Source organism: Streptomyces sp. NPDC002580 (genome assembly GCF_042889485.1).
GTDB lineage: Bacteria > Actinomycetota > Actinomycetes > Streptomycetales > Streptomycetaceae > Streptomyces.
In genome coordinates, this window is record NZ_JBIAQZ010000010.1 from 111,932 (window position 1) to 169,602 (window position 57,671).

48 protein-coding genes (2 of these 48 running past the window's edge) are annotated in these 57,671 nt (G+C 72.4%); 26 read left to right on the plus strand and 22 right to left on the minus strand.

Going from position 1 to position 57,671, the window contains the following annotated elements; translation table 11 throughout:
• The 3 genes from ACFYW7_RS28585 to ACFYW7_RS28595 form a co-directional block, all read left to right on the plus strand.
• Positions 1-751 carry the 3' portion of an ArpA protein gene (locus tag ACFYW7_RS28585; RefSeq protein WP_389507454.1) on the plus strand. 23 nt of this gene lie to the left of the window's left edge, so 751 of the gene's 774 nt are visible here — the last part of the coding sequence; its start codon lies off the left edge, out of view; the stop codon is at positions 749-751.
• Positions 752-877: 126 nt separating this feature from the next.
• Positions 878-2,203: a cation:proton antiporter gene (locus ACFYW7_RS28590; RefSeq protein WP_389507457.1), complete on the plus strand. Its 1,326-nt coding sequence runs from the start codon at positions 878-880 to the stop codon at positions 2,201-2,203.
• Positions 2,204-2,261: 58 nt separating this feature from the next.
• Positions 2,262-3,482, plus strand: a complete 1,221-nt coding sequence (locus ACFYW7_RS28595) for an MFS transporter (RefSeq protein WP_389507459.1) — start codon at positions 2,262-2,264, stop codon at positions 3,480-3,482.
• A 238-nt stretch (positions 3,483-3,720) separates the two neighbouring features.
• On the opposite strand, the gene ACFYW7_RS28600 is transcribed toward ACFYW7_RS28595, so the two are convergent.
• Positions 3,721-4,398, minus strand: a complete 678-nt coding sequence (locus ACFYW7_RS28600) for a uracil-DNA glycosylase (RefSeq protein WP_389507461.1) — start codon at positions 4,396-4,398, stop codon at positions 3,721-3,723.
• A 244-nt stretch (positions 4,399-4,642) separates the two neighbouring features.
• Between ACFYW7_RS28600 and ACFYW7_RS28605 the strand changes: the two genes are divergently transcribed.
• Positions 4,643-5,764, plus strand: coding sequence for an N-acetylglucosamine kinase (locus tag ACFYW7_RS28605; protein WP_389507463.1), 1,122 nt, complete (start codon positions 4,643-4,645; stop codon positions 5,762-5,764).
• Positions 5,765-5,869: 105 nt separating this feature from the next.
• The gene (locus ACFYW7_RS28610) at positions 5,870-6,790 is read left to right on the plus strand and encodes a sirohydrochlorin chelatase (RefSeq protein ID WP_389507465.1); all 921 of its coding nucleotides are present in this window, start codon (positions 5,870-5,872) and stop codon (positions 6,788-6,790) included.
• Between the two features lie 147 nt (positions 6,791-6,937).
• On the opposite strand, the gene ACFYW7_RS28615 is transcribed toward ACFYW7_RS28610, so the two are convergent.
• The 3 genes from ACFYW7_RS28615 to ACFYW7_RS28625 form a co-directional block, all read right to left on the minus strand.
• Entirely contained in the window at positions 6,938-7,984 is a 1,047-nt protein-coding gene (locus ACFYW7_RS28615) for a lactonase family protein (RefSeq protein WP_389507467.1), read from the minus strand.
• A gap of 103 nt (positions 7,985-8,087) precedes the next feature.
• Positions 8,088-9,347 carry a nitric oxide synthase oxygenase gene (locus ACFYW7_RS28620; RefSeq protein WP_389507978.1) on the minus strand — a complete coding sequence of 420 codons (1,260 nt, stop codon included), beginning with the start codon at positions 9,345-9,347 and terminating at the stop codon, positions 8,088-8,090.
• 770 nt (positions 9,348-10,117) lie between these two features.
• Entirely contained in the window at positions 10,118-11,605 is a 1,488-nt protein-coding gene (locus ACFYW7_RS28625) for an FUSC family protein (protein ID WP_389507469.1), read from the minus strand.
• A 239-nt stretch (positions 11,606-11,844) separates the two neighbouring features.
• On the opposite strand from ACFYW7_RS28625, the gene ACFYW7_RS28630 reads away from it, so the two are divergent.
• Positions 11,845-12,321 carry an Lrp/AsnC family transcriptional regulator gene (locus tag ACFYW7_RS28630; protein WP_389507471.1) on the plus strand — a complete coding sequence of 159 codons (477 nt, stop codon included), beginning with the start codon at positions 11,845-11,847 and terminating at the stop codon, positions 12,319-12,321.
• 100 nt (positions 12,322-12,421) lie between these two features.
• On the opposite strand, the gene ACFYW7_RS28635 is transcribed toward ACFYW7_RS28630, so the two are convergent.
• Positions 12,422-13,486 carry an NAD(+)/NADH kinase gene (locus ACFYW7_RS28635; RefSeq protein ID WP_389507474.1) on the minus strand — a complete coding sequence of 355 codons (1,065 nt, stop codon included), beginning with the start codon at positions 13,484-13,486 and terminating at the stop codon, positions 12,422-12,424.
• A 718-nt stretch (positions 13,487-14,204) separates the two neighbouring features.
• Here ACFYW7_RS28635 and ACFYW7_RS28640 point away from each other — a divergent pair.
• The 3 genes from ACFYW7_RS28640 to ACFYW7_RS28650 all read left to right on the plus strand — a co-directional run bounded on the left by ACFYW7_RS28640 (position 14,205) and on the right by ACFYW7_RS28650 (position 19,002).
• Positions 14,205-14,885: a class I SAM-dependent DNA methyltransferase gene (locus tag ACFYW7_RS28640; protein WP_389507476.1), complete on the plus strand. Its 681-nt coding sequence runs from the start codon at positions 14,205-14,207 to the stop codon at positions 14,883-14,885.
• 52 nt (positions 14,886-14,937) lie between these two features.
• Positions 14,938-16,695, plus strand: coding sequence for a SpoIIE family protein phosphatase (locus ACFYW7_RS28645; RefSeq protein ID WP_389507478.1), 1,758 nt, complete (start codon positions 14,938-14,940; stop codon positions 16,693-16,695).
• A gap of 747 nt (positions 16,696-17,442) precedes the next feature.
• Positions 17,443-19,002 carry a multicopper oxidase family protein gene (locus ACFYW7_RS28650; protein WP_389507480.1) on the plus strand — a complete coding sequence of 520 codons (1,560 nt, stop codon included), beginning with the start codon at positions 17,443-17,445 and terminating at the stop codon, positions 19,000-19,002.
• Positions 19,003-19,112: 110 nt separating this feature from the next.
• On the opposite strand, the gene ACFYW7_RS28655 is transcribed toward ACFYW7_RS28650, so the two are convergent.
• A complete protein-coding gene (locus ACFYW7_RS28655) occupies positions 19,113-19,499 on the minus strand; it encodes a DUF4241 domain-containing protein (RefSeq protein ID WP_389507482.1) in 387 nt (128 codons plus the stop codon).
• 143 nt (positions 19,500-19,642) lie between these two features.
• On the opposite strand from ACFYW7_RS28655, the gene ACFYW7_RS28660 reads away from it, so the two are divergent.
• Positions 19,643-20,383, plus strand: coding sequence for a class I SAM-dependent DNA methyltransferase (locus ACFYW7_RS28660; RefSeq protein WP_389507484.1), 741 nt, complete (start codon positions 19,643-19,645; stop codon positions 20,381-20,383).
• Between the two features lie 45 nt (positions 20,384-20,428).
• Here the strand turns inward: ACFYW7_RS28660 and ACFYW7_RS28665 are convergent, their stop codons facing one another.
• Positions 20,429-20,851 carry a secondary thiamine-phosphate synthase enzyme YjbQ gene (locus tag ACFYW7_RS28665; protein ID WP_389507486.1) on the minus strand — a complete coding sequence of 141 codons (423 nt, stop codon included), beginning with the start codon at positions 20,849-20,851 and terminating at the stop codon, positions 20,429-20,431.
• 230 nt (positions 20,852-21,081) lie between these two features.
• On the opposite strand from ACFYW7_RS28665, the gene ACFYW7_RS28670 reads away from it, so the two are divergent.
• Positions 21,082-22,170: an NAD(P)-binding domain-containing protein gene (locus tag ACFYW7_RS28670; protein WP_389507489.1), complete on the plus strand. Its 1,089-nt coding sequence runs from the start codon at positions 21,082-21,084 to the stop codon at positions 22,168-22,170.
• Positions 22,171-22,248: 78 nt separating this feature from the next.
• Here the strand turns inward: ACFYW7_RS28670 and mltG are convergent, their stop codons facing one another.
• Positions 22,249-23,097: an endolytic transglycosylase MltG gene (mltG, locus tag ACFYW7_RS28675; RefSeq protein WP_389507491.1), complete on the minus strand. Its 849-nt coding sequence runs from the start codon at positions 23,095-23,097 to the stop codon at positions 22,249-22,251.
• A 44-nt stretch (positions 23,098-23,141) separates the two neighbouring features.
• Complete coding sequence (locus tag ACFYW7_RS28680; RefSeq protein WP_389507493.1) at positions 23,142-24,974, minus strand: ABC transporter ATP-binding protein; 1,833 nt, start codon at positions 24,972-24,974, stop codon at positions 23,142-23,144.
• Positions 24,975-25,055: 81 nt separating this feature from the next.
• Between ACFYW7_RS28680 and ACFYW7_RS28685 the strand changes: the two genes are divergently transcribed.
• Both ACFYW7_RS28685 and ACFYW7_RS28690 read left to right on the plus strand, forming a co-directional pair.
• On the plus strand, positions 25,056-25,511 hold the full coding sequence (locus tag ACFYW7_RS28685; RefSeq protein ID WP_389507495.1) for a MarR family winged helix-turn-helix transcriptional regulator: 456 nt from the start codon (positions 25,056-25,058) through the stop codon (positions 25,509-25,511).
• A 109-nt stretch (positions 25,512-25,620) separates the two neighbouring features.
• Positions 25,621-28,557, plus strand: a complete 2,937-nt coding sequence (locus ACFYW7_RS28690) for an FAD-binding and (Fe-S)-binding domain-containing protein (RefSeq protein WP_389507497.1) — start codon at positions 25,621-25,623, stop codon at positions 28,555-28,557.
• A 262-nt stretch (positions 28,558-28,819) separates the two neighbouring features.
• On the opposite strand, the gene ACFYW7_RS28695 is transcribed toward ACFYW7_RS28690, so the two are convergent.
• Entirely contained in the window at positions 28,820-29,578 is a 759-nt protein-coding gene (locus ACFYW7_RS28695; RefSeq protein ID WP_389507499.1) for a L,D-transpeptidase family protein, read from the minus strand.
• 223 nt (positions 29,579-29,801) lie between these two features.
• Between ACFYW7_RS28695 and ACFYW7_RS28700 the strand changes: the two genes are divergently transcribed.
• The 4 genes from ACFYW7_RS28700 to ACFYW7_RS28715 all read left to right on the plus strand — a co-directional run bounded on the left by ACFYW7_RS28700 (position 29,802) and on the right by ACFYW7_RS28715 (position 34,770).
• On the plus strand, positions 29,802-31,667 hold the full coding sequence (locus tag ACFYW7_RS28700) for an ABC transporter transmembrane domain-containing protein (RefSeq protein WP_389507501.1): 1,866 nt from the start codon (positions 29,802-29,804) through the stop codon (positions 31,665-31,667).
• Entirely contained in the window at positions 31,664-33,493 is a 1,830-nt protein-coding gene (locus ACFYW7_RS28705; protein ID WP_389507503.1) for an ABC transporter ATP-binding protein, read from the plus strand. The genes ACFYW7_RS28700 and ACFYW7_RS28705 overlap by 4 nt, the downstream gene beginning before the upstream one ends.
• Before the next feature lie 494 nt (positions 33,494-33,987).
• Entirely contained in the window at positions 33,988-34,458 is a 471-nt protein-coding gene (locus tag ACFYW7_RS28710; protein ID WP_389507506.1) for a DUF5709 domain-containing protein, read from the plus strand.
• A 36-nt stretch (positions 34,459-34,494) separates the two neighbouring features.
• On the plus strand, positions 34,495-34,770 hold the full coding sequence (locus tag ACFYW7_RS28715; protein ID WP_389507508.1) for a type B 50S ribosomal protein L31: 276 nt from the start codon (positions 34,495-34,497) through the stop codon (positions 34,768-34,770).
• A gap of 174 nt (positions 34,771-34,944) precedes the next feature.
• Here the strand turns inward: ACFYW7_RS28715 and ACFYW7_RS28720 are convergent, their stop codons facing one another.
• Positions 34,945-35,739, minus strand: coding sequence for a metal-dependent hydrolase (locus ACFYW7_RS28720; protein ID WP_389507510.1), 795 nt, complete (start codon positions 35,737-35,739; stop codon positions 34,945-34,947).
• Between the two features lie 145 nt (positions 35,740-35,884).
• Between ACFYW7_RS28720 and ACFYW7_RS28725 the strand changes: the two genes are divergently transcribed.
• Entirely contained in the window at positions 35,885-38,398 is a 2,514-nt protein-coding gene (locus ACFYW7_RS28725) for a DEAD/DEAH box helicase (protein ID WP_389507512.1), read from the plus strand.
• 19 nt (positions 38,399-38,417) lie between these two features.
• Complete coding sequence (locus ACFYW7_RS28730; RefSeq protein ID WP_389507514.1) at positions 38,418-39,284, plus strand: acyl-CoA thioesterase; 867 nt, start codon at positions 38,418-38,420, stop codon at positions 39,282-39,284.
• On the opposite strand, the gene ACFYW7_RS28735 is transcribed toward ACFYW7_RS28730, so the two are convergent.
• The 7 genes from ACFYW7_RS28735 to ACFYW7_RS28765 all read right to left on the minus strand — a co-directional run bounded on the left by ACFYW7_RS28735 (position 39,271) and on the right by ACFYW7_RS28765 (position 46,149).
• Positions 39,271-40,317, minus strand: coding sequence for a DUF6397 family protein (locus tag ACFYW7_RS28735; protein WP_389507517.1), 1,047 nt, complete (start codon positions 40,315-40,317; stop codon positions 39,271-39,273). The two genes, ACFYW7_RS28730 and ACFYW7_RS28735, sit on opposite strands and share 14 nt — an antisense overlap.
• A 126-nt stretch (positions 40,318-40,443) precedes the next feature.
• Positions 40,444-40,857 carry a roadblock/LC7 domain-containing protein gene (locus ACFYW7_RS28740; RefSeq protein ID WP_389507519.1) on the minus strand — a complete coding sequence of 138 codons (414 nt, stop codon included), beginning with the start codon at positions 40,855-40,857 and terminating at the stop codon, positions 40,444-40,446.
• Positions 40,858-41,112: 255 nt separating this feature from the next.
• The gene (locus ACFYW7_RS28745; RefSeq protein ID WP_389507520.1) at positions 41,113-41,718 is read right to left on the minus strand and encodes an ATP/GTP-binding protein; all 606 of its coding nucleotides are present in this window, start codon (positions 41,716-41,718) and stop codon (positions 41,113-41,115) included.
• A gap of 192 nt (positions 41,719-41,910) precedes the next feature.
• Complete coding sequence (locus ACFYW7_RS28750) at positions 41,911-42,324, minus strand: DUF742 domain-containing protein (RefSeq protein ID WP_389507522.1); 414 nt, start codon at positions 42,322-42,324, stop codon at positions 41,911-41,913.
• Positions 42,325-42,343: 19 nt separating this feature from the next.
• A complete protein-coding gene (locus ACFYW7_RS28755) occupies positions 42,344-42,781 on the minus strand; it encodes a roadblock/LC7 domain-containing protein (protein WP_389507525.1) in 438 nt (145 codons plus the stop codon).
• The gene (locus ACFYW7_RS28760; RefSeq protein WP_389507527.1) at positions 42,778-45,306 is read right to left on the minus strand and encodes a nitrate- and nitrite sensing domain-containing protein; all 2,529 of its coding nucleotides are present in this window, start codon (positions 45,304-45,306) and stop codon (positions 42,778-42,780) included. Before ACFYW7_RS28760 ends, ACFYW7_RS28755 begins: the two co-directional genes overlap by 4 nt.
• A 69-nt stretch (positions 45,307-45,375) precedes the next feature.
• Complete coding sequence (locus ACFYW7_RS28765; protein ID WP_389507529.1) at positions 45,376-46,149, minus strand: MHYT domain-containing protein; 774 nt, start codon at positions 46,147-46,149, stop codon at positions 45,376-45,378.
• Between the two features lie 152 nt (positions 46,150-46,301).
• Here ACFYW7_RS28765 and ACFYW7_RS28770 point away from each other — a divergent pair, with 152 nt between their 5' ends.
• Positions 46,302-46,901: a class I SAM-dependent methyltransferase gene (locus ACFYW7_RS28770; protein ID WP_389507531.1), complete on the plus strand. Its 600-nt coding sequence runs from the start codon at positions 46,302-46,304 to the stop codon at positions 46,899-46,901.
• 25 nt (positions 46,902-46,926) lie between these two features.
• On the opposite strand, the gene ACFYW7_RS28775 is transcribed toward ACFYW7_RS28770, so the two are convergent.
• A complete protein-coding gene (locus ACFYW7_RS28775) occupies positions 46,927-47,685 on the minus strand; it encodes an alpha/beta fold hydrolase (protein ID WP_389507533.1) in 759 nt (252 codons plus the stop codon).
• Positions 47,686-47,810: 125 nt separating this feature from the next.
• Here ACFYW7_RS28775 and ACFYW7_RS28780 point away from each other — a divergent pair, with 125 nt between their 5' ends.
• Positions 47,811-48,344: a PadR family transcriptional regulator gene (locus tag ACFYW7_RS28780; protein WP_389507535.1), complete on the plus strand. Its 534-nt coding sequence runs from the start codon at positions 47,811-47,813 to the stop codon at positions 48,342-48,344.
• Here ACFYW7_RS28780 and ACFYW7_RS28785 read toward each other — a convergent pair.
• Positions 48,321-49,211, minus strand: coding sequence for an oxygenase MpaB family protein (locus tag ACFYW7_RS28785; RefSeq protein ID WP_389507537.1), 891 nt, complete (start codon positions 49,209-49,211; stop codon positions 48,321-48,323). The genes ACFYW7_RS28780 and ACFYW7_RS28785 overlap by 24 nt on opposite strands.
• 127 nt (positions 49,212-49,338) lie before the next feature.
• On the opposite strand from ACFYW7_RS28785, the gene ACFYW7_RS28790 reads away from it, so the two are divergent.
• Entirely contained in the window at positions 49,339-49,626 is a 288-nt protein-coding gene (locus tag ACFYW7_RS28790; RefSeq protein ID WP_389507980.1) for a hypothetical protein, read from the plus strand.
• Positions 49,627-49,761: 135 nt separating this feature from the next.
• Positions 49,762-50,613 (plus strand): hypothetical protein, encoded by an 852-nt coding sequence (locus tag ACFYW7_RS28795; RefSeq protein WP_389507539.1) that lies wholly within the window; start codon positions 49,762-49,764, stop codon positions 50,611-50,613.
• A 123-nt stretch (positions 50,614-50,736) separates the two neighbouring features.
• Here ACFYW7_RS28795 and ACFYW7_RS28800 read toward each other — a convergent pair whose 3' ends face one another.
• Positions 50,737-50,919: a hypothetical protein gene (locus tag ACFYW7_RS28800; RefSeq protein ID WP_261703155.1), complete on the minus strand. Its 183-nt coding sequence runs from the start codon at positions 50,917-50,919 to the stop codon at positions 50,737-50,739.
• A 103-nt stretch (positions 50,920-51,022) separates the two neighbouring features.
• Positions 51,023-52,078 (minus strand): fatty acid desaturase family protein, encoded by a 1,056-nt coding sequence (locus ACFYW7_RS28805; protein ID WP_389507541.1) that lies wholly within the window; start codon positions 52,076-52,078, stop codon positions 51,023-51,025.
• Positions 52,079-52,334: 256 nt separating this feature from the next.
• Here ACFYW7_RS28805 and ACFYW7_RS28810 point away from each other — a divergent pair, with 256 nt between their 5' ends.
• From ACFYW7_RS28810 to ACFYW7_RS28820, 3 genes are all read left to right on the plus strand, one after another.
• A complete protein-coding gene (locus ACFYW7_RS28810; protein WP_389507982.1) occupies positions 52,335-55,214 on the plus strand; it encodes a DEAD/DEAH box helicase in 2,880 nt (959 codons plus the stop codon).
• The gene (locus ACFYW7_RS28815; protein WP_389507543.1) at positions 55,211-56,473 is read left to right on the plus strand and encodes an SWF or SNF family helicase; all 1,263 of its coding nucleotides are present in this window, start codon (positions 55,211-55,213) and stop codon (positions 56,471-56,473) included. Before ACFYW7_RS28810 ends, ACFYW7_RS28815 begins: the two co-directional genes overlap by 4 nt.
• Positions 56,474-56,561: 88 nt before the next feature.
• Positions 56,562-57,671, plus strand: the 5' portion of a protein-coding gene (locus tag ACFYW7_RS28820) for an esterase-like activity of phytase family protein (RefSeq protein WP_389507545.1). Its footprint extends 234 nt past the window's final position; only the first 1,110 of its 1,344 coding nucleotides appear in the window; it begins with the start codon at positions 56,562-56,564; its stop codon lies beyond the right edge, outside the window.

A 57,671-nucleotide genomic window follows, 5' to 3' on the forward strand; every position in this document is an offset into this window, starting at 1 on the left:
GACTCTCGGCAAGTTCCTGGCCGAGAACTACACCCCGGAGCGCGTCGAGCAGTTGGCGGACCGGTTCCACCACAAGGGAGTGGTGAAGTTCGACAAGGACGCGCGGCTCGTGCCCGAGGAGATGATGACCGCGGTCCGCGTGGAGGCCGACCGGCTGATCGGCGAGCACAAGGAACGCCGGGACCTGCTGCTGCGCACCACGGGCAACACCCCGCGCAAGATGAGCGTGGTCAAGAGCGAGGACATCGAGGCGAGCGAGCTCATCCGCACCATCGCCACCTCGGAGGCGTTCCTCGGCTTCCTCGGGCGCGTCGCCCGTGAGCCCGTCATACCCCAGGTCTCCGTGGACGAGCGCTACCTGATCACCCACCAGGAGTTCAAGGCGGACACCCACGGGTGGCACTGGGGCGACTACAGCTTCGCCCTCATCTGGGCCCTGCGGATGCCGCCCGTCTCGTGCGGCGGCATGCTCCAGGCCGTCCCGCACACCCACTGGGACAAGAGCGACCCCCGCATCAACGAGACGCTCTGCGAGCGGCAGATCGACACGCACGGCCTCGTCACCGGGGACCTCTACCTCCAGCGCACCGACACCACCCTGCACCGGACCGTTCCCCTGACCGAGGACGGCGCGGCCCGCACCATCCTCAACATGACCTGGGCCGGCGAGCGCGACCTCGACAAGCCGCTGGTCGGCAACGACCGCTGGTGGGAGGACCCGGAGGCGAAGGCCGCCCAGTCGATGATGTGAGGCCGGCCGCCGGCCTCAGGAAACGGGAGCGGCGCCGCCGGGCGGCGCCGCTCCCGAGGGGCCGGGACGCGCGTACGGACGCGCGCCCGGCCCTCTTCACCGGAAATCGGACGGGACCTGTCTGACGTGTCCAGTACCCAGATCACAGCCTTCTTCCTCGACGTCGCACTGATCGCCGCTTTGGCCTGGGCGGGTGGGACCGTGGCACGACGCTGCGGCCAGCCCGCCGTCATCGGTGAGATCGTGGCCGGGATCCTCCTCGGGCCCACGTTGATGCACGCCTCGTTCACCGAGGCCGTCTTCCCGCCGGAAGTGCGGAGCGAGCTCGGGGCGCTCGCCGACATCGGTCTCGCCCTGTTCATGTTCGCGCTCGGTACGGAGTTCGAGTGGTCCGCCAAACGCTCGGTCCGACGCACCTCGTCGGCCATCGCGGTCTGCGCGATGGCGGTCCCGTTCGCGGCGGGCGCGGGCCTCGCCCTGTGGTGGGGCCCGGGCCGGTCCCCGGCGAGCACGGTGCCGCAGGTCCTGTTCATGGGAATCGCGTTGTCGGTGACCGCGTTCCCCGTCCTCGCCCGGATCGTCGAGGACCGTGGCCTCTCCCGAACTCCGCTGGGACAGTTGGGGGTTGCCAGCGCCGCGCTCTGCGACATCTTCGCGTGGGTGCTGCTGGGCGTGGTCATGCTGCTCTGCGGCAGCGGCGCACCCTGGCGCCTCCTCTGCTTCGTCCCGTACCTGATCCTGATGATCTTCGTCGTACGGCCGGCACTCCGCGCGGTCATGCGCCGGGCGGGCGGCGAGGCCGATCTCGTCGTCACGTTCGTGGGCGTGCTCGCGTCCTGTGCCGCCACCGAGTGGATGGGGCTGCACTTCATCTTCGGCGCCTTCGTCTTCGGCATCGTGCGGACCGGCGCCCGACGCGGGCTGCCGGAAGAGGTGGACGTCCGGCTGCGGCAGGGCCTGGGGGCGCTGGGCGGCCGGCTCTTCATGCCGGTCTACTTCGTGGTGGCCGGCTGGAACGTCGACCTGTCCAGCCTGGGTCCGTCCCAACTCCTCGATCTCTCCGTGCTGTTGGTCGCCGCCGTGTCCGCCAAGTTCCTCGCCGCGGCCGGGGCCGCCCGGCTCTGCGGGATGACGCCGAGGGACTCGGCAGCGATCGGGGCCCTGATGAACACCCGTGGGCTGACGGAACTGATCGTGCTGACCGCGGGCCGCGAGATGGGGTTGCTGGACGGCACCCGCTACACGCTGCTCGTGGCCATGGCCGTGCTCACTACACTGTCCACCGGCCCGGTCCTGAAGCGACTGCTGCCTCCCGCCGACCGCCCCGCACCGGATGCCGCGCCCACCCCGCTCTCCCCCGGCCCGGAGCGGGCCGGACCGTCTCGGGGCGTCGGGGAGCCGGTGCGGGAGGCGGTGCGCGAACGCACCGCACATGACGCCCGGGAGCCGTGACGCCCCACCGGTGCGGCCGTCGGATGCCGGCCGCACCTCAGAGCAAGGAGTCCAGACGATGTCTGCCGAGCCCGAAGTCTTACCGGAGACGCCTCCGCGCGGTCCGCTGCGCAGTTACCGGGAACTGAGGAAGGTACCCGGGTTCTGGCGGATCGTGGCGGTCGGCATGGCGTCGAAGCTGCCGAACAGCATGGTCGAGTTGAGCCTGTTGCTGCTGGTGGGCCGGGCGTACTCGTACACGACGGCCGGCCTCGCCGTGGCCTGCCTCGCGGTCGGCACGTGTGTGACGTCCCCGCTGCGCGGCCGGCTCGTCGACCGGCACTCCCCCCGCGTGGTACTGCTCGGCTGTCTCGCCTGCTACGGGGTGGCGACCGGCCTGCTGGTCCTGGTGGTGTCCGACCACGGGCCCGGCGCCTGGGTCCTGGTGGCCTCGGCGGCGCTCGGGGCGACGGCGCCGCCGATCGCCGTCCTGATGCGGACCGTCTGGTACAGGGCCGCCGACCAGGTCATGCTCAACACCGCGATGGCCCTCGACTCGGCGATGATGGGCACCGCGCTCGTCACCGGCCCCGTGCTGGCCAGTTGGCTCAGCCTGTCGTTCTCGGGTGCCGTGCCGATGGTGGTCATCGCGGTGCTGACGGCCTTGGTGGTGTGCCTCCTGCTCGACACACCGGCCTCACCCCAGCCGGACGAGCGACGGCACTGGCTGGGACCGCTGACCTCCGCGCCCCTGCGGCGCCTGCTGATCGCCGACGGGCTCTTCGTCCTCGCGGTGACCGCGACCGACGTGATCCTGCCGATCTACGCGAAGCAGTACGACGCCGCGGTATTCACCGGAATCTACCTGGGGGCCCTGTCCATCGGCAGCGTGCTGGGCAGCCTCGCCCTGGGCGCCATGCCCAACTTCCTGGCCCGCGGCCCCAAACTCTCGGTGCTGCTCTGCGTCTTCGCCGCGGGGGTCGGCACTCTGGCCCTGGCCACCCGGCTCTCCCCACTGGCCGTCCTCTTCCTCTGTCCGGTGGCGGGCCTGGTCATCGGTTCCGTCTTCGGCACGCTGCGCACGGTGGGTGGGGACCTCGCGAGGAAGGGCGAGATCACCGAGACGATGTCCTGGCTCACCAGCCTGGACATGGCGGGCGGCGCCGTGGGCGCGGCGGTCTTCGCGCACCTCGCGGTGGACCGGGGAAGCGGGACGGCGATCGTCCTGGTCCCGGTAGTAATCCTGCTGAGCGCCGCGGTGGGCTGGACCGCGCGGACCCCGTCGGCCGAGCGGGGCTGATCCCCCGGCCGCCGCCGCGTGAACTCCCGCTCACCGCAGACGAGTTCGCGTGGCCGGTGGCCGCGGAGGCCAACGGTGGCCGCACCGGTATCCGCCGCGGGGCCGCGCCCTGGCCGACGGCCCTTCCGGAGCCTGGCCCCGTGACGGCCGGCGCCCGAGAGGAGTCGCGCCCGGCGCCGGGCGGGGGCCGAGGTGTCCGGGCGGGAGGACCCGTCCTCCCGCCCTCATCCGCGCGGTTCTACGGCAGTCGCCACTCGACCGGCTGGGCGCCCTGCCGCACCAGCAGGTCGTTGGCCCGGCTGAAGGGCCGCGAACCGAAGAAGCCCCGGTCCGCCGACATCGGGGACGGGTGCGCGGACTCGATGGCCGGAAGATCACCCAGCAACGGCCGCAGGTTGCGCGCGTCACGCCCCCACAGGATGGACACCAAGGGCTTGCCGCGCGCGGCCAACGCCCGGATCGCCTGCTCGGTGACCTCTTCCCAGCCCTTGCCCCGGTGCGCGGCCGGAGAGCGCGGAGCCGTCGTCAACGCCCTGTTGAGCAACAGCACACCCTGCCGCGTCCACGGCGTCAGATCGCCGTTCGACGGCCTGGGCAGCCCGAGGTCGGAGTGCATCTCCCGGAAGATGTTCTCCAGACTTCCCGGCAGCGAACGCACTTCGGGCGAGACCGCGAAGCTCAGTCCGATCGCCATTCCCGGTGTGGGATAGGGGTCCTGACCGACGATCAGGACGCGTACGTCGTCGAAGGGCTGCTGAAAGGCCCGCAGGACGTTCGCCCCGGACGGAAGATAGGTCCGTCCCGCGGCTATCTCGGCCCGGAGGAATTCCCCCATCGCCGCGACGCGTTCGGCCGCAGGTTCAAGAGCCTTCGCCCAGCCTGCTTCGACAAGTTCATACAAGGGTCGTGGTGCCACGACGTGCCACTCTACTGGTACGGCACGGGCGCGGGCACAGGCGCCTTGACGCGGCCGCCGACCCCGGCGCTACTCTTCTCCCCGCATCGAGATCTTCGAGCCGGCCGAGCCGATCACGCGGCCGGTCACCGGGAAGGAGAGAGCCCATGTCCACCGACCGCGGCCTCTTCGGTTCCCGTTCCCTCGGCCGCGCCGACACCCTGCCCGCCGGGCCGGGAGCCGAGTCGGCGGACCGGCGCCTGCGGTGACGTCAGAGGGCTCCCCCGGCGCGTGGCCCGGCGGCCAGGGTCCGTCCGCGGTGCTGGCCGTGGACTCCGGAGGTTCGGGACTGCGCGTGGCTCTCGCCGCGTACCGGGTGGCGGACGAGGCCGGCTCCCCCGTACGACAGGGCGCGGCGCGAAGCGGCCCCCCGACCCCGCTCGGCGACCCCCTGACCTCCGAGGAACCGGTCCGTACCGGCCCGCACGGCATCTCGGCAGAGCATCTGCTGGATCAACTGCTTCCGATGACACGGCGATTGATGACCGACGCCGGGGTGGAACGGCTCGATGCCGTCGCCGTCGGCGCGGCCGGACTGGCCACACTCGGTGACGAGTTGAGGGCCGAGTTGCCCGCGGCGCTGGAACGTGGGCTCGGCGTACGACGGGTCGCCCTCGCCGCCGACGCGGTGACCGCGTACACGGGCGCGCTCGGACCACGGCCCGGCGCGGTGATCGCCGCGGGTACCGGCATGATCGCGATCGGCACCGACCTCACCTCGTGGCGCAGGGCCGACGGCTGGGGCCATCTCCTCGGCGACTGCGGCGGCGGCGCGTGGATCGGGCGCGCTGGACTGGAGGCGGCGCTGCGGGCCTTCGACGGCCGCCCGGGCGGCTCGGCGGCGCTGCTGGCACGGGCGGAGGAGATGTTCGGGCCGATGCCGGACTTGCCGGGTCGGCTGTACCCGCGGACCGACCGGCCCGCCGTGCTCGCCTCCTTCGCACCGGTGGTGGCCTCCGGCGCCGGGAGCGACCCGGTGGCGGCGGACATCCTGCGGACCGCCGCACGGCACATGGCCGAGTCGGCCGCGGCGGTGTGCCCGACCGACGGCGAGCCCCGACTCGCTCTCACCGGGGGCCTGTTCAAGATGGGGGACGCGCTCCTCGTACCCCTGCGTGCGGAGTTGGCCGAACGGCTGCCGCACGCCCGGCAGGTGCCGGCCGCGGGAGACCCGCTCGACGGCGCGCTCCGGATCGCCGGCGACCTGGCGTGCGACCGCCTCGCACTGCCCCGGGACGAACGGCTGTTGTGCGTGGTGACCGAAAAGACCCATCCGGAAATCGATGGTGCGAATTCGGCGCAGGACCGACAAGTCCACGATTACTGATCACTTCTGATCCGTACGTAACTCATCAGACAAAAGGGGACGGATACCGCTCACCTGCACCCTCCCCGAACAGGGGAACCCAGGAAACCAGTAACATGCGGCGCCATGAGCTCCCCCACTGGGCCCGCGTCCGGCCTGCCAGTACGAATGCCGCGACCCCGCCAAGCCGGGCGGCACCGCCGTCCGGAACCTTTGGCGGCTCCCGAGGGCGCGCCCGCGCTCGTCCTCGCGGTGCCGGGCACTCCCAACGCCGCCACGCGCAGCCTCGCCGAGGAGGTCGTGAGCATCGCCCGCTCCGAGCTCCCCGGCCTCGACGCCCGCATCGGGTACCTGGACGGGGACGACGAGTTCCCCACGCTGCAGTCCGTTCTCGCCCACGCCGCCGAAGAGCGTTCCGCGCGCTTCGAGCAGGCCCGTGCCGCCGGTTCCGACGCCGCCGAGCCCGACGGCCCGGTCGGCATCGTGGTGCCGCTCCTCGCCGGTCCGGACAGCGCGCTGCTGCGCCGGATCCGCCAGGCCATGATGGAGAGCCGCGTCGCGGCCGAGCTCACCGACGTCCTCGGCCCGCACCCGCTGCTCGCCGAGGCCCTCCACGTGCGCCTGTCCGAGGCCGGCCTGTCCCGCGCGGACCGCGCCCGCCTGTTCACCGTGGCGACCGCCGCGGACGGCATCGTCCTCGCCACCGTCGGCGGCGAGGAGGCCGTGCAGGCCGCCGGGATCACCGGCATGCTGCTCGCCGCACGGCTCGCCGTGCCGGTCATGGCCGCCGCGCTCGACGCGGAGGGCTCCATCGCCGCCGTCGCCGAGCAGCTGCGCGGCTCGGGCTCGCAGCAGCTCGCCCTCGCCCCGTACCTGATCGGTCCGGAGCTCGACGCGGGTCTGCTCGACGCCGCCGCCAAGGAGGCCGGGTGCGCCGCCGCCGAGGCGCTCGGCCCGTACCCGGCGATCGGCAAGCTCGCGCTGGCCCAGTACACGACGGCGCTGGGCATCGCGCCGCCGCAGAGCCAGGGGGCTCCGGCCTTCTAGTCGGCCGTAGACCCGCACCACCCGCACCACCGGCACTTCGGAAAAATGGGCCCCCTCCTGTCACAGGCGGGGGCCCTTTCCTGTCGGCCGTGGCGCGGACGCCCGCGCGCGAGGCGGCGTGGGTGCGAGAGTCCCGGGCCGGCGGGGTCAGTCGAAGATCACGCAGGAGGCCGCGGGGGCCTGGACCGAGCCGCCGCGGCGCGGCACGCCCGTGTCCGGGTCGACGGTGAACCAGGTCACGTCGCCGGAGCGCTCGTTGGCCACGTACAGGAAGCGGCCCGAGGGGTCGAGGGCCAGCCCGCGGGGCCACACGCCGCCGCAGGGCACCGTGGCGACCAGCCGGAGCCGCTCGCCCGTCGCGTCGGGCACCAGCACGGAGACGACGTCCTGGCCCCGGACCGCGATCCACACGAAGCGGCCGTCGGGCGAGACGACGATCCCCGAGGGGTACGCGTCGCCGTGCGGGGCGCCCTCGAGCACCGGCGTCTCCCCCACGGGTCGCAGCGAGCCCTCCGCGGCCTCCCAGCGGCAGACGGTGACGGTGGGGGCGAGTTCGTTGACCACGTAGACGTGCCCGCCCCGCGGGTGGAAGGCGAGATGGCGCGGCCCGGATCCGGGCCGCAGGGCGATCTCGCGGCGCAGGGTGAGCGTTCCGCCGTCGAGGGTGCACACCCGCACGGAGTCCGTGCCGAGGTCGACGCTGACCGCCCAGCGGCCGGTGGGGTCGGGCTGGACCTGGTGCGCGTGCGGACCCTGCTGTCGCGGCGTGTACGGACCCGAACCGGTGTGCTGGAGCACGTCGGAGGCCGCGCCCGCGAGGCCGCCGCCGGGGCGGATGGGCACGACGGCGACGCTGCCGGAGCCGTAGTGGGCGGCCAGGACGTGTCCGTCGAGGACGCTGAGGTGGGTGGGTCCGCTGCCGCCGGTCCGGATCGGCGGACCGGTCGGTTCCGGTTTGTCGGCGTGCACGCGGTAGGCGGCCACCGCGCCCTCGGCCGTCTCGCTGACCGCGTACAGGACGTCGCCCGCGGGCGACAGGGCGAGGTACGAGGGGTCGGGGACGTCGTCGACGGCGCTCAGCACCGTCAGCGCGCCGCTGCCCGGATCGACCTCGGCGGTGAGGACACCGAGTCCTCCCGCCGCCGTGAACGAGCCGATGAACGCCCGCTGCCGCCGGATTCCGCCGTCTGTCACTGCTGTCCCCTCTCGGTCCCGCGTGCTCGGGGGCGACGGTAGCAGTCGGCGCTCTGCGGTCTAGACCAGAAGGGGCGGGCGGGAACGCGGGCCGGCGGAGCGCTCAGCCCGGTGCCAGGCCCCGCGCCCGGTCGAGGGCGTCGGGGTGGTGGACGTACGCCGGGGTGCGTTCGACGTTCTCGAAGGTGCGGTGGAAGACCGGCGTGGCACTGCCGGAGATCGGGGGCACGATCCACGACCAGTCGGCGCCCACCTGGCGGCCCTTGCCCTCCTCGCGTCCCATGTGCGTGAGGAAGCGCCGGGACTCGGTGTGGTGGTCGGTGACGGTGACCCCCGCGCCGTCGAAGGAGTGCAGGACGGAGCGGTTGAGCTCGACCAGGGCGCGGTCCTTCCACAGGGAGCGGTCGGTGCTGGTGTCGAGCCCGAGGCGGTCGGCGATGAGCGGCAGGAGGTCGTACCGGTCGGTGTCGCCGAGGTTGCGGGCGCCGATCTCCGTGCCCATGTACCAGCCGTTGAAGGGTGCCGCCGGGTAGCGGACGCCGCCGATCTCCAGGCACATGTTGGAGATCGCGGGCACCGCGTGCCAGCGCAGTCCGAGCTCCTGCCACCAGGGGTGCTCGGGGTGGGTGAGCTCGACTTCGAGCACCGCGTCCTCGGGCAGCGCGAACCAGCGCGGCTCGGCCCGCGAGTCCTCGATCACCAGCGGGAGGACGTCGAAGGGCGTGCCGGGGCCGCCCGGCCAGCCGAGCCGGCGGGCGGCCCCGGTGAGCCCGGCGTTGCGCGGGTCACCGGTCACTCCCCCGTCGGGGCGTGCGTAGCCCGCGTACCGGACGAGTTGTTCGTTCCAGATTCTGGGGCCGGGGCGCTCCGGGGTGTCCGGCGCGAAGACCGTGATGAGCGACCGGATCCGGCCCTCGCGCGTGGCCTCCCGCAGGTGGTCCGCCGAGGCCTCGGCGACCTCCCCCGCGTCCTGGACGTCCCGGCGGTCGCGCACGGCGAGCGAGTGCCAGTAGAGCCGGCCTATGCATCGGTTGGCGTTGCGCCAGGCGACGCGGGCGCCGAAGACGAGTTCCCGCGTGGTGTGCCGGTACGTTCCCGTGTCCGCGATCTCCGCCCGGACCGCGGCGAGTCTGCGGGAGGGGTCCCCCAGTCGCTCCTCGGCGTGCTGGAGCGCGATGAACTCGGCGGCGGCGCGGGTGACATCGGCCGGGCCCGGTTCCGCGGCCCGCCGGTGCGGAGCCGGGCCCGGGGCGTTCCGGGCCGGATCGACGCGCCGCGTGGCGGTCCGCGCGACCGCCGCGACCGGAAGGCCGGGACCCGGGGCGGCGCGGGCCGGATCCTCGGCCGGGGCTTCCCCGGCGATCAGCCGGCCCCGAAGTCCCTGGACCGGGGTGGCGCCCCGCTCGGGCCGGAGCCGTGCCGGGGTGTCGGCGACCCGCGCCGGGGGCGCCGAGGTGACTCTGAGGTCCGTGGCGGCCTGGGAGCCGCGGGCGACGGCCGGAACGGCGGGCGCGGGGAGTTCGTCGCCCCGGCGGGCCTCCCGCGTCTCCAGCGTCCCCCGCGTCCCGTGCGTCTCCCACGGTCCCTGCGGTCCGTGCGGCCTCGCCCGGTCGCTCCGACGGCCTGCCGGCGTGTCCGGCGCGTACGGACCACGAGGCCCCGTGGCGTCCGTACGGTGGCCGCCAGGAACTTCGCGGGCGTCCGGCGGGCCGGTGGCGGCGGGGTGCGTTCCCGGGCCGTCCAGCGGGCGCCCTCGCCGCTGTTCCGGATCGTCACCGGCGCTTTCGTCGCCGCCCTCGCGAAGGCGGATCCGGTCCAGCCAGCCTCCCGGACCGTCGCCTCCGGGATCCGTGCTCGCCGCGCCTCCGGTGTCGGTGGTGCGCTCTTCGTGTGTGGTTCCGCGCGAGAAGTCGCGCATGGTGCCGCCCCCAAGAGTTCCGCCCGCGGGCCGCTCCCGCACGGTCCGCGGCGTCCGTGCGTCCGATGGACGCGGAGCCACCGGGCGGACGCGGTGATCCACCCTGCGGATGGCCGGTAAATCTGCCGCATACCGGGCGTCCGTGTCCACAGATCCCGCTCGGCGGCCGGGAGGCGTACGAAGGCCGGACGCCCGGGGGAGGCGGCCGGGAGACGTCAGGCGCCGACGAGCCGCGAGCCGCGCAGCGGAGTCGCCAGGGCGACGAGCGCCCGCTCCAGGCCGTGGAGGTGGGCGAGCGCCTGCTCGGCACCGGGGTGGTGGCCCGGGGCGCCTTGATGGGCCGCCACGGCTCCTCCCGGAACGGCTCCGACCAGGGACTCCATCGCCGTCTCGACCCGTCGGCAGGCCGCCGTGAGGCGCGCGTCGTGCGAGGCGTCCGGGTCCGCGGCCACGGCGGCGAGACCCCGCACCTCGCGTGCGCAGTCGTCGAGCAGGGCGAGGATCGCGCGGGCCCGTTCCTTGCGCCCCCGCATCGGGTTGAGCGGATGCACCAGGGGCGCGAGAGCCATACGCACGCGCCCCAGGAGTGCTTCGAGCTCCCCCGCGCGCGGCGCGGGGTCGGCCTGGGCGTCGCCCGCGAGCCGCCGGGCCGCCGCCGCGGTGCATTCGTGCACGGCGTGCAGGGCCCGCTCGATCCACCGGTCGGTGACCGTGTGCGTGGTGATGGGCAGGACGAGCGCGACGGCGAGCGCGGCGCCGAGCGCGCCGACACCGGTCTCGGCGAACCGCAGGACGAGCAGCCCCGGGTGCAGCACGCCGAGCAGCCCGTAGAGGAGGCCCGCCATGACGGTGACGAAGAACATCATCCAGCTGTACGAGAGCGCGGCCGTGTAGAAGATCCCGAAGACGCACACCGCGACGAGGACGGCGGTGGGCGCGGGCGCGCCGTGCAGCGGCACGGCGACGAGGAGCCCGGCGACGATCCCGGTGACCGTGCCGACCACGCGCCGGAAGCCGCGGACCAGCGTCTCGCCGCGCGAGGCCGTGTTGACGAAGATCCACCAGGCGGTCCCGACGGCCCAGTACCAGCGGTCGTGGGAGAGCAGCTGGCCCGCGGTGAGCGCGAAGGCGCAGGCCGCGGTCGCCTGGAAGGCCTGGCGGGTGGCGGGGCGCGTCAGGCCGCGTCCGTCCAGGGGCGCCGGCGCGGCGGGCAGGGGCCTGCGCCGCTCGACGCACCAGGCGCCGAACCGCACGGCCGAGGACGCCGCCAGCGACAGCGCGACGGCGGCGTACAGCTGCGGGAGCTGGCCGGGCACGGCGTGCAGGAACTGGGTGGTGAAGAACATCATGAACGCGAAGATGCCGAGCGCGTGGCCGCGCGGTCCGAAGCGGCGGGCGTACACCCCGCCGAAGACCACGGCGAGCCAGGTCGCGTCCCGCAGCGTCGGAACCGCGTGCAGGGCGGTCGCCACGGCGAGGACCGGGAAGCCGGCCACCGGCAGCAACGCGGTGGTGCGGGCCTGGCCGCGCACCGTCGGGTCACCCACGGTGAACAGCGCGAGGAGCGCCGCGAGTCCGCCGGTGATCGACGCGGGGAGCGAGAGCCCGGCCAGTTCGCACAGGGTCACCGCGAGGCCGATCCCGAGGACCGCCCGGAGCGAGATCCGCAGCCGGAACAGTCCCGGATCCGGAGCCATGAACATCTTCTTCACCGTCGGCGGCCCGCCCCACTTCACGCTTCAGTACAGGTTCGGCATGCGCAGCGCACATGCGAAAGGCGCCGCGGGTCCGGTACGGCGTCCTTGCCGTCCGGCGCTGCGCAGCGCCATCGATGACCCCAAGGTAAGCGGCTTCCCTGAACTGGCTCAACCGGCTCGATCCCGGCTGGGCCATTGGTACAGTTGAAAGTGATCATTGTCGGCCACAGGGAGGCCAACGGACCATGGCCGTGGACGAGCTCGACACCCGCATCCTGCGGCTGCTCCTGGAGCAGCCGCGCACCAGCGTCCGCGAATACGCCCGCGTCCTCGGTGTGGCGCGCGGCACCCTCCAGGCCCGGCTCGACCGGCTGGAGCGGGACGGAGTGATCACCGGGACGGGCCCCTCGCTGTCCCCGGCGGCCCTCGGCCACCCCGTCCTCGCCTTCGTCCACATCGAGGTCACACAGGGTCATCTCGACGACGTCGGCGACTCGCTCGCCGCCGTACCGGAGATCATCGAGGCGTTCTCGATCACCGGTGGCGGTGATCTGATCACCCGGGTCGCGGCGCGCGACAACGCCCACCTGGAGGATGTGATCCAGGCGTTGATCAGCGTGCCCGGCGTGGTCCGCACCCGGACCGAGGTGGCGCTGCGCGAGCGCGTCGCGCACCGGCTGCTGCCGCTGGTCGAGTCGATCGGGCGGACCACGAAGAACTGACCGCGCCGCCCCGAAACGGCGGACACCCACGGGGGCGTCCCCACGGGCCGCCGGGCGGCGGTCGCACGGCGGGGACCCGCCGGGACCGGGCCCGTGTCCGTCAGCGCGCCGCCGAGGGCGGGGGCAGGCGGAGCCCGGCGAGGTCCGGCGGGATGGGGGTGTCGGGACGGAAGAAGGGGGCGGCCTCGTCGTCGGCCGCCGTGGCCGGCGCGTCGGTGAGCCGGAACCGGTCGCGCAGCCGGCCGTAGAAGTCGGTGGGGTGGAGCCGGATCAGGCACACGCGCTGCGGCGCCCGGAAGACACCGATCCAGTCGCCCGGGTCGAGTACGCCGCGCAGCTGGCCGTCGATGCTGACGGCGGCCTGGCCCGAGTGGGGCAGCACCCGCAGGGCGACGGGTTCGTCCGGCGCGGCGACCACGCTCCGGTTGAAGGTCATGTGCGGCGCGATCGGCGTGAAGACGACGGCGTCCATGTGCGGGGAGAGCACCGGACCTCCGGCGGCGAAGCTGTAGGCGGTCGATCCGGTGGGGGTGGCGACGGCGAACGCGTCCGCCGAGTACGAGGCGAGCCGCCGTCCGGCGAGGTAGACCCCGACGGCGACCTGGTGGTCCCGGGCCAGCTTCTCCAGGACGACGTCGTTCAGAGCCGTGACGTCCAGGGCCACTCCCCAGCCGTTCCCCTCCGTCGTCTCGTCCCTGACCTGCGGCGGCGGCAGCGCGGGGCCCCGCCCGTAGTGCAGCAGGGACTCCATGCCCCCGGGGATCTCCAGGGCCCGGGAGGCACGCATGGTCAGGGTCATGCGTTCCTCCACCGTGACACGCCCGTCCTGGACCGCCTGCAGAGCGCGGGTGACCTCGGCCGCGGGCACCTCGGTGAGGAAGCCGACCTTGCCGAGGTCGACGCCCAGGACGTTCGCGCCGCTCTTGACGGCGATCCGGGCACCGCGGAGGAAGGTGCCGTCGCCGCCGAGTGTCACGACCAGGTCCGGGTTGCCGGCGGCCTCCGCCTCCGCGCGCCCGCCGCGTCGCTGCTGGTCCTTGGCCCACACGTCGATCTCGGTGCACCGGATGCCCCGGGCGGCGCACCAGGCGTGTACGGCGAGGGCGACGTCACGGGCGGTCGTCCGCCCCTGGTGGACGACCAGTCCGACGCGGTGTACGGGCACAGCAGCCTCCGGTTCCACGCGGGCACGTACCGCAGGCCCGGAGGCTTCGGCCGGCCGGCCGTGACGGCCGTCCGAGCCGGGCCCCCGGGACTGGGGTCGATCCTTCCACGAATGCGACATTCCGGTACGGGACGCGCCGCCCGGCCCCGTCAGGGCCACGAGGGATCCGCGGCCCGGGCGGCCGCCGCCGCGTTCCCGGCGAGCGCGCCGGGGCGTGTCCGGTGACCGCGGGCACCGGACGCCGCCCCCGGCCGGGCATCCCGCCGCCCACCGCGAAACCGGTCACGAACGCGCCGTCACGTTCCCGGCGGGCGCGTCAGGCCCGAGGGCGAGGCGGGGCGGACGCCGCCCTCGGCACCCCAACTCCGTTGACACGGCGTCTACTTCGTCAAGTTCCGTGCCAGGAAGCCGAGTTGGTCTCGCGATCCGATCCGGCCACCCGTACGGCGGACCGGGATCCGGCCGTGTCGCCTCCACCCGGCCACCCCAACGCCCTCTCCCAGAAGGGGAATCATGAAGCGAGGCGGGGCCGGAAGCCGCAGCGGCGGCGCTCTCGTGGACCAAGCAATTTCGGACACTTGGGCATCTCGCCGAACTCTGAACGACTATCGTCTCGAATTGACGTCTCCTGAGCGACCGATCAGGCTCGGAGATCTCGTCATGGTCGCTTTCATCCGCATCCTGAAGCAAACCGACAGGCCCATGAAAGGTTCCTTTCGTGATCAATAGCAATCACGGGACTGATTACGAGAGTGTCCGGCTCGATCGCAGCGGCCAGGCGGAAGCCTTTGACGCCATCGGCGACCGGTACGACGAGGCCTTTCCGCACAAGGAGGGCCAGGTCGAGGCGGGCGAGTGGTTGATCGCATCACTGCCCCGGGGATCGCGGGTCCTGGACCTCGGCTGCGGAACGGGCGTGCCGACCGCGCTCCAGATGACGGACGCCGGGTTCGAGGTCGTGGGCGTCGACCTCTCCGGCGGCATGGTGAAGCTCGCCGGCTCGTACGTGCCCGACGCGACGTTCCACCAGCTGGACCTCGCCGACCTGCGGCCGGGCGGCCCGCGCGAACTCGGCCGCTTCGACGCCGTCGCCGCCTTCTTCTCGCTGCTGATGCTGCCGCGCGCGGAGATCCCCCTCGCCCTGCTGACCATCCGTCACCTCCTCGCTCCCGAGGGCCTGTTCGTCCTGTCGATGGTCGAGGCCGACGTGGACGACTTCTCGATCCCCTTCCTCGGGAACACGATCAGGGTCTCCGGCTATCTGCGGGAGGATCTGCGCAAGGTCATCGAGGCGGCGGGCTTCGAGATCGTCAAGGAGACCTCGTACACGTACGCCCCCGCGGTGGCCGATGTCCCGCCCGAGGAACAGGTGTTCCTCTGCTGCCGAAGGTGTGACTGAGGAGGCCGGTCCCCACCGCGGACCGCGCCACCCATCGGACGGGACAGAACGCGTGACCGAGCATCACACCCCCCACGAGAACACCGCCCCACCGCACGGCCTCCCCTCACCCGCCGCGGCGACCTCATCCGCCACGGCCCCCGAGGACGGCGTACCGCAGACCGACCGCCTGCGGTACCTCGACGTGGCGACACGGCGCATCGCCCGGGGCATGGACCTGGACGAGACGCTCCGGGAGCTGCGACAGGCGGCCGTACCGGCCTTCGCGGACGCGATATCCATCCACCTCGACGACCCGCTGCCGGTGGGCACGGACCGGTCGGCGGCCCCCGTCGTCCTCCGGCTGCACCGCGCCGGCCCGGCGCCGGACACCGAGGGGACCGCCCCGGCGCCGGCCCTCCCCGAAGCCGCCGAGCGGGTCGAACCGGCCGCCAGCGGCCGGCTCGCGCAACTGTTGCGGGACGGGCGTCCCGCGTTCGGTGACGCTCCGGGCAACGCGCCCGCCGTCGCCGAACTGCTCGGCTCCGGGGCGGAGCCGGCGGCGGGCCACCGTCTCATCATCGCCCCGCTGCACGGCCGCCATCACGTCATGGGCGCGGTCGTCCTGCTCCGCGGGGCGGACCGTCCCGTCTTCACCTCCGACGACCTGCTCGTCGCCTCGCAGCTCGCCACGCACACCGCGCTCGGGGTCCAGAAGGCGGTGATGTACGGCCACGAGGCGGCCGTCGCGGACACGCTGCAGCACACGATGCTCCCGTCGTCGCTGCCCGAACCCACCGGCGTACGGCTGGCCAGCCGCTATCTGCCCGCCTCGAAGACCGCCCAGGTGGGCGGCGACTGGTACGACGCGATCCCGCTCCCCGGGAACCGCGTCGCGCTGATCGTCGGCGACGTGATGGGCCACTCCATGACCTCCGCCGCGATCATGGGCCAGCTGCGGACCATCGTGCAGACCCTCGCCGGACTCGACCTGCCGCCCGACGAGGTCCTGCACCACCTCGACGAACAGGCCCAGCGCCTGGGCAGCGACCACATCGCGACCTGCCTCTACGCGATCTACGACCCGATCTCGCACCGCCTGCTGATGGCGAGCGCCGGCCATCCGCCCGCGGTGCTGCTGCACGAGGACGGGCGCGCCGAGGTACTGGGCATCCCGCCCGGGGCCCCGATCGGTGTCGGCGGCGTCGTCTTCGAGTCCGTGGAGATGGCCGCGCCCACCGGCGCGACCCTGGTGCTGTACACCGACGGACTCGTCGAGTCCCGTGACACGGACATCGGAAGCGGTGTCGAGGCGCTGCGGGTCCGGCTCCAGTGCGGCCCCCAGGGGCTCTCCTCGCTGGAAGTGCTCTGCGACCACGTGCTGGGCACACTGACCCCGGGCGCCCGCGACGACGACATCGCCCTGCTCGCCGCCCGGTTCGATGGATTCCCGCCGGACAGCGTCGGCTACTGGTACCTGGCCCCGCACCCGATGACCGCGGGACAGGCCCGCAGGCTGACCCGCAGGGCGCTGCGCCGCTGGGGTCTGGAGTCCCTGGTCGACACGACGGAACTCATGGTCAGCGAGATCGTCACGAACGCCGTGCGCTTCGCCTCGCGGCCGCTGTCGCTGCGGCTGTTGCGCACCGACGTGCTGCGCTGCGAGGTGACCGACGACTCCCCCCAGGTACCCAGGATCCGGCAGACCGGCCTCGGGGACGAGGGCGGCCGCGGCCTGTTCCTGGTCGATCAACTCGCCCTGCGCTGGGGCTCGACGAGGTTGAGCAGCGGCAAGGTCGTCTGGTTCGAGCAGAAGATCCCGGCGAAGTAGCCGCTCGGACGCGGCGGGGCGACGCCGCCGGACCTCCCGTCGCCCTTGACGCCCGTCGCGGGACGCGCCCCTGATCGCCCCCGGGCCACCGCCCGCCGGGGGCCGGGCGCGCGCCCACCGGAGCCGCGCGGACGAAAAGCACCTATACCCGTGCAGGGTATAGTCAATCGTCCTAAGCTCGCAGGAAGTGCGGACGCCCGTGATGACGGTACGAAGGTTGCTCTGGGCCCGGTCGGGCGGCGCCGCCCATGGGGTACGCGCCCTGCTCGTCGTGCTGTTCCTTCTGGCCGCCGTCCCGCTCCACCGTCTGCCCGCCGGCGCGGCCGTCACCCCGGTGCCGGCCGCGTCCGCACCCCACGGCGGGCCGGGAACCGCTTCCGGCGCGGCCCACTCCCCCACGGTCTCGCCGGCGACCGACGCCCCGTCACCCGGTCACGACGGGGCCGCCTCCCGTCGCCCTCACCGTTCCGGATCCCCCGGTCACGCGCGGCTGCACGGCCCGCGGGACCAGTGCCGTACGACTCACTGCGCCGCCCGGATCGGGGACGCCTCCTTCGGCGTCCCGGATCGTCGCGCACACGAGCGCGAGCACCGCGCGCCTCGTACGTCGCACGCCACCCGAGGTGTCACTCCTCTTTCCACCGCGCGCATAGGCCGGGTCCCACGGCTCCGCCCGTCCCACGAGGTCGGCGAGCCGTGCACGGACCGTCCCCGAAGGCCTGTCGCGCATCGAGAAGAGGACTTTTCGTGAACAGTGTCAACCGTCGCTCCGTCCTCGCCGGACTGGCGGCGGCAGGTACCGGCCTGCTCGCCGCCTGCGGCAACGACGCTTCCAACAGCCACTCCCTGCTCAGCCCCTCCGGTCACCGGATCTCCCGAACGGAACGGAGACGGAAGGGCACGGGCCGGGTCCAGTCGCTCAACCTGACCGCCGCGCCCGCCACCCTCGACCTGGGCGGCGGCGTCCTGGCCAAGTCCTGGGCCTTCGGCGGCCGGACTCCCGGCAAGGAGATCCGGATCGGCGCCGGCGACACCCTCGCCGCCGAGCTGTCCAACCAACTGCCCGGCGCCACCACGACGTCCGTCCACTGGCACGGCATCGCGCTCCGCGGTGACATGGACGGCGTGCCGCTGGTGACCCAGGCACCGGTGCGATCCGGATCCAGCTTCACGTACCGCTTCGTCACCAGCGCACCGGGCACGTACTTCTTCCACCCGCACGTGGGGCTCCAGAACGACCGCGGTCTGTACGCTCCGCTGATCGTCGAGGACCCCAAGGAACCGCTGTCGTACGACGACGAATGGGTCGTCGTCCTCGACGACTGGCTCGACGGCGTGACCGGCACACCGGACGAGGCCTTCGCCGAACTGAGCCACGGCATGGCGGGGATGGACATGCGTGACTCCGGACGGGGCAGTACCCCGGCAGCGCCGCCCCCCGGCGCCTCCGCCGGGGAGGACGCGACGTCGAAGTTCCGGCTCGTGGACGCCACCAGCCCCCTGCTCGGCGGCGAAGCCGGGAACGTGGACTACCCGTACCACCTGATCAACGGACGCGTGCCGACCGACCCGACGGTCCACACCGGCAAGCCCGGCAGCCGGGTCCGTCTGCGGATCATCAACGCGGGCAGCGACACCGCCTACCGGGTGGCGCTCGGCGGCCACAAGCTGACGATCACCCACACCGACGGTTTCCCCGTCGAGCACCAGGAGGTCGACGCGCTGCTGGTCGGCATGGCCGAGCGGTACGACGTCCTGGTCACCCTGGGCGACGGGGTCTTCCCGCTCGTCGCGGTCGCCGAGGGCAAGGGCTCCGCCGGGCTGGCCCTGCTGCGCACCGGTTCGGGGAGCGCCCCGGGACCGACGGTACGGCCGGCCGAACTGGACGGCCTGATCGTGACCGCCGCCACGCTGCGCGCGGCCGACGGCGTACGGCTGGAGGAGAAGGAGCCCGACCGGGTCCACCGGGTCACGTTGAGCGGCAACATGGACACGTACGACTGGGCCATCAACGGCAGACGGTTCGACATGGCCGATCCGACCGCGAACCCGCTGCTCGTCGAGGAGGGCCAGCGGGTCCGGCTCGACTTCGTCAACGCCACGCGCATGTGGCACCCGATGCACCTGCACGGCCACACCTACCAGCTCGGCAGCGCCGGCCCGCGCAAGGACACCACCATCGTGCTGCCGAGGACGAAGGTCTCCGTCGTCCTCGACGCCGACAACCCCGGCGAGTGGATGCTGCACTGCCACAACGCGTACCACAGCGAGGCCGGGATGATGGCGGTCCTGGCCTACGGAACCTGAGTCACCGGTTCCCGGTCCGGCGCTGGACACAGCGGTCCCGCGCCGGACCGTGGGACCGGCCGGCCCACCCTCCTGGTGGGCTCGTGGCGGTCACACGGGCCGGAGACCCCTCAGCCACGACGTGACCACCGCGACGGCGACCAGTTCGCCGGCGGCGACCGGCCCGGCCGGACCGGCCAGGTCCCCGTCCCCGTCGGTGCCGAAGCCGTAGGCGTGACCGTCCGGCAGCAGCCGGGGCCGTCCTCCCCGCCGAGTCCCATCTCCCAGGTGACCGCCGGTTCGGCGGTGATCAGCAGACGCGCCACGGGTTCCTCCGTGACCGGGAACCGTCGGCCGTAGGAGTCGCCCTCTCCCACGAGCACGGCCGCCTGGAGCGGATACCCGCCGGGCGGGACACGCGCGGTGAGCTCCCGCGGACCGTCCCGGTCCATGGGGTCCGCGACGACCGGCCGGCCGCTGGGGACCCGGAGCGTCGCGATGTGCCGGATCCGCTCCACCGTCGTCCCGCCCCAGGACTCCGAGGCGAACCGGCTTCCCGGCCGCAGGAGTTCGTTCAGGTCGGGGCCCGGTCCGCCCGGCTGCGCAGCACCCTGGTTAATGCGTCGACAGGACCCACCCGGGACCTCCAGAGTGGGATCCCATGACGAGCAGCGAACTGTGGAGCCGCGCGACCGCCGAACGCTACGACGCCTCTGAGAGCGAGAGGTCCAGCGCCGCCGCGCTCAAACCGACGCTCGACTTCCTCGGTGAACTCGCCGGAGGGGGCAGGGCACTTGAGTTCGCCATCGGAACCGGGCGCGTCGCCGTCCCGCTGCGCGGACGCGGTGTACCGGTCGTGGGGATCGAACTGTCCGAGCACATGGCCGCGGTCCTGCGGAGCAAGGTCGACGCGGACACGCTCCCGGTGACCATCGGGGACATGGCCACGACCGTCGTCCCCGGCGAGTTCTCACTGGTCTACCTGGTCTACAACACGATCACGAACCTGCTGACGCAGGACGAGCAGGTCGCCTGCTTCCGCAACGCCGCGCGCCATCTGGCGCCCGGCGGCCGGTTCGTGATCGAACTGGGCGTTCCTCCGCTGCGGTTCCTGCCGCCCGGGCAGGTCGCCGTACCGTTCGACGTCTCCGAGGCACACCTCGGCTTCGACACCTTCGACCTGGTCGAGCAGGTTCTCGTCTCGCACCACCTCACCCGCGACGGCGACGACGGCCGCTATCGCCGCGGGGCCTCCCGGCACCGGTACGCGTGGCCGGCCGAACTCGACCTGATGGCGCGGATCGCGGGACTCGAACGGGAACGGCGCGTCGCGGACTGGGACGGGACGCCCTTCACCCAGGACTCCACGAAGCACGTCTCCGTGTGGCGCAAGCCGGCCTGAGGCCGGATCACGGCCCGGCGGCGGGCCCCTGCCCGCCACCGGCCGCTAGCCGAGGAACGACAGCCGGACCTGTCGGTGAGGGTTGTCGCGGTTCGTGTCCACGAGGCACACCGACTGCCACGTGCCCAGCTCCAGGCTCCCGTCCACCACCGGGAGGGTCGCGTGCGGCGGAACGATCGCGGGGAGGACGTGGTCGCGGCCGTGGCCCGGACTGCCGTGGCGGTGCTGCCAGCGGTCGTCCTCGGGGAGCAGGGAGTGCAGCGCGGCGAGGAGGTCGTCGTCGCTGCCGGCGCCGGTCTCGATGATGGCGATCCCCGCGGTGGCGTGGGGCACGAAGACGTTCAGCAGACCGTCACGACCCGCCGCGGCCTCGCGGAGGAAGGCCTCGCAGTCGCGGGTGAGGTCGACGACCGCCTCCGACGAGCCGGAGGTGATGTTCAGGACGTGCGTGGTGAAGGCATCGGACATACCCCAATCCTCTCCCATACGACGGGTTCCGCACGTGATCGAGGCCGCCGCTACGACGGGTTCCGCACGTGATCGAGGCCGCCGCGCGGGGAGCGCGGAAGGCTTTCGTCCCAGGTGCCGCGGGTGAGGCGGGACCCGCTCGCGGAGGTCCGCCGGCCGCGGTCCATGGGGTGGCTCACAGCCGGGCACCCGGCGGGAAGATCCCGGGGCCCGGACCGGTTGGCAGGAACGTGAACAGCACCGGAGCACCCGCGCACGAGGTCGACGTGGTCGTCATAGGCGCCGGCCAGGCCGGTCTGGCCGCCGCCCATCACCTGCGGCGCACCGGCTCCGAGCCCGGACGGGACTTCGTCGTCCTCGACCACGCGCCGCGACCGGGCGGCGCCTGGCAGTTCCGCTGGCCGTCGCTGACGTACGGCAAGGTGCACGGGATGCACATGCTGCCCGGCATGGAACTCACCGACGCCGACCCGGACCGCCCGTCCTCCGAGGTCGTCTCGGAGTACTTCGCCGCCTACGAGCACGCCTTCGACCTTCGGGTGCGCAGGCCCGTCGACGTCAGGGCCGTCCGGGAGGGACCCGGCGGACGGCTGCTCGTGGAGAGCGACGACGGAACGTGGTCGGCCCGGGCCCTGATCAACGCGACGGGCACTTGGGACCGCCCGTTCTGGCCCCTCTATCCGGGCCAGGAGACGTTCCGGGGACGGCAGTTGCACACGGCGCGGTATCCGGGCCCCGAGGCGTTCGCCGGGCAGCGCGTGGTCGTGGTGGGCGGCGGCGCTTCCGGCACCCAGCATCTGATGGAGATCGCCGCCCACGCGGCCGGGACCACCTGGGTCACCCGGAGCGCCCCCGTGTTCCGCGAGGGCCCCTTCACCGAGGAGTTCGGACGGGCCGCCGTCGCGCTCGTCGAGGACCGGGTCCGGCGGGGACTTCCGCCGCGCAGCGTGGTCTCGGTCACCGGGCTGCCGCTGAACGACGCGATCCGGCGGGCGCTGGCGGACGGTGTGCTGGACCGGCGGCCGATGTTCGAGCGGATCGTCCCGGACGGCGTGGAGTGGGCGGACGGGCGGCGCGTGGACGCCGACGTGATCCTGTGGGCGACCGGTTTCCGGGCCGCCATCGACCATCTGGCACCGCTGCGGCTGCGCGAGCACGGCGGCGGCATCCGGGTCGAGGGGACGCGCGTGGTCGCCGATCCGCGGATCCACCTGGTCGGCTACGGGCCGTCGGCGAGCACGATCGGTGCCAACCGGGCCGGACGGGCCGCGGTACGGGACATCAGGCGACTGCTGGCGGACACGTCTGTCGCCGCGTGAGGCCCTGGAGCCCGGCGCTCCGCGCGTGGCACGGAGTCAGTGCGTGGCCCCTAGGGGGCCGTGCGCGGGGCACCCGGCTCACCGCGTGGGAGAGACGGCGGGGGACGCGCGTTTCTGGTTGCGGTTGAACTCGGCGACATTGCGCTGGTGCTCCTCGTATCCGGCCGCGAACCGCGTGTCGCCCGGCTTGACGGTGACGAAGTACAGCCAGTCGCCCGGGGTCGGGCTGATCGCGGCGCGCATCGCCTCCTCGCCGGGGTTGGCGATCGGTGTGGGCGGCAAGCCCATGCGCTGGTACGAGTTGTAGGGGCTGTCGAGCTTCGTGTCGCGCTGTGTGGTGTTCAGCGTGGAGCGGTTCAGGGCGTAGTTGATCGTGGAGTCCATCTGCAGGGGCATGCCGCGCGCCAGGCGGTTGAAGACGACCCGTGCCACCTTGCCCATGTCCGCCTTGGTCGCCGCCTCCGCCTGCACGATGCTCGCGACGGTGACCGCCTGGTAGACGTTCATCGCGTTGCGCTGGGCGCCCGCGGCCATCGGCGCTCCGTTGAACTTCTTGTTCGCGGTGTCGACCATGAACGTCAGCAGTGACTCCGGGGTCGTCCTCCCGCCGAGCGGATAGGTCGCCGGGAAGAGATAGCCCTCGGGGTTGCCCGCGGCGTCCTTCGGGAGCTTGAGCCCGGCCTTGCCGACGGACTTCTTGGTGGTGCCCCGGGGCACCCGGAGGGCTTTGTCGACGGCCTCGTAGACCTGGCCGGAGCGCCAGCCCTCCGGAATGACGAGCGCCGTCGGGGACCCGTCGTCGTTCCCGAGGATCAGCAGCGGCACCGCCACGGCGGTGGCCGCCACGACGGCCCCGGTCGCGATGAGGGCGACCCGGCCCCGGCGCGTCAGTCGGATCGTGTTCCGTGGCGGAGTTCTGGTCTGCATAACGGGCACGGTAACCCGCCAATGCGCCTAAACCCGGCATATCGTCATCTTGTCGGCTCCAGTTGGGCGTCCCGGTGGACGAGGGCCGCGTATCGCCCCTGCTGGGCCAGCAGTTCCTCGTGCGTGCCGCGCTCGACCGCGCGGCCCGCGTCGAGGACCACGATCTGGTCGGCTCCCCGGATCGTGGACAGCCGGTGCGCGATGGTGAGGGTGGTGCGGTCGGCCGACAGGGCGTCGATGGCCTCCTGGACGGCGTGCTCCGTGCGGGTGTCCAGGGCGCTGGTCGCCTCGTCGAGGATGAGCACGGGCGGGTCGCGCAGGATCGTGCGGGCGATGGCGAGGCGCTGCTTCTCGCCGCCGGAGAAACGGTGGCCGCGCTCGCCGACGACCGTGTCGTACCCGTCGGGCAGCGACGCGATGTGGTCGTGGATCTGCGCCGCCCGTGCCGCCGCGCGCAATTCCTCGTCGGTGGCGTCCGGCTTGGCGAAGCGCAGGTTCTCGGCGATCGAGGCGTGGAAGAGGTACGTCTCCTGGGAGACGACGCCGACCGCGCGCGCGAGCGTGTCGAAGTCGAGTTCGCGGACGTCGACCCCGTCCAGGGTCACGCGCCCGCCCGTGACGTCGTACAGCCGCGGCACCAGGTGGCTGAGGGTGGACTTGCCGGAGCCGGTCGGCCCGACGACGGCGAGGCTGCCGCCGGCCGGGACGGTGATGTCGATGCCGTCGAGGACCGGGGCGCCCTTGCCGTCGTAGCGGAACTCGACGTCCTCGAAGCGGATCTCACCCTTGACCTCGTCGAGGTGGACGGGGTCGGCGGGCTCGGTGATGTCGACGGGCAGGTCGAGGTACTCGAAGATGCGCTGGAACAGCGCGAGCGAGGTCTGGATCTGCACACCCGTGGACAGCAGGCTGACCGTCGGCCGGAACAGGCCCTGCTGGAGCGAGACGAAGGCGACGAGCGTACCGATCGATATGGAGGGGCCGCCGAGCTCGAGGGCGACGCCCGCGGTCCAGTAGATGACGGCGGGCATGGCGGCCATGACGATGCCGATGACGGACATGCGCCAGCGCCCGGCCATGTTCGACCGCACTTCGAGGTCGACCAGACCCTCGGACTCCTCGGCGAAGGACTTCGTGAGCGAGTCGGCCCGGCCCATGGTGCGCCCGAGCAGGATGCCGCTGACCGAGAGCGATTCGGTGACGGTGGCGGCCATGGCCGCCATCTGCTTCTGGCGCTGGGTGGTGATCTTCCGGCGTTCGTTGCCGACCCGGCGGCTGATCCACACGAACACCGGCAGCAGGAGCAGGGAGACGACGGTCAGACGCCAGTCCAGGGCCACCATCGCGACGATCGTGGCGACCACGCTGGTGAGGTTGGAGACCAGCGAGGTGGCGGTGGAGGTGACGGTCGCCTGCATGCCGCCGATGTCGTTGGCGATGCGCGACTGGACCTCGCCGGTCCGCGTCCTGGTGAAGAAGGCCAGCGACATGCTCTGCAGACGCCCGTAGACCGCGGTGCGCAGGTCGTGCATCACCCGCTGGCCGACGGTCGTGGAGATCAGCGTCTGCAGGACTCCGAAGACCCCGCTCAGGACGGCGCTCAGGATCATGCCGAGCGCCAGCAGGGTCAGCAGGCCCGTACGGCCCTGGGGGATCGCCGTGTCCAGGATCGCCTTCAGCAGGAAGGGCGTGGCCACGGAGACGAGGGACGCGGCGCCCACCAACAGGCCGACGATCGCGAGGCGGCCGCGGTAGGGCCGGAAGAGACTCAGGATGCGGCGCACCTGCCGTGGTTGTTCCTTGTCGGCGGGTGGCGGGCTCCAGCTTGACGGGTCGGGACGCAATGGACTCCTAGGGAAACGGGACGACGGGGACATCAGGGAGGATCCGACGACTGACGGAGCCTAGCTCATTGTTACCTATACTCACAATGAACGGCATCCTGATATTGTTCCCGCATGACCACCCCCGATGCCGACGGCCTGCTGGCCGAGCAGCTGCTGCGCCTGACGCGCCGCGTGCACCGCATCCAGAAGCGCCATCTGGAGCAGCGCGAGCTGGGCATCACCCCCGCCCAGTCACGGCTGTTGCGCACCCTCGCGCACTACAGCTCGCCGCCCCGCATGGCCGATCTCGCGGAGCGCCTCGAGGTGGTGCCGCGTGCCGTGACCACGCTGGTCGACGGCCTGGAGGCGAGCGGCAAGGTGCGCCGGGCACCGGACCCCACCAACCGCCGGGTGATCCGCATCGAGGTCACCGACGACGGGCGCGAGGCGCTGCGGGGACTGCGCGCCGCGCGCCGCGGCGCCGCGGAGGAGATCCTGGCTCCATTGACGGACGAGCAGCGCGAAGTGCTCGGCGGGCTGCTGGACACCCTGGTGGACGGCGTGCCGAGGGCGGAACACCGCTGCTGAGCCGGTTCGGGCGGAACACCGCCTCTGAGGCGGCTCGGGAGCGGGACGCCGCCGGGCCGCCCGGGCGCGGGCCGGCGCCGCTCGGCGAGCCCGTGAGGAGTGGTGCGCGATGCCTCTGCTGGAGCCCGACCCCGACGCGCTGCGACCCGGCCCGCGTCCGGAGGCCCCGGCGGCCGACCGGGTCCCCGAGGACCGGGCCGGGGGCACTCCCGAGCCATTGCGCGGCGACCTGATCGCGCTGCTCGGCTCCGACAAGGTGCTGACCGGGATCTCCGATCTCGTGCGCTACGCCTCCGATGCCAGCCCCTACCGTTTCGTGCCGCGGGTCGTCGTGGTCCCCGAGGACATCGACGACGTCTCGGCCGTGCTCTCGTACGCGCACGGCAAGGGCCGCGAGGTGGTCTTCCGCGCGGCCGGGACCTCGCTCAACGGCCAGGCGCAGGGCGAGGACATCCTCGTCGACGTGCGCCGGCACTGGACGGGGGTCGAGGTCCTCGACGGCGGCGCGCGGGCCCGTATCGCGCCGGGCACGACCCTCGCCCGCGCCAACGCCGCGCTCGCCCGGCACGGACGCGTGCTCGGCCCCGACCCGGCCAGCGCGATCGCCTGCACGGTCGGCGGTGTGGTCGCGAACAACGCCTCCGGCATGACGGCGGGCACCACCCGCAACGCCTACGTCACCCTCGCCTCGCTCACGTTCGTCCTGCCGACCGGCACGGTCGTGGACACCGCGGAGCCGGACGCCGACGAACGGCTCGCGCACGCCGAACCCGCCCTGTGCGCCGGACTCATGGAACTCAAGGCGGAGATCGAGGCCGATGCCGCACTCGCCGCCCGCATCCGCGCCAAGTACGCCATCAAGAACACCAACGGCTACCGTCTGGACGCCTTCCTCGACGGCTCGACGCCCGTCGGGATCCTGCGCGGCCTGATGGTCGGTTCGGAAGGCACCTTCGGCTTCATCTCGGAGGTCGTCTTCGACACGCTGCCGCTGGACCGGCGGGTCTCCGCCGCGCTGCTCTTCTTCGGCTCGCTGCCGGCCGCGGCCGCCGCCGTCCCCCTGTTCACCGCCGCGGGCGCCTCGGCGGTCGAGCTGATGGACGGCAACACGCTGCACGCCTCGGTGAGCGTCGAGGGCGTGCCCGGGGACTGGGCCGCCCTCCCCGGCCCGACGACCGCACTGCTCGTCGAGTTCCGCGCTCCGGACGAGGCCACGCAGGAGGCCTGCGAGGAGAAGGCACGCGCGGTGCTCCGGAACCTCCCCCTCGTGGCGCCCGCGCCCTCGGTGACGAACTCGCTCACCCGTGACCAGCGGACCGTCTCGGGCTACTGGAAGGCCCGCAAGGCGTTCGTCACGGCGGTCGGCGGCGCGCGTCCGTCCGGCACGACGCTGATCACGGAGGACTTCGCGGTGCCTCCCGAGCGGCTCGCCGAGGCCTGCGAGGCACTGCTGGAACTCCAGACCCGGCACGGCTTCGACGCCGCCGTCGCGGGCCACGCCGCCCACGGCAATCTGCACTTCCTGCTGGCCTTCGACGCGTCCAGACAGACCGACGTGGAACGCTACGCCGCCTTCATGGACGAGTTCTGCCGGCTCACCGTCGAGCGCTTCGACGGCTCCCTGAAGGCCGAGCACGCCACCGGACGCAACATCGCGCCGTTCCTGGAACTCGAATGGGGTCCCAGGGCAACGGAGTTGATGTGGCGCACGAAGCGGCTCATCGATCCGGACGGGGTGCTCGCGCCACGCGTCGTGCTCGACCGTGACCCGCGGGCACACGTACGGGGCCTGAAGACGATCCCGCGGGTCGAGGCGATCGCCGACCCCTGCATCGAGTGCGGCTTCTGCGAACCGACCTGCCCCAGCCGGGACGTGACGACCACACCACGCCAACGGATCGTGCTGCGCCGGGAGATGATGCGCCAGCCCGACGGCTCTCCGGTCGAGGACGGCCTCCTGGAGGCGTACGGCTACGACGCCGTGGACACCTGCGCGGGCGACTCGACCTGCAAGCTCGCCTGCCCGGTCGGCATCGACACGGGCGCCCTGATGAAAACGTTCCGGCACGTCCGGCACTCGCCGCGCGAGGAGAAGGCGGCCGCGCTCGCGGCGCGGAACTTCCGCGCGCTCGAATCCGCCGCGCGCCTGGCCGTCGCCGCCGCCGACCGGACCGGCGACCGGTGGGTCACCGCCGCGACGCGCGCCGCCCGCAGGGCCGTTCGCCCGGATCTCGTGCCCGAGTGGCTGCCACGGATGCCGGGAGCCGCGGCCCCGGCCCTGCCCGGTACGGCGCGCGTGGGAGCCGTCGCCGTCTACTACCCGGCCTGCGTCAACCGCGTCTTCGCCTCCCCCGGGGACGTCCCGCTCGCGCGGGCCGTCGTCACGGTGTCCGAGCGGGCGGGAAGGCCGGTCTGGATCCCCGAGGACGTCAAGGGAACCTGCTGCGCCACCATCTGGCACTCCAAGGGGTACGACGCGGGCAACGCCGTGATGGCCAACCGGATCGTCGAGGCCGCGTGGGGCTGGACCGCCGGCGGCAGACTGCCGCTCGTCGTGGACGCCTCGTCCTGCACGCTCGGCATCGCGCGGGAGGTCGTACCGTATCTGACCCCCGACAACCGGGAGTTGCACGCGGAGCTGACGGTCGTCGACTCGCTGGTCTGGGCCGCGGAGCTTCTCCCCCGCCTCACCGTGCACCGCACCCTCCGCTCCGCGGTGCTCCACCCGACGTGCTCCATGCGGCACTTGGGCGACGAGGCACAACTGCGGTTGGTGGCAAAGGCCTGTGCCGACGAGGTGGTCGTGCCCGACGACGCCGGGTGCTGCGCCTTCGCGGGCGACCGCGGGATGCTCCACCGGGAACTCACGGAGTCGGCCACCCGCGAGGAGGCGCGGTTCGTGACCTCCCGCGCCTTCGACGCGCATCTGTCGGCGAACCGCATGTGCGAGGTGGGCATGGATCACGCGACGGGCCGCGGCTACTACTCCGCGCTGATCGCGCTCGAACACGCGACCCGTCCCTCGACGGGCGACCGGTCCGGGTGAACCGGTGCTGAGGGGTGAGGGGGAGGTGAACCGGTCGGGGCCCTGAACCGCGGACTCCACAGACTCGACGGAGTCCACCGGCTCCGTTGGCCCCGTTGACCGCGTGGGGCCGTGGGGCTGCAGGGCCGTGGCCGCTGGAGCGACCTGCCGGCCGGCCCGGGGCACGGGGCCGGAGGGGCGTCATGGGCCCCGGGGCGTCCGGCGCGTCCCGCCACCGCCCTGCCGACGGTCTCCAGCGCGACCCCGCCCGACGGGATCCCGCCTACGCCTTCAGGTCGGCCTTGTCCCCCATCACCACGACCGGATGCTGGTCCGGGTCGAGCGTGCGCAGCAGGTACTCCATGGCCGGCTTGGAGAGGCTGACGCACGCCGAGGTGCCGCTGCCGTGGTCCATGTGCAGCCAGATGCCCCCGCCCTTCTCGTCGCCCCACGGGCGGGTCGGGTCGTTCGGCGGATTGCCCTTGAGCCGGTTGTAGTCGATGGCGATGACGTAGTCGAAGTCGTGCCAGTGCGACTTCGCCCAGTAGTGCGGCGCCTGGAAGCCCTCCGACTGCGTGTAGGGGAGCCGGGCGCCCGGGTCGTCGAGCACACCGCCCGCGTCGCTGAGCGTGAACACGCCGACCGGGCTGCGCTTGTCGTCCTCGTGATGGTCGGTGGTCCAGCCCCGCTTGCCGTTGTGCGCGGCCCAGCTTCGGGTCTTCTCCCAGGTCGTACCGGACTTCGTGTAGAGCACGGCCGTCGAGCTCGCCGAGTCCTTGCCCTCGCCGTAGACCGCCACGACCTGACGGGACTCGGACGGGATCTTCTTCTGGAGCCGGTCACCCACATCGGGGATGCGTTTCGGGTCGGCCGCGGGCGCGCTCGTCCGGGCGGCTCCGCCACTCGTCCCGGAGTGCCCCTTCACACCGCTTCCGCCGCCGTCCGCGGGGCCGCCGCAGGCCGACAGGGTGACGGCGACGGCCCCACAGGCCACCGCGCCGAGCCCCTTACGCATCGCACCGTTCATTCGCATGCCGTCCATCCTCGCACCACGAACCGAACGAATCGGTCGCCCCGGATCCCGGCAGGCCTCGGCCGGTTGGGCCGGTTCCTTGCCCTGGAGCGGAAAACCGTTTGCTTTCGACCACGCTGCGACGCGAACCTTTCACGGTTTGTTGCCGGTCCCCACGACCGGTCCCCACGGCCCGGACGGCTGCCGAACTCCGCGCCTCCCTCCACCCCTTGACACGAGCCACTGGGACGCCATGCAGATCCAAGACCTTCCGTATCCCGACCCGGGTGTGCCGGACGCGCGCTCAGGGCCCCGATTCCTGTGGTGGCTCGGGCGAAATCAGCTCGGCGGTCAGCTCAAGGCCTTCGCTTGGGGACTGCTGCACTTCGTCGCCGTCTGCACCCTGCCGTACTGCGTCGGTCTGGCCGTCCAGGCCGTCATCGACCACTCGGGCTCCCGACTCGCCCTGACCGGCGGTCTCATGGTGCTGTGCGGCGCGTGCATCGCCCTGGGCGAGACCATGCTGCACCGCACGGCCGTCACCAACTGGATCACCGCGGCCGCACGCGTGCAGCAACTGCTGGCCCGCGGAACCGCGCAGGTCGGCTCGTCGCTGACCCGCCGGGTGGCGGCTGGTGAGGTGGTCGCGGTCTCCACCGGCGACGTCGAGAAGATCGGCTGGTTCGTGGAGGCCGTGTCGCGGTTCACGGCGGCCGCCATGACGGTGGTCCTGGTCTGCGTCGGGCTGGTCGTCTACCAGCCGGCGCTCGGTGTGATCGTCGCCGTGGGCGTCCCCGTGCTCGCGGTGGCGGTGCTGCCGCTGCTGCCGCGTGCCACCCGGCGCGCCGACATCCAGCGGGAGAAGGCGGGCCGCGCCACCGAGCTGGCCTCCGACACCGTCGCGGGCCTGCGGGTGCTGCGTGGCATCGGCGGCGAGGAACTCTTCCTCGACCGCTACCGCCGCGCCTCCCAGGAGGTCCGCCGGGCCGCCGTGCGCAGCGCCCGCATGTGGTCGCTCATCTCGGCGATCCAGGTGCTGCTGCCCGGACTGCTGATGATCGCCGTCGTCTGGCGCGGGGTGCTGCTGGCCCGCGACGGCCGGATCACGGTCGGCGAACTGGTCACCGTGTACAGCGCCGTCATGCTCCTTACGTACCCTTTGCGGCATTTTGAAGAGATCGCGATGGCTTATTCCTTCTCGCGCCCGTCGGCCAGGCGGGCCGCCGGGGTGCTGGCCCTGGAACGGGCGGTCGACAGCGACGGCTCGCGCGCGGCCGAGGTCCCGAGCGGCGATCTGTACGACCCCGTGACGGGGCTGCTCGCTCCCGCGGGGCGGTTCACCGCCGTGGTGTGCGGCGATCCGGACGCGGCGGGGCTGCTGGCCGAACGGCTCGGCGGTCACGCGTCCGCAGGGGACGACGAGCCCGTCGCGGGTGTGTCGCGGAGCGGCTCGGTGGTCCTCGGGGGCGTACCGCTGGACGAGCTGCCCCTGGACTCCGCCCGCACCGCGGTCCTCGTCCAGGACAAGGACCCCGTCCTGCTGTCCGGCTCGCTGCGCGAGCTGCTCGACGTGCCCGCCTCGGGACTCGTAAGCGCCGAGGCGGCGCTGGCCGCCGCGCAGTGCGGTGACGTGCTGGACGCGCTCGCGCAGGGCTCGGTGGACGCCGGGGACCCGATGGACGCCCGCGTCACGGAACGCGGGCGCTCGCTGTCCGGCGGCCAGCGCCAGCGGCTCGCGCTGGCGCGGTCCCTGATCACGGACCCGGAGGTGCTCGTCCTGGACGAGCCGACGTCCGCGGTCGACTCCCACACCGAGGCCCGGATCGCCGACGGCGTGCGGTCCCTGCGGGCGGGGCGCACGACCGTGGTCTTCACCTCCTCACCGCTGCTCCTGGACCGGGCCGAGCGGGTCGTCCTGGTCCACGACGGGGAGGTGGCCGCGGTCGGCGTGCACCGGGAACTGGTGCGTGACGAGCCGCTCTACCGGGCCGTGGTGACCCGGGAGACCGACGAGGAGACCGCCGCGAAGGCCATGGCCGAGGCCGCTCTCGGCGGCGTGACCGCGGACGACGAAGCCGTTCTGGACGGCGTACTGGAAGAGATCGAGGAGACCGCATGATCGGCGTGGCGCCACCGGCGTACGACCCGGCCGCCCCGACGACGGCGAACACGCTGCCCGTCGGCGCGCCCGCGACCGTACGCGCCTACGTGACCGAACTGTTCCGACGGCACCGCAGGGCGTTCCTGGTCCTGATCGCCGTCAACACCGTGGCCGTCGTGGCCTCGATGGCCGGGCCCTATCTGCTGGGCTCGCTCGTCGAACGGGTCTCGGACCACGCGCGCGAACTCCATCTGGAGGCCACCGCCGCCCTGTTCGTCGTCGCGCTCGTCGTCCAGGCCGTGTTCGTACGGCAGGTACGACTGCGCGGTGCCGTGCTCGGCGAGCGGATGCTGGCCGATCTGCGCGAGGACTTCCTCGTGCGGTCGGTCGGACTGCCGCCCGGCGTCCTGGAACGGGCCGGGACGGGCGACCTCCTGTCCCGTATCACCACCGACATCGACCGGCTCGCCAACGCCATGCGCGAGGCCGTGCCGCAGCTGGCCATCGGTGTCGTGTGGGCGGCGCTGCTGCTGGGCGGCCTCGCCGTGACCGCCCCGGTGCTCGCCCCCGCGGTGCTGGTCGCCGTTCCGCTGCTGGTGGTGGGATGCCGCTGGTACTTCAAGCGCGCGCCGTCCGCGTACCGCTCGGAGGCGGCCGGTTACGCCGCCGTCGCCGCCGTTCTCGCCGAGACGGTCGACGCCGGTCGCACGGTCGAGTCGCACCGCCTGGGCAGGCGCCGCATCGAACTGTCGGACCGCCGGGTCCGGGAGTGGACGGCGTGGGAGCGGTACACGCTCTGGCTGCGGTCGGTCCTCTTCCCGGTCGTCAACATCACTCATGTGACGGTGCTCTGCTCGGTCCTGATGATCGGCGGGTTCCTCGCCCTCCACGGCTGGATCGGAGTCGGCCAGCTGACCACGGGTGCGCTGATCGCGCAGATGCTCGTCGACCCGGTGGGACTGATCCTGCGCTGGTACGACGAGCTCCAGGTCGCCCAGGTCTCGCTGGCGCGGCTGGTCGGGGTCCGGGACATCGAGCCGGACGCGGGTGACCCGACGGTGGCGCCGGACGGACGTGACGTCCACGCGGACCGGGTGCACTTCGGCTACCGCGAGGGCGTGGACGTCCTGCGCGAGGTCTCCCTGGCGGTCGCTCCCGGCACCCGGCTCGCCCTGGTCGGCCCCTCCGGCGCGGGCAAGTCCACCCTGGGCAGGCTGCTCGCCGGGATCTACGCGCCCCGGGACGGCCGGATCACCCTCGGCGGCGCCGAACTGTCCCGGATGCCCGCCGAACAGGTCCGCTCGCACGTGGCCCTGGTCAACCAGGAGCACCACGTCTTCGTGGGCTCCCTGCGCGACAACCTGCTGCTCGCCGTCCCGCGCGCCCGGCTCGGCGCGGACGAGGGAGCACCGGCCGAAGCTCCGGCCGACGCCGTCGACGCCCGCTTGTGGGCGGCACTGGGCGCGGTGGACGCGGACGGCTGGGCGCGGGCGCTGGACGACGGCCTCGCCACCGAGGTCGGCTCGGGCGGGTTCGCTCTCACTCCTGCCCAGGCCCAGCAGATCGCGCTGGCCCGGCTGGTACTGGCCGACCCGCACACACTGGTCCTGGACGAGGCGACCTCCCTCCTGGATCCCCGGGCGGCCCGCCATCTGGAGCGCTCGCTGGCCCGTGTCCTCGACGGCCGCACCGTCGTCGCCATCGCCCACCGGCTCCACACCGCCCATGACGCCGACGTCATCGCCGTCGTCAAGAGCGGCCGCATCAGCGAACTCGGCAGCCACGAGCAACTGGTCGCGGCGGACGGCGCGTACGCGGCGCTGTGGAGGTCCTGGCACGGGTGAGCGCGGGGCGGCGGCGAGGGTGCGGGCGGTGCCCTTCCTGTCCGGTTCCTGTCCGGCGGTCATCCTGACCTCCGGCCGTCACGCCGGTCCGCCCCGCCCACGTGGCATGCCGGAGCGGCGCGGCCCCGTCCGCCCGGCGTGCCGCCGCGACTCCGTCCCACCGTTCGGTGGGCGGGCACGGGACCGGCCCCGGCGGTGGGCGTCCGGTGCTGTGCCGCCGCCCGCCGGCGACAGGGTGGCACCGGTCCCCGGCGCACCCAGCACAAGGCCGGCGGGACCGCATCTCGGGCCTCGGTCGGGCCCCAGGACGCGGCTCGTCGACCTCTGTGGCGTTGCGCGCTGCCGAAGGGGGGTGGAACCCTGGACATGGGCACCCGCTCGGGGGACCCCCGGGAACCACCCGGTTCACGTGGGGAGACGCCTGTGTCCCGTGGCCCGGGCGCCCGTCGTCGAGACGGCGGCACCGGTCCCGTCCGCACCCCCTGGAGGTAGCCGTGAACAGCGCCGACGGATGGGGAGACGACGTCTACCAGCCCGACGGATCCGAGGTACAGGACGACGCGGGGCTGCTCGACGCCGAGGACACGCTGGTCACCGACGGTGTCCGTGACCCCCTGGACCGTGGCTGGTCCCCGCCGGAGCGGCCGTGGGCGGTGGAGCACCGTGGGGTGACCGCGTCGGAGCGCCGGGCCGGCGAGACGCTGGACCAGCGCCTCGCCGAGGAACTGCCCGACGTCGCCGACGGCGACGGGGACGGCATCGGCGACTGCCAGGGCACCGACGGAGAGCCCCTGGACAACGAGGTGGGCGCCCTTCGCTCCGGCCGTCTGGTGGCTCCGGACGAAGGAGCGCACGAGGACGAGGAGAGCGGGCTCATCGCCACGGACATCGGTATCGACGGCGCCGCGGCCTCGGCCGAGGAGGCCGCGATGCACATCGTCGACGAGGACGCCGTGGCCGGCTGACCCACGCCCGGCCCGCCACACCCCTGAGGAGTTCCCATGCCGCAGGACGATCAGCCCGACTACCGGCCCGTGGTCTTCCGCGACCGCACCGCCGGCTACGCCTTCCTCACCCGCTCCACCGCCACGAGCGACCGGACCATCGACTGGGACGACGGCGAGACCTACCCGGTCGTGGACGTCGAGATCTCCTCGGAGAGCCACCCCTTCTACACGGGCAAGGCCCGCACGGTGGACTCGGAGGGCCGCGTCGCCCGCTTCGAGCGGCGGTTCGGAGGCGGGGAGCAGGGGTCCGGTACCGGGGAGAGCTCCTGAGCGGACAGGGCTCCGGCTCCTGAGCGAAGGAGGTCCCCCGACCGGACGGGATGCCCGCTCCCGCTCACCCGCGTCCGCCGACGCGGGTGACGATGCCCCGCCTCCGGCGAACGTGACCGGAGCACTCGACGGCGCCGCGGAACGGCACCGCCGCCGAAAAGGGAACCGACCGCCTCAGATGAAATTCAGCGCGGCCGCGCAGCCCACCGCGCCCAGCACCATGAACACCGGTGTCAGCACCTTGAGCTCGACCCAGCTGCCCGCGCGGAACCGCATCGCCTTGGGCGGGCCTATCGGGTACCAGCGCTTGCGGCCGACCGGGATGGGCCACAGGATCGGGCAGCCGGACACCGTCAGGGCGTCCCCGACGCAGTGCACCAGGGCACCGAGGACGATCGGCAGTCCCAGCCACAGGTACTCCTGGCCCGGCGCCGAGAACAGCCAGTCCGCGCCGTTCCCCGGCTTGTCCAGGGTGTCGGCGAGGATCCACGAGCTCGTCGCGGCGAGCAGCCAGACCAGGACGTTGCTGCTGGAGCCACGAGCGGCCCGCCACAGCAGGCCCTCGATGGCGAGGACCATGTGCACGAAGAGGATGGCCAGGACCGCCCAACGGCCACAGGTGATCGCCAGCACCGCCGTGCCCCCACCTAGCATCACCGCCCACACCCAGGTGTGGGTCAGCGTGCGGTGACCGCCGGAGCGCCGGGGGTCGCCAGGCTTCCTGGTCCCCTTGTAGGCGGCGTACGAGAGCTTGTCGACGATCTCGCACAGGCGCCGTGACACCGGTCCGAAGGCGTTAGAGATGGTGGCGGCCTTGTGGTCCAGGTCCGGGGCGAGCGCGGCACCGGCGCAGATCAGGGCGCCGACGAGCAGGACCGGCCAGGGCATGGTGTGCCCGGCCGCGGCCGCCGCCGCTCCGACGCCGAGCCAGGCCGCGGCCCCCGACAGTGAGTGTGCTGGTCCCATCATTGGCCGTTCCCCGCCCATTCCTCTTGTACCGCTGTCCAGTTGTCCGTGCGCGCTGACGCGTCGCCGGCGCCACAGCGTAGCGTTCGTGATCTTCCGTCGAGCATCCGATTCCCCCATCACGTAATTCGACAGGCAAGATGGGGGCGTGACCCTTATCGATCAGCTGCCGCAGACCGCAGACCCCGACGCCCTCTACGAAGCCTTCGAGTCGTGGGCCGGGGAACGCGGTCTCACCCTCTACCCCCATCAGGAGGAGGCGCTGATCGAGGTGGTCTCGGGTGCGAACGTGATCGTCTCGACGCCCACCGGCTCGGGCAAGAGCATGATCGCGGCGGGTGCGCACTTCGCCGCGCTCGCCCGCGACGAGGTGACCTTCTACACGGCGCCGATCAAGGCACTCGTCTCGGAGAAGTTCTTCGAACTGTGCAAGATGTTCGGCACCGAGAACGTCGGCATGCTCACCGGTGACGCCTCCGTGAACGCCGACGCCCCGGTCATCTGCTGCACGGCCGAGGTGCTGGCGTCGATCGCGCTGCGGGACGGCAAGCACGCCGATGTGGGACAGGTCGTCATGGACGAGTTCCACTTCTACGCCGAGGGCGACCGCGGCTGGGCCTGGCAGATCCCCATCCTGGAACTCCCTCAGGCTCAGTTCATCCTGATGTCGGCGACGCTCGGCGACGTCTCGATGTTCGAGAAGGACCTGACCCGCCGCACCGGCCGCTCCACGTCCGTGGTCCGCTCGGCGATCCGGCCCGTCCCGCTGTCCTACGAGTACATGCTCACGCCGCTGACCGAGACGCTCACCGACCTGCTTGCCACGAAGCAGGCCCCTGTCTACATCGTGCACTTCACGCAGGCGCAGGCCGTGGAGCGGGCGCAGGCGCTGATGAGCATCAACATGTGCACGCGTGAGGAGAAGGACCGGATCGCCGAGCTGATCGGCAACTTCCGCTTCACCACCAAGTTCGGCCAGAACCTCTCGCGCTACGTGCGCCACGGGATCGGCGTCCACCACGCCGGCATGCTGCCCAAGTACCGGCGGCTGGTGGAGAAGCTGGCCCAGGCCGGCCTCCTGAAGGTCATCTGCGGTACGGACACCCTCGGCGTCGGGGTCAACGTGCCCATCCGCACCGTGCTGTTCACCGCTCTGACGAAGTACGACGGCACGCGGGTGCGCACCCTGCGCGCCCGGGAGTTCCACCAGATCGCCGGGCGGGCCGGGCGCGCGGGCTTCGACACGGCGGGCTACGTGGTCGCTCAGGCGCCGGAGCACGTCATCGAGAACGAGAAGTCGCTCGCCAAGGCGGGCGACGATCCGAAGAAGCGCCGCAAGGTCGTGCGCAAGAAGGCTCCCGAGGGCTTCGTCGGCTGGTCGGACAGCACCTTCGAGAAGCTCATCACGTCCGATCCGGAGCCGCTGACCTCGCGCTTCCGCGTCACACACACCATGCTGCTCTCGGTCATCGCCCGGCCCGGCAATGCCTTCGAGGCCATGCGGCATCTGCTGGAGGACAACCACGAGCCGCGCAGGCAGCAGCTGCGGCACATCCGGCGGGCCATCGCGATCTACCGCTCGCTCCTCGCCGGCGGGATCGTCGAGAAGCTCGACGAGCCGGACCCGACCGGCCGCGTCGTGCGGCTCACCGTCGATCTCCAGCAGGACTTCGCGCTCAACCAGCCCCTGTCGACGTTCGCGCTCGCCGCGTTCGACCTGCTGGACCTCGAATCCCCGTCGTACGCCCTGGACATGGTGTCGGTCGTGGAGTCCACGCTGGACGATCCCCGGCAGATCCTCGCGGCCCAGCAGAACAAGGCCCGCGGCGAGGCCGTGGCCGCGATGAAATCCGACGGCGTCGAGTACGAGGAGCGCATGGAACGGCTCCAGGACGTGACGTACCCCAAGCCGCTGGAGGAGCTGCTCTTCCACGCGTACAACACCTACCGCACGAGCCACCCGTGGGTCGGCGACCACCCGCTGTCGCCGAAGTCCGTCATCCGTGACATGTACGAGCGGGCGATGACCTTCACCGAGTTCGTCTCCAACTACGAGCTCGCCCGCACCGAGGGCATCGTCCTGCGCTACCTGGCCAGTGCCTACAAGGCTCTCGAGCACACCGTCCCGGACGACCTCAAGTCCGAGGACCTGGAGGACCTGATCGCCTGGCTCGGCGAGATGGTGCGGCAGGTCGACTCCAGTCTCCTCGACGAGTGGGAGCAGCTCGCCAATCCCGAGGTGGTGACGGCCGAAGAGGCCCAGGAGAAGGCCGACCAGGTCAAGCCGGTCACCTCGAACTCCCGCGCCTTCCGCGTGCTCGTCCGCAACGCGATGTTCCGCAGGGTCGAGCTCGCCGCGCTGGACCACGTCAACGTACTCGGCGAGATGGACGCCGAAGCCGGTTGGGACGCCGACGCGTGGGGCGAGGCGATGGACAAGTACTGGGACGAGTACGAGGACCTCGGTACCGGTCCCGACGCTCGTGGTCCCAAGCTGCTGTCGATCGTGGAGGAGCCGCAGAACGGGCTGTGGCGCGTCCGTCAGACCTTCGCCGACCCCAACGGCGACCACGACTGGGGCATCACCGCCGAGGTAGACCTCGTGGCCTCCGACGAAGAGGGCCGTGCCATCGTCAAGGTCACCGACGTCGGACAGCTGTGAGCACAGGAGAACCGCACCGATGACGAACCCAGCCGAGAGGCTCGTCGACCTGCTCGATCTGGAGCAGATCGAGGTCAACATCTTCCGGGGCCGCAGCCCGCAGGAGTCCCTCCAGCGGGTCTTCGGGGGCCAGGTGGCGGGCCAGGCGCTGGTCGCCGCGGGCCGTACGACCGAGGGCGACCGCCCGGTGCACTCGCTGCACGCGTACTTCCTGCGCCCTGGCCGGCCGGGCGTCCCGATCGTGTACCAGGTCGAACGGGTGCGGGACGGAAGGTCGTTCACCACCCGCCGGGTCACCGCCGTGCAGCAGGGCCGCACGATCTTCAATCTGACCGCCTCCTTTCACAAGCCCGAGGTAGGGAGCTTCGAGCACCAGCTGCCACCGGCCCGCGAGGTGCCGGACCCCGAGTCCCTGCCGACGGTGACGCAGGAGATCGAGGAGCATCTGGGCGCTCTTCCCGAAGCCCTGGAACGCATGGCGCGGCGCCAGCCGTTCGACATCCGCTATGTGGACCGTTTGCGCTGGACGCCCGAGGAGACCGAGGGCGCCGAGCCACGCAGCGCGGTGTGGATGCGTGCCGTCGGCCCGTTGGGCGACGACCCGCTCGTCCACACGTGCGCGCTCACCTACGCGAGCGACATGACCCTCCTGGACGCCGTCCGCATCCCGGTGGAACCGCTGTGGGGGCCGCGCGGTTTCGACATGGCGTCGCTGGACCACGCCATGTGGTTCCACCGGCCGTTCCGCGCGGACGAGTGGTTCCTGTACGACCAGGAGTCGCCGATCGCGACGGGGGGCCGCGGGCTGGCCCGTGGCCGCATCTACGACCTGAAGGGGCGTCTGCTCGTCTCGGTCGTACAGGAAGGGCTGTTCAGAGCCCTGTAGTCGGACGCGCGTCGCTCGGACACTCCTCCGGGTTCCTGCGACGCAGCCATCCGAGCAGCCCCCGCGAGCGCGTCGCCTCTCGCGTCATGAGCCGGTCACCCGTGACGGCGGGCCGGGGTCGCGGGGCCCGTGGAGCGTCGGCCGTCGAAGGCCGGGCCGCTTTCGCGGGGCCCACGGGTGGCGGGCCCGCCGGAGCATCGGCGACCGGCCCGGAGGCCACGGCGGACAGGACCTTGGGTACGGATGAGGGGTTCGGTGTCGGGCGCGGCGCCGGACGGTCCGCCCTGGCTTCCGAAACGCTTCGCCCCAGGTCGGCCCTGAGCCAGCTGATCTCGTCGGGGTCGTCCGCCGTCGTGACGCGTTCGGCGATCCGCGCTCCCTGGGAGTCCGCGGGCGCCTGCGGAACCCGGCCGGGCCGGAGGCGGTCGAGATGGGCGCGCTCGTAGGGATCCTCGACGATCTCGGCCACTTGGACGGGATCGAGCAGGGACGCGACCACGGCGGCACGGGCCCAGGGGTCCGCGGTCTGCCTCAGGAGGAACCCCAGGTGACGGCCACGCCAGTTGCGGGGCCGGAGGTCCAGGCCTTCGTTCAGCTGATCACGGAGGCCTTCGGGGGTCCGGCCGCTCAGCAGCGGCGCGTTCCGCTCGTCCGCGGCGAACTGCCGTACTTCCTCCGCGAGATACAACCAGACGATCAGCCGATAGCGGTTCACGTAGAACTTCACCGGCACCACCACTCCCAGGCGCGCGAGGCGGGTGAACCGGGTGTTCGCGAGGCCCATGAGAGCGGCCCCCTCCGTGGTTCCGACCGTCCTCACCCGCTCGCGCAGCGCTTCCGGGAAACCCGTCTCGGCACGCAACCGGTCGATCTCGGCGCGGGCGACCCGGCGTCCCCCACCTCCCTCGTCGGGAACCGAGCGAACACAGCCGAGGTGCAGGGCGAGGTCGAACTCGCCGCGCCTGAGATCCAGTTCCCGTGCGGCCCGACCGAGCGACGTGGTGGTGGACTGGGTGATGGTGCTGCCGGACATGGCGGTCTCCCCTGCGATGCCGAACGCTCGCGCCGTGTGCGCTCGCTCCGGAAAAAACCGTATCCGGCTTCTCGGACATCGTGGGGAACCTGTGGACAACTCCGAACTCTACGAAATATCCGCAGGTCAGCGGTCCGCGACCGGGCCGCTGCCCGGCTGTCGCGCATCCACGCGCAGATGTTCTCCGACGCGGTTCACCAGCAGGGTCATCTCGTACGCCACCTGCCCGATGTCCGCCTCCGCCGCGCTGAGGACGCACAGACAGCTGCCCGTTCCCGCCGCGGTGACGAACAGCACTGCCTCATCGAACTCGATCATCGTCTGTCGCACCTGTCCGGCCCCGAAGTGCCGGCCGGAGCCCTTCGCCAGACTGTGCAGCCCCGACGAGACCGCGGCGAGGTGTTCGGCGTCCTCGCGCCGCAGGGCGCTGCTCGCGCCCGTCACCAGCCCGTCGTTGGAGAGCACCAGCGCGTGCCGTACGTGCTCGACGCGCCCGGTGAGATCGTCCAGCAACCAGCCGAGTCCCGTGTTCTGTTCCATGATCCGGTCTCCCCCTGCGTCGTTCCCCCTGGCCCGGAGGATTCGACCAGCCAGCCTTCCCCACGGGCGCCGTCCGGGCAAGGCCAAGGGATGGCATGGCAGAGAAGATGGCCGACGACCGGGACGCCGAGGGGTGCGCGGGGGACCGCGCGGGACGGCGGTCCGCGATCGGGGCCGACGGCAGAGGCCGTGACCGGCCGCCCTTCGGTTGCCGACGCCGTGCGGGCCGGTCCCGTCGGAGTGTCGGGGCCCGCGTCAGCTGACGGAGTCGAGCAGCCGGGCGGTGTGGACCCGTCCGGCGTATTCGACCAGCCGGATCAACACCTCCTTCCCCGAGTCGCGGTCGCGGGCGTCACAGAGGACGACCGGCGTACCGCGGTCGAGGTCAAGGGCACGGGACACGTCCTGGGCGCCGTACGCGCGAGCGTCCGCGAAGCAGTTGACGGCCACCACGAACGGGATGTGGCGGTGCTCGAAGTAGTCCACCGCGGGAAAGCAGTCCTCGAGCCGTCTGGTGTCCGCGAGGACGACCGCGCCCAGCGCGCCCGTCGCCAGTTCGTCCCACAGGAACCAGAAACGGTCCTGCCCGGGGGTTCCGAAGAGATAGAGCGCAAGACCGGACCTGATGGTGATGCGTCCGAAGTCCATGGCCACGGTCGTGGTGACCTTCTGGTCCACTGCCCCGGTGTCGTCGACGGACCGACCGGCCTCGCTCAGCAACTCCTCGGTGCGCAGGGGCCGGATCTCACTGACCGCGCCCACCAGGGTGGTCTTTCCCACGCCGAATCCACCGGCGACAAGGATCTTCAGCGCCAGGGCGGTCGAGTCGCCACCCGCGGCGTCGGAGTTCTCGGAGACCATCGATCACTTCTCTCGGGAGTGCCGACAAGCGCCGGCATCGGTACGTCTTTACGGGTGCGCGAAGTCAGCATCATGACAACTGCGACTCCGCCGAACGGGATGGGACCGCACATTGCCCCTCGCGACCGAAACCCGCCCGTACGTGCCCGGTTGTGAACACGGGGAGTCAAGGTGCCGACCGAAGCGGGTCGGCTAGAGCGCCCTCAGTCCCTCGATCACCTCGCGAAGGATTCGCTCGTCGGGCAGTTGCGCGGGCGGCACCGGGCGGCTCACCGTGACACAGCTCCGTTCCAGGAGATCGCCGAGGAGCACCCTGACCACCCCCAGGGGGAGATCCGCGCCGGCCGCCAGTTCGGCGACCGACTGGGTCTCGGTCCGGCACAGTTCGACCAGGGTCCGGTGCTCCGGGCCGAGCGAGGTGTCGTCATCGGCGCCGGGTGCTCCCTTGTCGAGCGTGACCAGGGCGATCAGATCGAAATGAACCCCGGTGGGCCCGGCTTTGGTACGGCCGCCCGTCATCGCGTAGGGGCGGACGAGCGGCCCGGCCTCCTGGTCGTACCACTGGCTGTCCGGGAGTGACGGGGCGCCCGGCGTGTCCTCGGTCATCCGCACTGGCCGTCCTCGGTCATCCTGCCGCGGGCGGCTGCGCGGCCACCCGCGGTGGGGCGTGGAGATGCTCGCCGACCCGCTTGACCAGGAGCGCCATCTCGTACGCCACGAGACCGATGTCGGCCGTGACGGCGGTGAGGACGGCAAGGCACGAGCCGTCCCCCGCCGCGGCGACGAACAGGAAGCCCTCGTCCATCTCGACCATCGTCTGGCGTACCCCGCCCGCGCCGAAGTGGCGCCCGGCCCCCTTGGCGAGGCTGTGGAATCCGGAGGCGACGGCGGCGAGATGGTCGGCGTCCTCGCGCCGCAGGGCGGTGGAGGCGCCCACCGCCAGTCCGTCGTTCGAGAGCACGACGGCGTGTCGCACCGCGGCCACGCGCAGCACCATGTCGTCCAGCAGCCAGTCGAGTTCACCGGACCGGTGGGTGGCTCTCGTACTCGAGTCCTGGATCATGCGGGGTCTCCTTCGCTGCGGTCGCTGCCCGCTTCGGGGTCAGGGGTGGAGCCGCCGCCGGGTGACCGGCCGCCGCCGCGCACCCAGCCGGCTCGGTAGGCGGCCATGCGCGCCCGTACGAGTTCGGGTGTGCGCTCGTCGTCCGCGTCGGGCACCGGGGGCTCCGGCGACTCGTCGGAACGCTGTCCGCGCAGTTGAGGGGCCAGGTTCGCCTGGCGGACGCGCCGTGGGAGCTGGTCGGAGTTCTCGGGCTCGTCCGGGGGACGGTGCAGCCGAAGCGAGGCGACTCCCGGAGGCGGGGTCTCGGACAAGCCGTTCACCGGGGCTTCAGAGGCCTTCGGCCTCGGAGAGACCAGCGCGGGCCGCTCGGTGACCGGCTGGACCGCCTCCTGCTCCGGGGCGGCCGCCACGCGCGCGTATTCCCGCTCCCCCGGCCGGTCCGCGTCGCTTCGACCGAGGGAACGTTCCGCCGGGCCTTCGTGCAGCAACGCCTTCGGCAGCAGCACCACCGCGGTGGTGCCCCCGTAGGGCGAGGTCCGCAGATGGACCTTGATCCCGTGCCGGGCCGAGAGCCTGCTGACCACGAAGAGGCCGAGCCGGTCGCTGTCGAACAGGTCGAGCGTCTCGGACTGTTCGATGCGACGGTTGGCCTCGGCGAGCCTCTCCTTGCCCATGCCCAGTCCCCGGTCCTCGACCTCGATCACATAGCCGTTGCCCACCGGTTCGCCGGTGATCCGCACCCTGGTGTGCGGGGGTGAGAACTGGGCGGCGTTCTCGACGACCTCCGCCAGGAGGTGGGTGAGGTCGGCCACCGCTCCGCCGAGGACGGCCGCCTCGGGGAACTGGCGTACCTCCACGCGCGCGTAGTCCTCGACCTCGGAAACGGCCGCCCGGACCACGTTCGTCAGGGGAACGGGCCTTCGCCACGCCCGGCCGGGCGCCGCTCCGGACAGGATGATCAGGCTCTCCGCGTGGCGGCGCATCCGGGTGGTGAGGTGGTCGAGGCGGAACAGGTCGCTGAGTTCGTCCGGGTCGTCGGATCTGCGCTCCATGGTGTCCAGGAGGTTCAGCTGGCGGTGCACGAGCACCTGGCTGCGCCGCGCGAGGTTGACGAAGACCCCGGAGATGCCTCCGGCCAGTTCCGCGCGTTCGACGGCGGCGCGCAGGGCGGCCCGGTGCACCGTGTTCAGCGCCTCGGCGACCTGTCCGGTCTCGTCCTCCGACGGCCGGGCCAGCGGGGCCTCGGTGCGCACGTCGACGGTCTCGCCCGCGCGCAGCCGGCGCATGGCCTCCGGGAGCTTTCGACGCGCGATGTCCAGGGCGCTGTCGCGCAGACCGACGAGTTCGACGACGAGATCGCGTCCGATGCGGACCGAGATGATCAGCGAGGCGACGACGGCGACGAGGCCGAAGAGGACCGCGGCGCCGGCGGAGCTGAGCAGGGCTTGCCCGAACGGGTCGGCCGGGTCCGCGGCATCGCTGCCCGCGTCGGCCTCGATCGCGCGCATGCCGTCCTGCACGCGCGCGTGAGCGATGTTCCAGACCGTCTCCGGCGCGGCGTCCAGCGCCTTCGCGCCGGGGCGTGCGGCGAACACCTTGTCCTCGACCACGCGCACGTCACCGTACGCGCTCCCTTCCGTCAGGTCCTTCCAGGCGCCTCGCTCGGGCTCGCTCAGATCCGTCGCGGCGGCGGCCGTCAGCGTGCGGCGGGTGTCGACGGCCCCCGTGAACAGGCGTAGCCGCTCACCGTCGAGGGTCCCCGCGGTCCGGGCTCCGCCGAGCACGGCGTCCTCCTGGGCGAGCGCCTCCCCCGCCCGGGAGAATTCGAGCAGCACGCGCGCGTCGGACCGCATGCCCGCGCCGGGGACGCCGGTGAGTGCTCCCTCGACGCCGAACGCCGTCGCGATGGTCCCGGTGTACCGGGCGTACGCCTCGTCCCATCCGGTACGGCGGTCCAGTACGGCGGTGCGCAGCGGACGCAGGCGCTCCGCCTCGGTGACGAAGGTGCCGAGCCGTCCGTCGACCCCCGCGGGCAGGTCGGCGCCGTCGGCGACCGTGTGCCGGTCCCCCAGGCGCAGCTCGGCCACGGCGCGGTCGGTGAGGCGCGCCAGGTCCTTGAGCTCGCTCGGCCGCACGGTCGACGGGTCGGTCGCGTAGCGGACGGCCGCCGCGCGCTCCGCCTGGAGAGCGGCGACCGCGTCGTCCACGGGAGCCCGGACCGTGGAGTCCACGCGTTGCAGCTGCCGAAGCCGCGCGATGTCCTGGGCCGTGCTCACCGTGGCGAAGGCCCACAGGGCGAGGAGGGAAACGATCGGCACCATCAGCAGGCTGACGATCTTGGCCCGGACGCTGCGCGGTCTGATGTGCCAGCGTCCGGCGCGCGCGAGGGACTCCGGCGAGGAGCCGGCGACGGGCTCGCCGGTGTCCGCGCCCTCGTCGGCCGGCGCGCCCGCGTGCGCGCGTCGACCGCGCAACGAGGGCGGTGGCTGGGCGCCGGATGTGGTGGTCCTACGGGGTGTACGCATGGCCTCCTCGATCGGAGAGGTTCGGGGCGTGCCGTCCGGGCCGCGTGGCTCCGGGCTCCTGGCCCGCCGTCAGGGGGCGACGCCCTCGACCGGCCGCTGGGCCGACGTGGGTGCTTCGCGTCGGCCGGACATCGGCGACAGCGCGACGAACGCCGCCGTCAGGAAGAGGTAGGACCCGAGGCCGACGGCGAGGGGGAAGATGAACTGCATCGCCGTGGCCCCGGGCAGGGTGCCGCCGGAGGGGCTGACGCGCACGCTCACCGCCATCATCCCGGTGTAGTGCATGCTGCTCACCGCACCGCCCATGACGAGGGAGGCCACGGCGACGGCGGCGGGTGACCTGATGGTGAGCGCGGCCCACAGCGCGGCGGTCGCCGCGATCACGCCGATCACGACGGAGAGCGCGACGAGTGCCGGGTCGTAGCGCACCTGGCCGTGCATGCGCAGCGCCGCCATCCCCAGGTAGTGCATGCTCGCGACGCCGAGTCCGGTGGTGAGCCCGCCGAGAACGAGTGCGCGGCGCCGGTCGTGTCCGTAGCCGACGGCGAAGAGGCCCGCGCCGACGACGGCCATGGCGACCATCAGGCTGAACAGGGTCAGGGGCACGTTGTAGCGGATCTCGGTGCCGGTGACACCGAAGCCCAACATCGCCACGAAGTGCATCGTCCAGATGCCCGTGCCGATCGCGGAGGCCGCGGCGAGGAGCCAGTTGCGGCGCGACGGTCCGGTTGCTTCGAGTGCGCGGACGGTGCAGCGCAGCCCGAGTGCGGCACCTATGCAGGCCATCGCGTACGACAGTACGGGGGTCAGCCAGCCGAAGGCGGCGTGGTCCATGTGTCCCATGGTCCAGGGACGCTAGTGCGCACGGGGGCGCACAACTGAGGCGCATTTCGAAAGCTGTTGCAAAGTGACGAAGCGGTGCGCCTGAGCGATCGCGTCTGGCTCGAACGTGTGCACCGCGCCATCTTTCATGTCGGTGAGAGATCATGCGACGCATGAGCGATGACCACACCGACGTCCGGGAGTTCTTCACCGCGCGCGCCGCCGACTGGGACACCCGGTTTCCCGACGACGGGCCGGCGTACGAGGCCGCGGTGGCGCGCATGCGACTGCGCGCGGGGGACCGCGTGCTCGACGCGGGCTGCGGCACCGGGCGCGCACTGCCCGCGCTGCGGGCGGCCGTGGGCGGTTCCGGGCTGGTCGTGGGAGCCGATCTGACCCCGGCCATGCTGGAGGCCGCCGTCCGGGCCGGACGGGGCGGTGCCGGCCGTCTGCTGCTGGCCGACGTCACCGGGCTTCCCCTGCGCGCGGAGTCCCTGGACGCGGTGTTCGCCGCCGGGCTCGTCGCGCACCTGCCGAACCCCGCCGAGAATCTGCGGGAGTTGGCCCGGGTGGTGCGGCCCGGTGGGACGCTGGCCCTCTTCCATCCGATCGGCCGTGCGGCGCTCGCGGCCCGCCAGGGACGGCGGATCACTCCGGGCGACCTGCGTGCCGAGGGCAACCTGGGCCCCCTGCTGGCCGGTTCGGGCTGGGACATGACCTCCTACGTGGACGAGGACGACCGCTTCCTCGCCCTGGCCGTCCGCCGGGGATGACCGCCCGCGGGCCCGGTACCGCTCGTCAGTCCGTGCCGGCGACGGCCGCCACGAAGGCGTCGGGGTTGTCGAACATGATGTTGTGTCCGGAGCCCGGCACGGTGACGACGCGCACCTCCGCCGCTTCCAGGCCTTCCGCACCCGGCAGTTCACCGCTCAGCTCGCCCTGGAGGTAGACGCGTTCGGCCGTCAGCCCGACCAGCATCTGGCGCATCGTGGGGCTGGTGCCCCGCGCGAGCCCCCGAGCCGTCCGGTGCAACGCACGCGGATCGGCGAGGCGCATCGTCGCGGCCCAGGAGGGACCGATCTTCTCGAGCACGCGCTCGTGACCGCCGTGCTCGACGTAGTCGTCCTCCTCGTACGAGGCGATGCCGCTGCCGCCCGCGGTGAGCGGAGGGTACGGGTCGAGGTTGGCCTCCACCAGGACGAGCCGTGAGACGAGGCCGGGGCGCCGGTGGGCGAGCACGATGGCGACGGCGCCGCCCATGCTGTGCGCGACCAGCTCCGCCCCGAGGACCCCGGCGGCGTCCAGGGCGGCCGCCAGCGCCGCCGCGTGGTCCTCCAGGCTGTAGCCGAAGTCCGCGGGCCGGTCGCTGATGCCGTGTCCGGGAAGATCGACGAACAGGGTGCGACGGCCCGCCAGTTCGGACCGCGCCGCGATATGGGCGTTGTAGACCGTCGAGGCCGATCCGAGCCCGTGCACGTACACGCGCGCGGGCCCTGCTCCCGCCGCCTCGGTCCAGCGGATCCGGCTTCCCGCGTCGTCGAACTCGGCCTCTCGCACAGCACTCTCTCCCGTCGCGGTTCGTTCGTGTCTCCCAACTCCAGGAGAATACATCGGTTCCGATGTATTGAGGAAGAGATGTATTCAAGAAGCGATGTACAGCGTGAGTGAGGCAGAATGGGGGCATGCTCGAGCTGGCCATCCTCGGATTCCTGTACGACGCCCCGCTGCACGGCTACGAACTGCGCAAACGCATCACCGCGCTGACGGGCCACGTGAAGCCGGTCGCGGAGAGCACGCTCTATCCCGCGATCAAACGGCTGGAGAACGCGCACCTGCTGGAACGAGCCACACAGCCCGGATCGGTGGCCGCCCCGCGGCACGTCCTCACACTCACCGAGGAGGGCGGGCACGAACTGCGCCGCAGGCTCGCGGAGCCGGCGCGGCGGGACATCACTGACGAGAACCGCTGGTTCACGGTGCTCGCCTTCCTGCGGCACCTGGAGAACCCCGAGGCCCAGGCCGCCGTGCTGCGCCGCAGGCTGGCCTTCCTGGAGGAGCCCGCGAGCTTCTTCTACGACGGTGACCGGCCGCTGCGCGCCGAGGAGTTGGACGACCCCTTCCGGCGCGGCATCCTCACCGTCGCGCGGGCCACGAGCCGGGCCGAACTGGCCTGGCTGCGCACCACCCTCGACTCACTCGACGCGGTCGGCCGATGAGACGGGGCAACCGCGGACTCCGGGCACGGGACAGGTGCCCAGCTCGGCTACGCGGTAGCCGTCCGGATACCCCTTGACCTCCCGGTTCTGCCGGGCGAAGTGCGGGGAGCGACGAGGCGGCAACAGCCGGACCAGCCGACCTCGCGCGCGTACGACGCGACGGACCAGCGCGCGCGTGGCGTCGCCCGGAGGCTCGTAGCGGAAGGCGCGGAGCAACGGCTCGTCGAGCAGGGCGCGGGTGGCGGTGCGCAACAGGGGCGCGAGCGGACGCGGGTACCAGGAGGCCATCAGGTCCAGGGTGGCGTCCGAGACGCGCCGCGCGCCCTCGTCCCAGCCGAAGTGGGCTTCCTCGTAGGCGTCGAGGCAGGCCTCGAACTCCTCGTACGACCCGGGGAGGTCCTTGATCCCCATGTGCCGCCCGAGGGTGCGGTAGTACTCGGCGGACGCGACGATCTCGTGGCGCGAGAGCCTGCGCCACCCGTAGACGTCCGTCCACCGCTTGGGCATCACCACGAACGTGCAGAGCACGTACCGCATCTCTTCGTTGCCGATGTCGTAGCCGCGGTGCATCTGATTGATGCGGCGGATCGCCGTCCGGCCCTCCTCGCCGTCGAATCCGTGCTCGACGATCGCGTCGAGGAGGAGCGCGGTGTCGTCGTAGCGCTTCTGGCTGCGGTCCGTGAGCTCCGCCGTCTCGGCGAGCAGCCGGCCGATGCCCGGCACGGCGTAGGTGCGGTAGAGCGCCAGTTCCAGGGCTCGCGCGAAATCCCAGGGGAACTCGTAGGCGGAGGTGAGCCGGTAGATCTCGGAGGCCTCCTTCTCCGGATCCATCCGGCGTATCTGTTCGAGCCTCTCGTAACGCTTCACCGGGCCGTCCCCCTTCTGTCGCCGCGACTCCAACTCTACGTTGGGTAGCAGCGGGTGAACGATGAGCGATGGAACTCTCACAGGGGACGGTGACCCGATGTCCGGCATATTCGGCAGGCTCCGCACGATGAGGCGCAGGAAGACGGCCGACAGCCCGGAGGGGCTCGCGCCGACGACGCCACGACGGGAGAGGAAGCGCGGTCACAACCTCTTCGAGGCGGCTGCGGTGTACGTCTCCGCCTGCGCGGAGGACAATCAGGAGCAGATCGACGAGGCGGCCGCATGGGTGTCGCCCGAGGCGCTGTCGTTCGGCGTGAACGAGCTGGCCTGCCGGGCCGTGATCGCCCTCGCCCGGGAGCGGGAGGAGTCTCCGCAGACGGTAGCGCGGACGCTGCTCGGGCTGCCCGCGGCCTGACCGTGACCGGCCCACGAGGGCGTTTCGCCCCCGTCCAGCCGGATACTTGCAGCTCCGGGTGTGTTTCGGGCCCGTGACAAGCGCCTTCCGGTCGCTTAGGGTGCGCCGACAGACGGAGCGATCAGGAGGCTGGAAATGGCCGGGACGGACGAAGACGCCGTCGCCACCGTGGACGACGACGCACTGTATGTGCTGACGGCGGTGTTGCTGACGCCGGCGAAGTTCCCCAGCGTCCTGGGTGACGACTACCCGGAGGCTTGCGCGACGCTCGACCTCGCCCCGCTCGCCGAGGGGTACGGACTGGTGCTCGGCCAGGACAGTGAGGGCGCGCGGTGGACCGTCATCATCGACGACGTCTCACTGGTCGCCGTCGCCATCGCGTCCTGGGACTGCGGGATGGAGCACGAACTGTCGCCGGACGAGCGGACGGTCGTCTCCGCGCTGCCCGGCTGGCCTCTCGATGTGGCCGTCTCGGCACCGGGGGTGCCCGCACCGCACGACCCGTCGACCGAGCCCACGGAGCGGCCCCCGCTCAGTCCGCCGGACACCACCACGTGGGGGCCGGCGCAGCGGCGCCTCGGCGCGGACGAGATCGCGCTCCAGTGGGCGACATGGCGCGACCAGATCGACGACAGCGAGTTCGCTGCCTCGGAGGGCGCCGGCGAGGCCTCGGGCGACGCGAAGGACGACACGCAGGACGAGAGCGGTGACGGCGAGGAGCGCCCGGGCGTCCGCCGAGTTCTCGCGGAGGCGCGCGCGTACGTGGACACACCGCCCCCGCTGGGCCGTGTCCGCTCGTCCTTCGCCACCGGCGACGCCCGCACCCTGCGGGCCGACGGCCCCGGCTGGTCCCTCGTCGCCAGGACCGACGACATCGCGTTCGTCCTGCTCGACGAGGAACCCGGTGAGGTTCTGCCCGTCGGCCGCGGACCGGAGCTGCCCGGCCTCCTGGAGGCCTTGGACAAGATGGCTGTGCGCCCGAGCTGACCCGAGCCGAGGGCCGTGTCACGGGCGGTCCCGTGACGCGGCCCTCGCCGGTTCCCCGATGCCTCGCCCGCCCTCACCGGCCTCGGCGGGCACGGGGGCGGCCGACGCGCCGGCGGCCGCTCCTCAGCGGCCGAGCTCCTTGCGGGTGGCACGGCGCAGCCTGCGCCGCTGCGAGGGGTCCAGGGCCAGGTACGCGGCCGCCGGAACGCCCAGCACGATCAGGAAGGCGGCCCACCAGGGCAGCCAGATCAAAAGGATCAGGCCGACCGCCACACCCCCTGCGGCGATCTTCGCGTTCTTCGACATGTGTCGCCTCCTCCGCGGCTGCTGCCGCTCTCTGTCCTGAGAACGGGTCCCCGTGTCCCACGGTTCCGGACCGCGACCCTGATACGTCCCTGACGCGCGCCCCCTACTCGACCCTGAGAGGCTCTCCGACCTCGTGCATGTGGCGAAGGGCCTGCCGGTAGGAGTCGACGAGCCCAGTCTCCGCGTAGGGAATACCCAACTCCACGCAGTGCGCGCGCACCAGGGGTTGCGCACGGCGCAGATGGGGGCGGGGCATGCTGGGGAACAAGTGGTGCTCGATCTGGTAGTTCAGACCGCCGAGGAACCAGTCGGTCAGGACACCCCCGCGGACATTGCGCGAGGTGAGCACCTGACGGCGCAGGTGCCCCCAGCGCTCGCCGTCCGGGTCGGGCATCTCCATGCCCTTGTGGTTGGGCGCGAAGGACATGCCCAGGTGCAGGCCGAACAGCGCCTGGTGAAGCGCCGCGAAGGCCATCGCCCTGCCCGGGGACATGGTGGTGAGGAGCAGCGTCGCGTACGCCACGACGTGCGTCACCAGGAGCGAGGCCTCCACGACCCGCTCGCGCGGCGACTGCCGACGCAGGTCCCGAAAGCCGTGGACCTTCAGGGCGACGCCTTCCAGCAGCGTCAACGGGAAGAAGAGCCAGGCCTGGTTGCGGGTGAGCGCCCGCCGGAACCCGGACCGCCCGGCGGCCTGCCTCTTGGTGAAGACCAGCACGTCGGCGACGACGTCGGGGTCCTTGTCGATGTGGTTGGGGTTGGCGTGGTGGCGGTTGTGTTTGTCGTTCCACCACCCGTAGCTCATCCCGAGGAGCAGATTGCCGTGGACCAGACCGATGAGGCGGCCGACCGGCTTGCCGCCGGTGATCTGGGCGTGGCCCGCGTCGTGGCCTATGAACGCCGTTCGGGCGCCGAGGACCGCCAGCACCGGGGCGAGGAGCAGGGACCACCAGGAGTCGCCGATCAGGACGACGCCCGTGATCACCGCCGCCAGGAGGAGGGCGTTCGAGGTGATCTCTCGGGCGTACCAGCCGTGACGGCGTTTCAGGAGCCCCCGCCCTTTGACCTCGCGCAGGAGCGGGGTGAACTCGCTGCCGGGTGCCTGACCGGACCCGTCGTCCTGGGACGGTTCCGTGAGGACTGCGGCAGTCTGGGGCATGGCTGGTCTCCGGTTTCTCGGGAAGTGGGACGACTCGATGAAACGTACGAATCAGTGGCCTTCGGCGGCCATGGCGCCACCACCCGGGTCCGTACGGGGGTTTTCCCCGTCCTGCGAGTCCGTCCGTGCCGCACGCGCGCGTGAGGAGCCCCGGATCATGGCCCGGGCTCGTTCGTCCGCCGTCGGAAATGCTGTACCCTCGGCGACCCGGTCCCGGTAGTCAAATTTGAGGAATACCATCATCGCTGAGCAGAGGATTCCCGCGGCGACGCCCGCCGAGATCTCCGAGCTGGCCCGTTGCCCTGCCGTGTTCGTGCCCGCCGGTCCGCCGCGTGCGGGCAGGGTCGCGTTCTGGCACCCCTCCACGACCGTGCCTTCGACGCCTTCCGGGTCCGTCGAGGACCTGACGGTGGTTCTTCCCGCAGGGGCTGGTGGCGTCGAACCCGTGTCCGTTTCGGCCGTGCTGCTGCCGGTGAGGGCCGTCCTGCCGGTCCTCACGCGTGCGCGGGTCGCCCCGCACGCTCACAGGGCGACCTCGTTCTGGGGCGCGGCGGCCGTCCTCGCCCTCCAGTTCGCGGCGCGCGGGCTGCTGCTGCCCGGGGTGACGGCCGAGGACCATGACGTCTGGCGCGCCGGCCCGCTGCGCGCGGAGGACCTGGAGCGCGTTCGCGAACTGGCCGCCGCGATGCCTCCGGAGGCGCACGCGGTGCCCGTGGCGGGGACCGAACCGCCGCGACTGCCCGATCCCGAGCGGCTGGTGCGTGCCTTCCTGGACGCCGTCGCCGACGCCCTTCCGCGCTCTCCGGCGGCGGCGCTCGCGGCGGGCGGTCCGGCCTTCGCGGCGCCGGAGCCGCACCGCGTACCGCAGCATCGAGCTTGGGCCGCGGAGGTGGCCGCGGTCCACGACGCGGACGTACGGATCTCGCTGCGCGTGGAGGTTCCGGGAGCGACGTCGGCCCTCCCGGACGAGACGCCGCTGCCGTTCCGGGCCGTTCTCCAACTGCACAGCGTCAGTGATCCCGCTCTCGTCGCGGACGCCGTCACCGCCTGGACGGAGTCCTCGCCGCTCGGCCCGCGCGCGCGGATGGACGCGCTGCTCGCGCTGCGCCGCGCCGCCCGGGCCTGGCCCCCGCTGGCTCCGCTGCTCTCGGCGGCCGTACCGGATTGCCTGGAGCTCGCGGACGAGGAGGTCGGCGAACTCCTGGGAGAGGGTTCCCGGCTGCTGGCCCTCGCCGGTGTCGACGTGCACTGGCCGAAACAGTTCGTACGGAGACTGACGGTCCACGCGGCCGTCGGCCCGGGCGAGGAGGCGGACGAACCGGGAGCGGTCACGCCCGGCGGCGCGGACGGTTCCGGAGGCAGGGTGGCCTCGGGCGCCCCCTCGTTCCTGTCGGCGGACGCCCTGCTCTCGTTCGACTGGCGGTTCACACTGGGCGACCATCGCCTCACCCGGCAGGAGCTGGACCGACTGGCCGAGGCGAAGCGGCCCATGGTGCGCCTGCGCGACCAATGGGTGCTGGTCGACCCTGAGGACGTACGCCGGGCACAGGCGCGGCAGGACCGCCGGGTCACCCCCGTCGAGGCCCTGAGCGCCGCCCTGACGGGCTCCGTGGAGGTAGACGGCGGCCGGGTCGACGTGGAGCCCACGGGCTGGCTGGCGGCGCTGCGGGAAGCCCTGGCCGACCCCGAGGGCCAGCGGCCGGTCGCGCAGCCCGCGGCCCTTCGCGCGACGCTGCGCGACTACCAGGCCCGGGGCCTCAGCTGGCTGGCCGGGATGACCTCCCTGGGCCTCGGCTGCTGCCTGGCCGACGACATGGGCCTCGGCAAGACGATCACGCTGATCGCGCTGCACCTGCACCGGCAGACCGACGAGACGGCCGCCGGCCCCACGCTCGTCGTCTGCCCGGCCTCCCTGCTCGGCAACTGGCAGCGCGAGATCGAGAGGTTCGCCCCCGGCACCCCCGTACGGCGCTTCCACGGTTCCCGGCGAAGCCTGGACGGCCTGGCCGACGGCGAGTTCGTGCTGACGACGTACGGCACGATGCGGCTGGACGCGCCCCGACTCGGCGAGGTCTCCTGGGGCCTGGCGGTCGCGGACGAGGCCCAGCACGTGAAGAACCCGTACTCGGCGACCGCGCGGGCGCTCCGGACCATCGGCGCACGCGCGCGCGTGGCGCTCACCGGCACACCGGTGGAGAACAACCTCTCGGAACTGTGGGCCATCCTCGACTGGACGACACCGGGCCTGCTGGGGCGGCTGGGCACCTTCCGGTCCCGCTACGCGCAGTCCGTCGAAGGGGGTCAGGACCCCGCCGCCGCCGGGCGACTCGCGCGGCTCGTACGCCCGTTCCTGCTGCGCCGCCACAAGTCGGACCCCGGCGTCGCGCCCGAACTGCCGCCGAAGACCGAGACCGACCGGGCCGTGGCCCTCACCGAGGAACAGGCCGGGCTGTACGAGGCGATGGTGCGCGAGACCCTCGCGGAGATCTCGGGCGCGGACAGCATGGCCCGGCGGGGTCTGATCGTGAAGCTGCTCACCGGGCTGAAGCAGATCTGCAACCATCCCGCGCAGTTCCTCAAGGAGGAACACCCGAGGATTCCCGGCAGGTCGGGGAAGCTCGAACTGCTGGACGAGCTGCTCGACACCATCCTGTCCGAGGGGGCGAGCGTTCTGGTCTTCACGCAGTACGTACAGATGGCACGCCTCATCGAGCGTCATCTGGCGGAGCGGGCGGTGCCGACGCAGTTCCTCCACGGAGGAACTGCGATCCCCGAGCGCGAGGAGATGGTGGAACGTTTCCAGGAGGGCGGGGTTCCGGTCTTCCTGCTGTCGCTGAAGGCCGCCGGTACGGGGCTGAACCTGACACGCGCGGAGCACGTCGTGCACTACGACCGCTGGTGGAACCCGGCCGTCGAGGCACAGGCCACGGACCGCGCGTACCGCATCGGCCAGAGCCGGCCCGTCCAGGTGCACCGGTTCATCGCCGAGGGGACCATCGAGGACCGCATCGCCGACATGCTGCGCCGCAAGCAGCGGCTGGCCGACGCCGTGCTGGGCGCGGGCGAGGCGGCGCTGACCGAGCTGACCGACGCGGAACTGGCCGATCTGGTGGAACTCCGAGGGGGCGCACGATGAGGGATCACGACACGGAGCGCACGTTCGGCGCCCTGCCCCCCGCGCACGGACGGGGTTTCGCCCGGACATGGTGGGGCCGGGCCTGGCTGACCGCCCTGGAGGACGCGGCGCTGGACTCGGAGTCGGTGAAGGCGGGGCGCAGGCTCGCACGCGCGGGGGCGGTCGGCGCGGTTTCCGTGCGGCCCGGACGGGTGACGGCCGTGGTGAGGGACCGCGACGGCACCGCCCATCGAGCGGACGTCCTGCTGCAGGAACTGTCCGGGGAGCGGTGGGACCGCTTCCTGGACGTGGCCGTGGAGCGTGCCGGGCATGTCGCGGCGCTCCTCGACCGCGACATGCCTCCGCATCTGGTCGAGGACGCGGAGACCGCCGGTGTCGAACTCCTGCCGGGGCTCGGTGATCTCGACGCGGAGTGCGACTGCGGCGCCTGGGACCACTGCGGTCACACGGCGGCGCTCTGCTACCAGGTGGCCCGGCTGCTCGACGAGGATCCCTTCGTCCTGCTCCTGATGCGCGGGCGCGGTGAACGCACCCTCCTGGACGCACTCCAGGAGCGCGGCGGACGGTCCGCCGCCGAGACGCGGGAGAACGACCAGGAGGGGGTGGACGCCGTCGAGGCGTTCGCGGCGGGTGACGTCCTGCCGCCGCTGCCCGCCCTTCCCCGCCTGCCCGACAAGCCCGGAGGTCCACCGTCCCCGGACACCGAGTCGGCACCCGCTCCCGGCCTCGATCCCGCCGCCCTGCAGTTCGTCGCCGCCGCGGCCGCGCGCGAGGCACACCGGACGCTGGCCGGGGCGATGGCCCCCGATCACGGCCGGCAGCCGATGGAGGCCCTGCCGACCCTCGCCCAGGACGCGGTCCGGCTGGCCGCGGACGACCCCGACGAGGAGACGGTCCGGCGGCTCGCCGAAGGATCGGGACGTGACGCCGAGGAACTGCGCCTCGCCGTACGGGCCTGGAGGTACGGGGGTGCCGCGGCGCTGTCGGTCCTCGAGGAGGCATGGGTCGTCGACGCGGAGACGTCGGCACGCGCGCGCGGGGCTCTTCAGGACGCGTGGGACAGCGACGAGCGCCCGGAACTGCACGCGGCCGACAACCGCTGGACGGCGGTCGGTACGGCCACCCAACTGCGGCTCGGCCGCGACGGCGGCTGGTGGCCCTACCGCGAGGAACGGGGCCGCTGGACCCCCGCCGGGCCTGTGGCGAACGACCCGGCGACCGCCTTCGCCCTGCTCGAGGAAGACCTGATGACTGGTTGACGCACACCGTTCACCTCCAGGTCGCACACTGTTCGATGTCAAGGCCAACTCTGGCCGTTGTCAAAGAAGTTGTGCCTCAGGAGGCCTGATGTTCCCGCATGCCGTCGGTCGGCGCCACGTCCACCGGTCCGTAGCCATGGGCATGCCGCTCGCGGTGCTGGCCACCTTCGTGCTGGCCGGCACCGCGAGTGCCACGTCCTCCTCCGCCCAGCCGCGGGTGACACGCACCGCGACGCTCGGCGACCTCCCGCTCGGCGCGTTCAGCAACGGACTGCTGCCCGGCACGGTGGACGACGACCGTGGTGTCGACCTCGGCGGCATCGGCAGCGACATCTACCCGGCCGGACGCGAGGGCGAGTTCTGGACGGTCACCGACCGGGGGCCCAACGGCCAGATCAAGGTGGACGGCAAGAAGCGCCGGACGTTCCCGGTTCCGGGCTTCGACCCGGCCATCGTCAGGATCCGGGTGTCCGGCGACACCGTGAGGGTGCTCGACGCGATCCCGATCACCACGTCCTCCGGGAAGCCGGTCACCGGGCTGTCCGACCAGGCGTCACGGGACGAGGCTCCGTACTCCTACGACGCGCGCACGCCCCTCCCGTACAACGCGAACGGCGTGGACACCGAGGGCGTCGTGCGGGCGAAGGACAACTCGTTCTGGCTCGTCGACGAGTACGGTCCGTCGCTGATCCATGTCTCCGCGCGTGGAAAGGTGCTCGCGCGCTATGTGCCCAAGGGCCTCGGCCTGACGGGCGCCGACTACCCGGTCGTCGAGGCGCTGCCCGCCGTCCTGCTCCACCGCAAGACCAACCGCGGTCTCGAAGGGCTCGCCCAACTCCCCGACGGTGACCTGGTGATGGCGCTTCAGAGCCCGCTGTCGCTGCCGGACGCGACGGTGGGAGACGCCTCGCGCACGACGCGACTGCTCCGGTTCTCACCCAGGAAGCGGGCCGTGACCGCCGAGTACGCGTACCGCTTCGACCCGGTGAACGTGGTCGACCCGGGCGAGGACGACACGTCCGAGCTGAAGATCTCCTCCGTGGTGGCCGTCGGCCGCGACCGGCTGCTCGTCGAGGAGCGCACGGACAGGACGGCCCGTCTGCAGGCGGTACGGCTCACTCGCGGCGCGGACATCCTCGGCGGTCCGTGGGACAGCGACACGACATCACCCTCCCTGGAGCAGTTGGACGACCCATCG

Bases quoted from the DNA above. Each gene is read 5' to 3' on its own strand.
- ACFYW7_RS28720 (WP_389507510.1), bottom strand. From the start codon at position 35,739: ATGATGGGACCAGCACACTCACTGTCGGGGGCCGCGGCCTGGCTCGGC.
- ACFYW7_RS28660 (WP_389507484.1), top strand. From the start codon at position 19,643: ATGACGAGCAGCGAACTGTGGAGCCGCGCGACCGCCGAACGCTACGAC.
- ACFYW7_RS28815 (WP_389507543.1), top strand. From the start codon at position 55,211: ATGAGGGATCACGACACGGAGCGCACGTTCGGCGCCCTGCCCCCCGCG.
- ACFYW7_RS28680 (WP_389507493.1), bottom strand. From the start codon at position 24,974: ATGTCCCCGTCGTCCCGTTTCCCTAGGAGTCCATTGCGTCCCGACCCG.
- ACFYW7_RS28685 (WP_389507495.1), top strand. From the start codon at position 25,056: ATGACCACCCCCGATGCCGACGGCCTGCTGGCCGAGCAGCTGCTGCGC.
- ACFYW7_RS28665 (WP_389507486.1), bottom strand. From the start codon at position 20,851: ATGTCCGATGCCTTCACCACGCACGTCCTGAACATCACCTCCGGCTCG.
- ACFYW7_RS28715 (WP_389507508.1), top strand. From the start codon at position 34,495: ATGCCGCAGGACGATCAGCCCGACTACCGGCCCGTGGTCTTCCGCGAC.
- ACFYW7_RS28695 (WP_389507499.1), bottom strand. From the start codon at position 29,578: ATGGACGGCATGCGAATGAACGGTGCGATGCGTAAGGGGCTCGGCGCG.
- ACFYW7_RS28625 (WP_389507469.1), bottom strand. From the start codon at position 11,605: ATGTTCATGGCTCCGGATCCGGGACTGTTCCGGCTGCGGATCTCGCTC.
- ACFYW7_RS28690 (WP_389507497.1), top strand. From the start codon at position 25,621: ATGCCTCTGCTGGAGCCCGACCCCGACGCGCTGCGACCCGGCCCGCGT.
- ACFYW7_RS28795 (WP_389507539.1), top strand. From the start codon at position 49,762: ATGGCCGGGACGGACGAAGACGCCGTCGCCACCGTGGACGACGACGCA.
- ACFYW7_RS28760 (WP_389507527.1), bottom strand. From the start codon at position 45,306: ATGCGTACACCCCGTAGGACCACCACATCCGGCGCCCAGCCACCGCCC.
- ACFYW7_RS28765 (WP_389507529.1), bottom strand. From the start codon at position 46,149: ATGGGACACATGGACCACGCCGCCTTCGGCTGGCTGACCCCCGTACTG.
- ACFYW7_RS28745 (WP_389507520.1), bottom strand. From the start codon at position 41,718: ATGGTCTCCGAGAACTCCGACGCCGCGGGTGGCGACTCGACCGCCCTG.
- ACFYW7_RS28770 (WP_389507531.1), top strand. From the start codon at position 46,302: ATGAGCGATGACCACACCGACGTCCGGGAGTTCTTCACCGCGCGCGCC.
- ACFYW7_RS28610 (WP_389507465.1), top strand. From the start codon at position 5,870: ATGAGCTCCCCCACTGGGCCCGCGTCCGGCCTGCCAGTACGAATGCCG.
- ACFYW7_RS28755 (WP_389507525.1), bottom strand. From the start codon at position 42,781: ATGATCCAGGACTCGAGTACGAGAGCCACCCACCGGTCCGGTGAACTC.
- ACFYW7_RS28630 (WP_389507471.1), top strand. From the start codon at position 11,845: ATGGCCGTGGACGAGCTCGACACCCGCATCCTGCGGCTGCTCCTGGAG.
- ACFYW7_RS28595 (WP_389507459.1), top strand. From the start codon at position 2,262: ATGTCTGCCGAGCCCGAAGTCTTACCGGAGACGCCTCCGCGCGGTCCG.
- ACFYW7_RS28730 (WP_389507514.1), top strand. From the start codon at position 38,418: ATGACGAACCCAGCCGAGAGGCTCGTCGACCTGCTCGATCTGGAGCAG.
- ACFYW7_RS28800 (WP_261703155.1), bottom strand. From the start codon at position 50,919: ATGTCGAAGAACGCGAAGATCGCCGCAGGGGGTGTGGCGGTCGGCCTG.
- ACFYW7_RS28740 (WP_389507519.1), bottom strand. From the start codon at position 40,857: ATGGAACAGAACACGGGACTCGGCTGGTTGCTGGACGATCTCACCGGG.
- ACFYW7_RS28700 (WP_389507501.1), top strand. From the start codon at position 29,802: ATGCAGATCCAAGACCTTCCGTATCCCGACCCGGGTGTGCCGGACGCG.
- ACFYW7_RS28790 (WP_389507980.1), top strand. From the start codon at position 49,339: ATGAGGCGCAGGAAGACGGCCGACAGCCCGGAGGGGCTCGCGCCGACG.
- ACFYW7_RS28780 (WP_389507535.1), top strand. From the start codon at position 47,811: ATGCTCGAGCTGGCCATCCTCGGATTCCTGTACGACGCCCCGCTGCAC.
- mltG (WP_389507491.1), bottom strand. From the start codon at position 23,097: ATGCAGACCAGAACTCCGCCACGGAACACGATCCGACTGACGCGCCGG.
- ACFYW7_RS28705 (WP_389507503.1), top strand. From the start codon at position 31,664: ATGATCGGCGTGGCGCCACCGGCGTACGACCCGGCCGCCCCGACGACG.
- ACFYW7_RS28750 (WP_389507522.1), bottom strand. From the start codon at position 42,324: ATGACCGAGGACACGCCGGGCGCCCCGTCACTCCCGGACAGCCAGTGG.
- ACFYW7_RS28735 (WP_389507517.1), bottom strand. From the start codon at position 40,317: ATGTCCGGCAGCACCATCACCCAGTCCACCACCACGTCGCTCGGTCGG.
- ACFYW7_RS28805 (WP_389507541.1), bottom strand. From the start codon at position 52,078: ATGCCCCAGACTGCCGCAGTCCTCACGGAACCGTCCCAGGACGACGGG.